This is a genomic window from Pedobacter xixiisoli, assembly GCF_900215335.1.
Classification (GTDB): domain Bacteria; phylum Bacteroidota; class Bacteroidia; order Sphingobacteriales; family Sphingobacteriaceae; genus Pedobacter; species Pedobacter xixiisoli.
In genome coordinates, this window is the sequence record NZ_OCMT01000003.1 from 1 (window position 1) to 57,671 (window position 57,671).

Below are 57,671 nucleotides of genomic sequence, written 5' to 3' on the forward strand. Positions count from 1 at the left end.
AGGGACTCGACATTTCTATAGGTGTACTTTCAATAGCACAGAAGTTAAATCTTAGCCAGCAAGAAGCATTATTTTTAGAAAGCCGTCAGGATATATCTATGGCTATAACTAGTTATCTTTCTGATCAGCAGAATTCGCAAGAGGCAAAGGACTTTGCCAAATGGGCAGTGGGGTATTTGAAGGAGAACCCGAATTCATTTAACCAAGCATTCAAAGATCTCTTAAATGGTGTTTATAATGAAAATTCTCCAATTTACTTGCCGAGTGGCTTTAATGTAGAAGAAGATCAAGCATGGAATGAAATAGAAGATGAGGCTGGGATCATTGCATCTGAAATTTTTCAGCAAGGACTACCAAATAGTGACACCCAACTGGTTTAAGTCTTCCGCAGGGGGACTTAAATCTAACGATGAAACCGAAGACTTCGTCTGGTAATAGTAGAAGTTAGGAAATAATTAGCAAAAACAAGCAGGAGCTATATTTCGGTCTGGAGACCTTGGTTTATAAAGAAGATTTAAGTGATCTTTCAGAACACTTAAACCAGAGGGGTCCGCTTGTGCTAATTAGAAAAAAGGCTCAAATGAACGCTTGCGTCCATAGGAAAATTGAGGGGAGTTAAGTGTTTAGTTATTATAGATTTATCTCACCCTCAAAAACTTTCTCCGCTGGGCCGCATAAAAACACATCAGTAAATTTTTGGCCATCGTAACTGAAATTGATTTCCATATTTCCTCCTAATACAACTATTGGCGTAACCACCTGACCAATCTGATTTTGTTTTTTGGCCATCGCCATCGCCACCGCCGTTACACCAGTACCACAAGCATAAGTTTCATCTTCAACGCCACGTTCAAAAGTGCGTACAAAAAAGTGGTCTGGCTTTTTCTCCACAAAGTTTACATTAATACCATTGGTTTTATAGGTTTCGTTGTTACGAATATTATATCCTTCGGTGTATACGTCCATCGTTTCTAAACCTTCAACTTCTTTAACGTAATGCGGCGAACCTGTGTTTAACACAAAGGCTTCTTCATCATTATTAATGGTATCTACATCAATCATTTGTAGTTCTACCCAATTGCCTTCTGCTGAAATTTTGGCATAATGAGGGCCATCCACTGCCAAAAAATTAGTTTCAGTGTCAAAAATTCCTAAGTGCTTGGCGAAGGCTACAATGCATCTGCCACCATTGCCGCACATGCTGCCTACATTGCCATCGGCATTGTGGTAAACCATTTCAAAATCGTAACCATCACTATTTAGCAAGAACATTAAACCGTCGGCACCAATACCAAATCTACGGTCGCAAAGCTGCGCTACGGCTTTAGTATCAATGTTTTTTAAAGATGCTTCACGGTGGTCTATTAATATAAAATCGTTACCTGCACCTTGGTATTTATAAAATTTAATGTTCATATCTTGCTTAAAGTAAATTGTAACAAAGATGGTCTAAAAAAGTCAATAAGCTGTTACGATGGGCTTTAACATTTTTTAACACACATTTAGACGTTAATCTGATACAAATATCGTTCATATGGTATTAAATTTGGATAACAGAAACGTAAAAAGTAGTACGCCATAAAAAACATAACACACAATGGAAATGAAACCGTCAAGAATTTAGATACATGACAGCTTCATTACCTTTAAAAAACAAATAAATATGACAATGAAAAAAATAGGATTAATTGCTTTGGCTGCCTCTTTTATAGGTGGTGCAGCTGCAATTGGCGCCTATAAGTTATTAGAGCGCCCAACTGATAGTTTTACACTAGCAGATAGACAAAAGACGATGTTCGCTAGCAACGTAACAGGTGTTTCTTCTGCCGGAGCTCCTGATTTTGTACAGGCGGCGTCGGCGGTGTCTCCAGCAGTGGTACATATCAAAACAACTTACCAAGGCAAATCGAGCAGAGGTGGTGGCGGTATGGAAGATATGTTCGAGCAGTTCTTCGGTTTCGGCGGTGGTGGCGGAAGAGCTCAGCGTCAACCGCAGGCAGCTTCTGGTTCTGGAGTAATTTTAACGCCAGATGGTTATATCGTAACCAATAATCACGTAGTGGATAAAGCAGATAAAATCGAAGTTATTTTGTCGAACAGACGTAAAGTAACGGCTAGAGTAATCGGAAAAGATGCCAATACAGATTTAGCGTTAATTAAAGTTGATGCAACGGATTTACCTTACGTAAAAATGGGTAACTCGGATAACGTACAAGTTGGTGAGTGGGTATTGGCCGTAGGTTTCCCGTTAGATTTACAAACTACCGTAACTGCCGGTATTGTAAGTGCTAAAGCTCGTAACATCGGTATTTTAAACCGCGAAAGTGGTATGATGACCGAAGAAGAGTATGATGAATACAGAAGAACTGGTCAAAAACCTACAAGAACCAATAACTCTATTGAGTCATTTATTCAGACAGATGCTGCCATTAACCCAGGTAACAGCGGTGGTGCATTGGTAAATGCTGCTGGCGAGCTGGTAGGTATTAATGCGGCAATTGCATCGCAAAGCGGAAGAAACGAAGGTTATGGTTTTGCTATTCCCGTAAATTTGGCTAAGAAAATTCTGGAAGATTTCAAGAAATTCGGATCGGTTAAGCGTGGTTACATTGGAGTTAATTTTGTTGCTTTAGATGCAGACGTTGCCGATGAACTTAAGGTTAAGGAAAATACAGGTTTATATGTGAGCGATGTTTCTCCGAATGGGGCAGCAGCAGCAGCAGGTATTAAAACTGGCGATATCATTAAAAAAGTAGAAGGAATTGCGATTTATGATTCTCCTGATTTGCAAGAGCGTATTGGTCGTATGAGTCCAGGTGATAAAGTTGCTTTAACAGTACTTAAAGCTGATGGTTCTACTAAAAATATCAACGTAACTTTAAAAGGTGAAAGTTCTGTAGCCATTGCAAAAGCAGATGTTAGTAAATCTACTGGTGCTAGTATCGGCAAGTTAGGTGCAAGTTTTGCTCCGGCAACTGCTGCCCAAAAAGCTAAATATGGCATTAAAAGCGGAGTAGTGGTAACTGATGTGGTTGCAGGTCAATTGTTTGATTACTGGGGCGTTAAGAAAGGTCTAGTCATTACCAAAGTAAATGGTGTAGATGTAAATAGCGTTGCAGATATTGAGAAAGCATTGCCAACGTCTAGAGATGGTAGAACAACTATCGCTGGTGTTAGTGATGAAGGTTCGGTTACTTTCTCTTTTAACGGAAACTAATTACAACACACAATATAATTTAAAAGGGTACTCGTTTCGGGTATCCTTTTTTATGTTTAGAAGCACAGTGCCAGCTTGGCTTCGGTTAGCTCTATCCCGCTTTTGGCTTTAGTCCTCGGTTGCTTCGCTAAGGCACTAACGCTCTCACGCTCTCACTCTCGCTGCCCTGCGGGCTATCGCCTGCAATCTGGGCTATTTTACAACCCGTTCAGCTCACTATTTCCCTCACTTCTTACAGTTGCCTAAGCTTGAGTTAAAGCATTTATAGGTTTGGCAGTTAATGGTGAAATAAGTGGAGTTACGATAATTCTGTTATTTGTTTTAAAAGCATGTGGTAATGCTTAATCACTTCGCCATGCTTTATCTCATAATCAATTTTCTCATCTCCATTAAATACCACCGATGCATCTTTACTGTGTGTTCCTAGTCTCGATAGAATTGGCTCTGCCACTGAAGCTTCTTTGAGCACTTTTTCATAAAAGTCGAAGAGCATTTCTTTAACGCCAAAAGAATAGTCGTAGAAATAGTTTAAAAGATCCTTTTTTTGCAGTACATCAATATATTTAAGGTAAAAGTTGTCTATTACTAATTCTGTATAGCAGTTAAAATCTTGATAGTGTTTTTCTGTTACGTTAATTTTTAGCAGAGAAGGATTTACATAGCCAGGGATAGCATGTATACCTCTTCTTTTAATATGAGAAGTAACAATTGCCTCGGGTTCTCTACTTAGAAAATAAAAAGGTGTTTCGGGAAACCAATTGCGTAATTGCTCATAAAAATGAATGTGCCAGCTGTCTAATTTAATAAAGTACCTTTCGTAACTCGTTGTTCTGTTTTGCCCGTACCATGCAATAACTTTCTTAAATAGTTCTTGTATTTGTTCATCACTGATATGCTCATCAAATTCTTGCATCCTTAAAACTTGATCAAAAATGGGCGCTTCTGGCACAACAATGTGTTTCTCATCTACAGATAAAGCTTGTGATAAAAGCGTAGAACCACATCTGGAAACATGAAAAATAAAAGCATTGACAGGAACACTTTTTAAGGGTAGTGGTATATCTAGTAATACACTTACATTTGTGCAGGAAATATACCTATTTGAGCCTTTTTTTATTCTTAGCAAGCTCAGTGTATCATCAAAGAAAGGTTCATTAAAGTGATGTTCCCCGGCGTGTATCCACAAGCATTTCCAAGCGCCGTCTTCAAATTTTAAATCGTAGGGTAGCCAATGTTTAAGAAATTCCATATTCAGTTTTTAGTTTCTCTATTAAGTTGTTGGCTATTTCTGTTTGGTGAGTTTCTAATTGTGCAATTACCATTAAAACTTGTTCTATTGGCATTTTTTTTTCTGGAGCTTTGTAACCATATTTTTCGAAAAGCTGATCGCTCCATTCGTTACGTAAACAATCTATCACTAAGTGAATTCTAACAGTTTCTCCTCTATTTTTTACGCTGTGCTCCTTAGAAAAATCCATGTACCAGCAAGTTCCAGGCTGCAATCTATGGTTTTCGTTTTCCACAATAAAATCAACCTCGCTATTGGTTAAAATTGGAATGTGTATCCTGAAATTTCCATCTGCATAACTGCAACCAGGGTCTTTATGCGGCTTAATCTCACTTCCAGGGTATAAAGCTAAAAACCTAACCGTTTCTTTTTCACACTTCCAATCGGCTAAAACTGTTTTGATATAAGGTAGTTCTTCCAACAATGGTGTATCCTTAAAAGGCTCGTTGGTGTAATTGGCGAAAATGTCTGAAGTGGCTCCAGAAGCAGACCTCAAAGAAATGCTTTTCCAATCACCTTCGTAATCTTTAGTGTTGAAATGATTTACCCAATCACTGTTTAATGCAATTTGCAGTTCTTGTTCTAACTTGTGAACATCGTAAACGTTGTCGAATTTAATTGCGGCCAAAATGAGAAGTTGTTACGTTAAAATAATCGAGTTGATTTGCTAAATTAGGCAAGTCTTTAGACAATAGTACATCTTATTTTTATAAACGCTCAAATTCAATCCATGAATAATACTTTTGATGCTTTTCCTTTTTTGAGTTTTTATCGCTCTAAGAGAAATCCACATGCCCAGAAATCACAAAATGAAGCTGATTTTCAGGTATTAGAAAGGGTTTTTTTGAATACTTTCGAAGTAGGCTTGTTCGAAGTTTACGAGTTTCTCTATCAGCATTGCACTAGCGATTTACAGTTTGAGAATTGGTTAATTGATTTAAAGGGCAGAGCTTTCTATGAAAAGAAAAAGGCATTATTTAACGATTGGCACGAAAATAAACAAGACGTGGAGGATGACTTTTCTGATACAGCTATTTTAAGTGACGAGCAATTAAGTTTTTGGGAAGCAAATGGCTATCTGCAACTGAACGAATTTATTACGAAAGAAGATTGCGATGACGTGGTTGCGCTGATTTGTACAACGCTGGGGGTTGATTTAGAATCGCCGGCTACTTGGTACCCACAACATGAAATGCTACAAGGCCTAATGTTGCAGCTTTACCAGGGTGAACCGATTGAGAAAATAAGGCGTAATGAGAGGCTTTTTGCTGTTTTTGCTCAGCTATACGGTACTAAAAAGCTAATCGCTAATACTGAGAAAGTAAGTTATAATCCTCCTGAGACAGATAGTTTCCATTTTATGGGCAGCGCTTTGCATTGGGATATAGACTTTAATTTAGGGCCAAAATATTATATTCAGGGCTTGGTATATTTAAATGATGTGCCTGCAGATAGGGGTGCATTTTCGCTGGTACCTAGATTTCACAAAAAAATAGATGATGTTTTAACTGAAGAAAGTCCTGAAGTGGCAATAGCAAGAATAAAAGAAACCGAGAAGGTTGATTATTTAGCTGGTAAAAAAGGCGACTTGATTCTATGGTTGGAAAAGTTGCCACATGCAGCAACTGCCAATCGTTCTGATTTGCCAAGGTTTGTTCAATATGTAAGCTTTCTTAAACCGATTATATAAATGGATTACATAACGCAGTTAAAAAAATATAGTAAAGCAATATTAAAGAAGGGGGTTTTCACGAAGAATTAGCTCCTGCAATTACTGGTCTGTCGAATATGCTTTTTGAAATTACCCAAGTAGGTTCTGAATCTGATGAGGAAAGAAACCATATTCATACGGCAAATGGTAGTGCAATTGGCGTGTTTTGGGCAGCTCAATGTATCAAAGAAATCTTCAGAACTCAAAGATTTGTAAGAGGGTTGTTGGCTGATATCAAGGATGTTAGAAAGCTGAAAAGCAAAGAACCGGTACATGTCCTTTATGCTGGGACTGGTCCTTTTGCTACGCTGGCTTTACCGATTATGGCTTCATTATCGCCGCAAGAAGTTCAGTTTACGATGTTGGAGATTAACCCTAAAAGCTATGAACTGCTACAACAAGTTATAGCCGAATTCGGATTTGAAGCTTACGTATGCCATACAGAAATTACAGATGCCACTGGATGGAATGTTGGAGATAATCATATCGATATTGTGGTAAGCGAAACAATGAACAGAGCATTGATAAAGGAACCACAGGTTGGTATTATGCTAAATCTAGCGAGCCAACTTTCGGAATCTGTTATTTTTATTCCAGAAGAGATTACCGTTAGCCTACACCAAGAAGATGGTAATAGGGACTCTACAAAAATAGAAGACTTAATGGTTTTCAATAAATATTACATGTTCGATATCATTAAGAATAGCGATAAAGGAAATTGGAATTTTGAGGAGAAGATTTTAGATATCGCTATTTCGCCCAATTCTAAATTGCAATATTAAACGGAAATAAAAATATATGGAGACAATTTTCTCGGATGGAATAATAGTTCATTGAATCTTCCGGAAAGGCTGAAGACTACAGGGTTGTTAGGTCAGAAAAAAATCAGATTTAAATACTCAAGTCTTGAGGTACCAGGTTTTAAATGGGATAGTTTAAATTAACAGCTCAAACGAAATCTTCCCAAACAAAAATGGTCCCAATATGAAATCGGGACCATTTTTTTAAAATACTAGTTAACCTAATTTATGCTGTGCCTGCCCTCCGCGGATAGCCCACTCACAGGACTTTTTTATCTTTCAAAACGTTCTCTGTTTTTGTAATAACAAGCTAGCAAAAAATTGGTTTCATTCGTTTAAATTTTTATTAACAAATCAACAATTTTGTTGATTACTTTTTAGTGTCTGCATAGCCAAATACTTTTTGTAGCAAGCTAGAAGAACGAGCGCCGATATTGTCTCTAATCTTTAACTCTTCCTGCGCTACCTGTACAAACATACCTTCAATTGCTTTTTCGGCAACATATTGTGTTAAGTTGGTATTCACAGGTTTAACTAGAGGTATTTTATTATAAGCAGCTGCTGCATCCGTCCAGTATTTTGTTGCGCCAACTTTGCTTAGGCTATTGCTAATTACTGGCGAAAATCTTTCCATCAGCTGTGCTGTAGTTACTCTCTTAAAATAAGTGGTAGCTGCATCTTTATTTCCTAAAAGGATATTAGTTGCATCTGTAATGGTCATTTGCTTAATCGCACTTACAAAGATTGGCTTCGCTTCTTTTGCTGCATCTTCTGCTGCACGGTTCAAGCTTAAAATTACATTGTCAGCTAACGAATTTAAACCTACGCTACGCAAAGTCTTTTCTACTTTTTGAGCTTCCGTTGGAAACAAAATCTTAATGGCCATATTGCCAAAAAAACCATCCTTTGCCGAAAGTCTATCTGCACCAGCAGAAGTGCCAATTTCTAAAGCCTGTTTTAAAGCACTGCCAATTTCCAAACTAGTTGGCGTTCCTTTAGCTCCAGTAGCAACCTGACCTAAAATATTGCCAAGTTTACTTTGGCTTTGTGCATCGCAACCGCTAAAACATAAAGCCGATGCCGTTAATAAGAATAATCCTGTTCTCTTCATAAAGTATGGTAAATTAAGCTATGGCAGAGGTTAATCCTCTCTGCCTTTAGTAGCAAAATTACGTAAATCTTTCGCCATTAGCTGTGCCGATTTAGCTAATTTAACATATTCAGCTCGGTAGCCTTCTTTGTCGGTGCCTTTTGCCGCTTCGGCTAATGCAATAGCCTGTTCAAAAGTACTTTCCTGTACAAATTCCGATTGACGTAACAACATGCCAAACATCGCTACAGAAGAAGAAAACCTAAAGTTGTCGCTGGTTTTGCTCAGTTTGTCTTGGTAGGTATCGTTAACAGCTTCTTGTAGTAGTTTGCTTTTATCGCCATCAGGTTGTTTGTAGCGCATTTTAACAGTTAGCATTTCGTTAGTGTTGTTAGATGATGGAATGTTTTTGGGAACATTTTGATATTTGAGCGCATCAACACTTTTTACGAATTTGCTTTCTACGCCAACCGGAATGATTTCGTATAGGGCTGTAACCGTATGTCCGGCGCCCATTTCGCCAGCATCTTTCTTGTCATCGTTAAAATCTTCATTATTTAATAAACGATTTTCGTAGCCAATTAAACGATAAGCTTGTACTTTGGCAGGATTAAATTCTATCTGCAATTTCACGTCTTTCGCTACAGTAAATAAAGTGCCGCCAAACTCGTTAATCAATACTTTTCTAGCTTCGCTAATGTTGTCGATGTAAGCGTAGTTCCCATTACCTTTGTTGGCCAAAACTTCCATCTTGCTGTCTTTATAATTGCCCATGCCAAAACCAAGAACAGTTAAGAAAACGCCACTTTTACGTTTTTCTTCAATCAATGTTTGCATGTCACCATCACTACTTGCACCTACGTTAAAATCTCCATCGGTTGCCAAAATAATACGATTGTTGCCACCTTTGATAAAGTTTTCGCCAGCTACTTTGTAAGCTAGTTTAATGCCTGCACCACCTGCGGTAGAACCACCAGCACTTAGTTTGCTCAAAGCTTCTTTAATGGCTTGCTTATGATCGCCCGAGGTAGAAGGTAATACCAAGCCAGAACTGCCAGCATAAACTACAATAGCTACTCTGTCTTGGTCACGTAAATTATCTGTAAGTAAACGTAGGGAACTTATCAGTAAAGGCAGCTTGTTGTAAGATTCCATAGAACCAGAAACATCGATTAAGAAAACCAAATTAGAGGGTGGTAATTTTTCTGTTGGGATATTTTTTGCTTTTAAGCCAATGTGCACCAAACGATGTTGGTTGTTCCAAGGAGCGGTACCAATTTCAGTTACAATATTTACGGGGTCATCGCCTTTTGGCTGTGCGTAGTTATAATCGAAATAGTTAATCATTTCTTCAATACGAACCGCATCTTTGGGAGGTAAACCACCATTATTGATAAACCTGCGCATATTGCTGTAAGAAGCGGCATCAACATCTATAGAAAAAGTAGAAAGTGGAGCGTCAGTAGCTTTTTTGAAAGCATTCTCTGTAATGTGGGCATAGTTTTCGGTGTTTTGAGGAAATTGTTGTCTAATGCTACCTCCAAGTGCCAAACCAGCAGCTGAGCTGTGAATTACATTAGCCATAGGTGGTGCAACCATTGCCATATCTGCTACAACCCTTTGTCTTTTTTCCATTTTTACAGCTTTAGTAACGACTACTTCTTCTAAAGATCTGCCGTCGTCTTGTAAACTGATATTGATGATATCAGATTTACTAATAGCAATTTTTTTAGTTTTAAAACCTAAATTGGAGACTTGTAGATGTGTGTCTGTAGAAGGGATTTTAATTTTATACTTTCCATTCATATTAGTTGTTACAGAAGTTTTGCTAGGCAGACTTTTGATCAATGCACCTGGTAGGCTTAAGCCATCAGCAGCACTAATTACAGTGCCAGAAATTTCTTTAGTTGACGTAGCTTTGTATCCAAAAAATAGGAACAAAGTGATTATGGAAGTGATGAATGTTTTCATATTGGTTTAATTATAATGATAAATAATCTTCGATGAGCTCACTTGGCTCGGTCTAGGTTGGTTAGTTATTTGCTTTCTTAATTCTACGAGTTCTAATGATGCGTTTAATGATTAAATACAGCACAGAAATGATGATGAGATAAGGCCAAATGCTTATTGCCCATAACATAAAATCTACTATAGATTGCCAGCCCTGATTAATAGCCATTTTAGTTCTGGTTAAAAAGCCACTTTTGGGTTGTTCAATGTATTCTTTGTTTTTATATAGGCTGATGTTGAGCGTGCTAAATGCAACTTGGTCTGCTAAATATTTCAATCGCCCTTGTTGGCTGTCAATTTCTTCTTCTAGATTTCTGATGTTTTCTTCTATCGCCAAAATGTCTTTCACTGTTGCAGCTTTAGCGAGTATTTGTTTGTATCGTTGTAAATATTGGCGTTTGGTTATTAGTCTGGTTTCAATATCTACGTACTCTTCGGTAACATCTCTAGCTTGTATGTTTTTGCTCTCTATTTCGTCTTCTCCATTTTCTAAATTTGTAATCAGCTTTTCAAAATTTACTGCCGGAATTCGAATTTTAAGAGTGTAGGAAATAGATTGTTCGTTATTTTGCAAATCTTCACTTTCGTAATAAGCATTTAGTTTTTTTAACAGATTGTCGATTCCCTTTTTGCTATTACTAATGTTGTTGCTCTTTACTGTGATGTTGCCATCTTTAATGATTTTTTGTTTATCGACAGCGGTTTGCTGAGCAGTTGCTTTTGCGTTAGTTTCTAAACGATATTCCCCGCTTTTGCTGTCGGATGGAGCTGGTGCCATTACCATTTCAGCAACTTGATTTTCGTTATCGGTAGAAGTATTCACTTCATTTCTGCTTTCGGAATGTTGTTCTGATTTGGTGCTACATGAAAATAAAATTCCAATTAAGCAGCAGAGTATTAAAATTTTTGTTCTCATATCATAAATTTTTTGGTGGAAGATGGTTTTAGTTAAAAACTTGTCTCTCGGTCTCATAGCTTCCCTACTTTCGGACTTTTCGTTTTAAGGGTAGATGTAGCTATTCCTAATTTTCCATACCCATCTCGAAAAATATTTTTATACTTGAAGAAATTTAAGGCATTCCGAAGCGATTTGAAGTTTATCAAGAATACATCTGGCAAAAGAGAATTAGACGACCTCTCTTTAGTCGCAGCTTACCAAAATAGCGGCGATTTGGAGGTGTTAGGTGAACTTTATAATCGATACATGCACTTAGTTTACGGGGTTTGTTTCGGCTATTTTAAAGATGAAGAACAGAGCAAGGATGCGGTAATGCAAATTTTTGAAGAGCTGGTAAAGAAGTTACGCATTCATCAGGTTCAAAACTTTAAGAGCTGGCTGCATGTGCTTACCCGCAACCATTGTTTAATGGCGCTGCGTAAGTCGTCAAAAAATCCGACAGTAACACTTGAAGAAAATTTTGTGGAAAATGATGACTTTGTGCATCTAGATATCGACGACACAAAAGAAACTCAGCTAACCATCATGGAAAAGTGCATGGAAACCCTTTCGGAAGAACAACGAAAAAGCGTAGATTTATTCTATCTACAAGAAAAATGCTATAAAGAAGTTGCCGATATGACGGGGTATGACATCCTTAAAGTGAAGAGCTATATCCAAAATGGGAAGCGCAATTTGAAAATTTGTATTGAAAAGAACAGTGGGCAATAACGATTGGTTAGATATTGATGTACTGGACGATTACCTAGAAGGTAAACTCGGTGCCAGTATGATGCATAAGGTAGAGCGAATCTCGCTCGAAGACCCTTTTGTTGCCCAAGCTTTAGCTGGTTTAACCGAAGCTAAAAAGCGTAGCCAAACCTTATCTTTCTTACAAAAACAGTTGCAGGAGCGTGTAGCCGAAAAACCGGTAGAACGCAAAATGTGGCGCATGGCTTCGCATCGTTTGAGTATTGCAGCTACAGCAGCGGTACTTTTCTTAACGGTAAGTGTGTTGTTCTGGATGCGTGAAAAGCATAGGCAAGAGCAAGTCCAGCTGGCGGCTAATCAGCCGAAGAATATTGAGATTGATTTAAAAGAGGATGGAATAGCGGTAGTTCCTGCTGATACTTTGATTCAAACTAAACCAGAGGCATTGGCTGCAGACCCGAAAAAGGTAGAACAGGCTTTAAAGCAAACATTGGCTAAGGGAAATCAAGCAATAGCTAAAAATAATTATCCCAAAGACGAGGCGATTGCTGAAAGTCCATCTCTACAGCCTAGAGAGGCGATAAAAACTCGTTTAAAGAAAGAGGCAAGCGAAAGTCAGGTGATGGTTGGTGCACGTACTTCGGCACCTGCTCCTCCAGTTCAGGCTTTGGAAAGTAGGGTAGAGGGTATTCAGGTACAAACTTCTAATGCTAAATTGGTTAAGGGTGTTGTTTTGGATATTAATGGACGTCCAGTTCCAGGGGCCGAGATTAAAATGGTGGGTAATGATTTAAGAGCAATCACCAATATGAGTGGAGAATTTACCCTGCCTGCAGATAAACAAGGAGATAAGGTTGCTCTGGAAGTGGCTTCATTGGGTTTTGCAAAGAAAAATATTGAAGCGAAGACTAACGAACAAACAAATATCCGCTTAGAGGAGGATAAAACTGCACTGAACGAAGTGGTAGTGGTGGGTTACGGTGAAATGAAAAAGAAATCTGCGACTGCCGCAAAAGAAGCTACTGATGAAGTAATTATTGGCATTCCAGAGATGGGATGGAAAGCTTATAGTGATTATTTACAGAAGAATAATAAGTTGTATGTTGATGGGGCTAAAACTGTAACACTTGGCTTCAAGGTTTTACCTGATGGCTCGCCAAGTGATATTAAAGTGGTAAAATCTGAAGGAAAGGCGATGGATGAAGAAGCTGCTAGGTTACTTAAAAATGGCGGAAAGTGGAAATTGCCCATAGGTAAAACAAGTCAAACATCGATAAGCATTAAATTCTAGTTAAGTGTACAAAGTTGGTAGTTTTTTAGAAAAGGATATTGATAAACTGATTGCTTTTATTGAGGCTCATCCTTTTGCGGTTTTAATTGGTGCAAACCAAAATGTCCCATCTGCTACTCAAGTTCCCTTGCAGGTAAAAAAAGACGGCGATGTTGTAAAGTTAATAGGTCATGTAATGAGAAAGACAGACCATCATGAGGCTTTTGAGACCAACGAAAATATATTGGTGCTTTTTCATGGGGCGCATGCTTATGTAAGTGCATCTGTTTATGAAAATCCTGAATCAGCTTCTACTTGGAATTACAGTTCGGTACAGGCTAAGGGTAAAATTAAATTGTTAGATAACGACGAAACCAGAAAAGTTATTGAAGATTTGACCAATCAATATGAGGGGCATCATAGTCCGGCGGCGTTTCATCGCATGTCTGATGATTATATCAATAAACATTTAAAGGCCATTGCAGGTTTTGAGATTACGGTTACAGATTTAGAAGGCGTTTTCAAGCTGAGCCAAAACCATCCGCAAGTAAATAAGGAAGCTATCGTAAAGGAGTTGTCGCAGAGCGAAGATGTGCAAGCGCAGGAAGTTTCAAGGCAGATGAAGGATGGTTTGCAGTAACGTCCATAGATCTTTTTATTCCCGCGTAGGCGGGAATCCTAAAAAAATTTTACTTTCTATAGCATTAAGATCCCGAAATAAATTCGGGATGATGGAAATATTAAGCGGATATGCTCTGCGGTTTTTAATTTTGACTTTTAACTTCAATTAACACTCCGGCAAACTGATAGGGATATTTGTTGCCAAACCACCGTCAGAAGTTTCTTTGTATTTAGAGTTCATATCCAATGCGGTTTCCCACATGGTATTTACTACCGCATCTAAACTTACTTTTGCCTTATCAGGATTACTTTGCAATGCCAGTTGACTCGCGGTGATGGCCTTAATAGCGCCCATCGTGTTTCTTTCGATGCAGGGGATTTGTACCAAGCCACCAATAGGGTCGCAGGTTAAGCCCAAATGATGTTCCATGGCTATTTCTGCTGCCATTAATACTTGGCGTTGTGAGCCGCCTAAAACCTCAGTTAACGCCGCCGCGGCCATTGCTGATGATACGCCAATCTCTGCCTGACAACCGCCCATAGCTGCGGAAATGGTAGCACCTTTTTTGAAAATACTGCCTATCTCGCTTGCACAAGCGATAAACTGAATGATTTTATCTTCTGAATAACCATCGCAAAAGGTGATGAAGTACTGTAGTACAGCCGGAATTACACCCGAAGCACCATTAGTTGGAGCGGTAACCACTCTGCCGAAAGCGGCGTTTTCTTCGTTTACTGCTAAGGCAAAACAACTTACCCAATCTAAAATATAGTTGAAGCCCATTCCGCCGTTGCGAATTGCCGTCATCCAGCTATCATAATCTGTATAGGTTCGTTCTCCAATTAAGCGCTGATTTAATTTCGCAGCTCTACGGGCAACATCCAATCCGCCAGGTAAAAAACCAGCAGTATGGCAACCTCTGTAAATACATTCTTTAATCACTTTGAAATGCTGTAGAATACCTTTCTTTGTTTCGGCTTCTGGTCGCCAAGCAGATTCATTTTCCATTACTACCTCACTTACCTTTAAACCGGTAGATAAACACCAATGTAAAAGTTCGCTCGCTTTTTCTACAGGGAATGGTAAGTCAACCTGTTCTTTCTCAGAGCTATCTTGCCCTTCTTTTACCACAAAACCACCACCTATGCTGTAATACGTTTCAGATACAGCTTTTCCTGTAGATAACAATGCTTGAAAAGTAACCGCATTTGGATGAAAAGGAAGACTCTCGGAAAATAAGAAAATCAAATCTTCATCATAAGAAAAATCAATTTTGAAATGCCCTGCAAGTAGCAGTTTCTGTGTCTCTTTGATTTCGGCAACCGTACTGTCAATTGCATTTACATCAAAAGTAACTGGGTCTCCACCAGCTAAGCCTAGCAAAATTGCAATATCAGTTCCGTGCCCTTTGCCAGTTTTGGCCAAAGAACCATACAATAGAATTTTTACTTGCTCTACATCGGCCAATACGCCTTGTGCCGACAAGCTGTTGGTAAATTGCTGTGCAGCTCGCCAAGGGCCTAAGGTATGGGAACTAGATGGCCCAATTCCTATCTTAAAGATATCGAAAACTGAAATTTGTTCATTTGGCATATTACAAAGCTACGATTGTTTTGTGATTTAAATTGGTGAATAATGCTGTAAATTTTTATCTTCATCTTAACAAAAACCAATCAATTTTTTTAAAAAAAGACCATGCGCCAAACAAACTTCGACGAACAGATAGATTTAAATTATTGTAGAGCGAGTACAGGAAAAAGATTTGCCAATTATATCATCGACATGATTGTGTTCTATATTTTAGTTATTTTGCTAGGCATTGTAGTTGGCCTATTAAGACCGGACCTTTTCCTAGATGAAGAAGAAGGTACAGGTATTTTTGAACGTATTATATCATTGATATGTTATGGTCTACTCATGTTTATAATCGAAGCAGCATGTGGTGGAAAAACACTAGGTAAAGTTATTACACGTACTAAAGCGGTAAATATAGACGGTAGTGATATGAGTTTTCAAAAAGTATTTGTTCGTAATATTATCAGAAGTATTCCTTTTAACGCATTTAGTGCATTAGGAACACCTAGTGATCCTTGGCATGATAGATGGTCGGAGACTATGGTAATAGATGAAAAATTATTAGACCTACAACGTAGAAAGGAAATTTTCTATACAGAGCTTAGCGCAAAGGCAGAAAAGAATGAGCTATCTGTGGATTCTAAAAGTCAAACTCAATAATACTTTCATCTCGCAACATCGTTTCTACAAATTCATGGTGCTTCGCTGGACTACCGATTGCATCCCAAGTACCAGTAATAATACCGTTAGCTAGCTGGTGTTTACCACGGTTTGCTTTTAATTTGTGCTGTCTAAAAATAAGCTCGTAGTTGTCTAGATCTTTATTTTGATACTTTTTTGCAATGCGGTAAGTACGTTTGGTGAAACGATTTTCGGCAATGTTTTCTACATAAGGAAATACCAATAACGAAATCAGTACAACGCCCGTAACCCCAATAGCTTGGATAAAATAACCTGAACCAACAGCCATACCAATAGCGGCAACAATCCAAATTACACAGGCAGTAGTTAAGCCTTTTACTCTGTTTTCTTCTTTAAAAATTACGCCGGCTCCTAAAAAGCCAATCCCCGTTACAATGTTAGAGGCAATACGGTCGTGACTAACATCACCAATTTTAACAGAAAGTACGGTAAATAGGGCAGAGCCTAAACCAATCATGATCATGGTTTTTAAGCCAGCAGATTTGCTGCGGTATTCGCGTTCTGCGCCAATTAAGCCGCATAGAAAAATGGCTAGTAAAAATTTGTTTACTTCCGCAATGCTAAGGAATTGATTTCTATCTCCGAGTATTTCCCACATGGGTTAAATGTAGAAAGTTTTTTGATAGTCCGCAAGTGGATTTAGTTGGGAAGTCCGCAAGCTTTCGTAGCTGAGAAGTCTAAAGTGGGTGAAAGCTAAGTTAAGCACTATTTTGGCCCCCCGTTGGAGAGGGGTAGGGGGAGGAATTGGGTTTGTTAACTAGCCCGGATTGAAGCGGAAATACTTTTTGAGTGCTGGTAAAACCTCATAGGTTTAATAGGCGTTATTTATAGTAAACCTATGAGGTTTGTGTAGAGGAACAAAAAGATTACAGCGAAAAGCCGGACTGGCGGAAGATAGCAGTAGGAAAATTGCGCTTCTAAAATAAAGATTTCTCCACTCGCTACGCTGCGGTCGAAATGACGAAAAGAAAAAAATCCCTCAAAACTTGCGCCTTGAGGGATTTTTTTATAAGGTTAGAGACTAAAGGAGAAAGCTTAAAGCGTTTGCAATTTCTTTAGTCTTTCAGCTTTGTGCTTTTAGCCTAGACTACATCATGCCGCCCATGCCGCCGCCGCCCATTGGTGGGTGCGAGTGACCCGCATCTGCTTCTGGCTCATCTGCCAAAACAACTTCTGTAGTTAACAACATTGCTGCAATTGAAGCTGCGTTTTCTAATGCTACACGAGATACCTTAGTTGGGTCGATAACACCAGCACCAATTAAGTTTTCGTAAACATCGGTACGAGCATTGTAACCGAAATCTGCAGTACCTTCTTTCACTTTTTGCACTACGATAGAACCTTCGATACCTGCATTTTCACAGATTTGACGCAATGGCTCTTCGATAGCACGTTTCACGATAGCGATACCAGTAGTTTCGTCTTCGTTAGATCCTTTCAAGTCAGCTAAAGCCTCTACCGCACGGATGAAAGCAACACCACCACCAGCAACAATACCTTCTTCTACAGCTGCACGAGTTGCGTGTAAAGCATCATCAACACGGTCTTTTTTCTCTTTCATCTCCACTTCTGAAGCAGCACCTACGTAAAGTACAGCAACACCACCAGAAAGTTTAGCTAAACGCTCTTGTAATTTTTCTTTATCGTAGTCAGATGTAGTAGTTTCAATTTGAGCTTTGATTTGACCAACACGAGCTTTGATGTCTTCTGACTGACCAGCACCATTGATTACAGTAGTGTTGTCTTTGTCGATTACTACTTTTTCTGCAGTACCTAGGTAAGTTAAATCAGCATTTTCTAATTTATAACCTCTTTCTTCAGAAATTACAGTTCCGCCAGTTAAGATAGCGATGTCTTCTAACATTGCTTTTCTTCTATCGCCAAAACCTGGTGCTTTAACAGCAGCAACTTTCAGAGAACCACGGATCTTATTCACTACCAAAGTAGCTAAAGCTTCGCCATCTAAATCTTCAGCAATAATTAAAAGCGGTTTACCAGTTTGAACAGTTTTTTCTAATACTGGCAACAATTCTTTCATGTTGCTAATTTTCTTATCGTAGATTAAAATGTAAGGAGAATCTAATTCAGCTTCCATTTTATCAGCGTTGGTTACAAAGTATGGAGAAAGGTAACCTCTGTCGAATTGCATACCTTCTACAGTTTTTACTTCTGTTTCAGTACCTTTTGCTTCTTCTACAGTAATTACACCATCTTTACCAACTTTTTGCATTGCTTCTGCAATTAAAGAACCAATAACTTCGTCGTTATTAGCAGAAATTGAAGCAACTTGTTTGATTTTGTTGTTGTCATCACCAACTGCTTGAGATTGAGTTCTTAAGTTCTCTACTACAGCGGTAACTGCTTTGTCGATACCACGTTTCAAATCCATTGGGTTTGCACCAGCAGCTACGTTTTTAATACCTGCAGTTACAATTGCTTGCGCCAATACAGTTGCAGTTGTAGTTCCATCACCTGCAATATCTGCAGTTTTAGAAGCTACTTCTTTCACCATTTGAGCACCCATGTTTTCAATTGGGTCTTTTAAATCGATTTCTTTAGCTACCGTTACACCATCTTTAGTAATTGCTGGTGAACCGAATTTTTTATCGATAATTACGTTACGTCCTTTTGGACCTAAAGTTACTTTTACTGCATTTGCTAACGTATCTACACCTCTTTTCAGTGCGTCACGTGCTTCAACGTTATATTTTACTTGTTTTGCCATTGTTTTAATGAGATTTGATAATGTGAAGATTTGATGATTAGCTAATTAACTAATTATCAAATCTGCTAATTTTAATATTATCCAATTACCGCGTAAATATCAGCTTCACGCATAATTAAATACTCTTTTCCTTCGTGAGATACGTCAGTACCAGCAAATTTGCCGTAAAGTACCACATCGCCAACTTTTACAGTCATTGGTTCATCTTTTTTACCAGCGCCAACAGCAACTACAGTTCCTTGTTGAGGTTTTTCTTTAGCAGTATCAGGGATATAGATACCAGAAGCTGTTTTTTCTTCGGCAGGCGCAGCTTCTACTACGATTCTGTCTCCAATTGGTTTTAAATTTAAAGCCATAACTCTAATAATATTTATTTTGATTTAAAATTTTTATTTTGATACTTAAGCGTTATCAGTTATTATGCCAATAGGTTTTAGCTTGACAAATTTTCACGGCTTTGTCAGTTGGCTCAAATATAGGCTAATTTTTGGTGTCAGACTGACAGGGAAACTACTGGTTTAATAATGCATAGGTTGATTTCTTGAAGCGCAGTTATAGCTGCATCAATCTTCGTTAGTCCCGCTTTACGGCTGTAGTCCTCAGTCGTTTTGCCCATGCTCTTCCAAATGCTCACACTTCTTCCGGGCTGCCGCCTTTAATCGGGGCTATTTAACAAACTTTAAAGCGTGTATGTCCCGTTTCCATAAAGTCGCAAATAGTATCTACGCTTCTTCATGCTAAATTTATTTCAGCATCGGCTTTACACATTAATTTATGAAAAGTTAGCAAGCAAAACAAATGCGGAGTTCGATTCAGACTTACGAAGTTTTTAAAACTTCGTAAGTCTAAGAAGACCTGCACCAAACAAAAAAAAAGCTCCTTGGCGGTTAACCAAGGAGCTTTTGTTAAAAGGAACTAATTAGTCTTTATTAAAAGTCATTTCTGATTTGTAAACATAAGTAGTGTTCCCAATAACGTCAGTTCCTTCTGAAGTTATCACAAATTCCTTTTTTGAATTCCAGCGTAGTTGGTTGGTTTCTTCTTCACCATTGTTGCTTTTTATTGTGATTGAATTTCCAGTTGCCGTGAATGTTCCATTATCATCCAATTCGCCATCTTCGTAAACACTAATTTTATTCCCATCAAAAACAACATATAAATCTCCTTTTTCATAAGTTTCATTATGTTCGCTGGTTTTTGTTCCGTTAGTACTTTCAACAAAGTACGCTTTGGTCAAATTCCACCTTCCTTGCAGCTTATCTTCAGGGTCTTTCTTACATGCCGTTAGAGAGGCAACAGCAACAAATAAAATTAGTAACGCTTTTTTCATCCTTATAAGTTTTTGGCAAATATATTTCACTTGTAATAGTTATACAATACTTAAAAATGAGTATTTATAACAATAAAAAAGCTCCTTGGCAGTTAACCAAGGAGCTTATATTTATATTTTATCTGTTATTTCTATTTTTTAGTAGTATCAGCAGTTGCTGGAGCTGCAGCAGGTGTTGCAGATTTAGTTGGTAGGCCGCTTCCAATTGGAGAAGGAGCCGCTGTTTTATTAATGTGGTCATCAATTTTAGAACCAGTTCCGCTAGCTGTACCGTTTTTACCCATTGCTGTAATTGCTAACGAGAAAACCACGATTAAAGCTAATAAAACCCAAGTTCCTTTTTCTAATACATCACCTGTACGTTGTACGCCAAACATGTTACTGCTTGCACCACCAGTAGCTAAACCGCCACCTTTAGGGTTTTGGATTAAAATGAAAAGAGCTAATGCAACACATGCAATCACCAATAAAACAATAAGTAGGGTAGTCGCCATTTTGTATAATAATTTTAAATTTTCTTTTCTAAAGATTGTATAAGGTCGGCAAAGTAACCACTTTTTTCTGGAAATTTCAAACTTAATTTTTGATAAGTGTCTATCGCCTTGTGATAAAGCATTTGCTCGATATAAATTTGTGCCAATGTTTCTGATACCACATCATTCGAATCTTCAGCACTTCGCTTTGCTTTATTCTCGTTATTGATTTGATCGGGCTTGAGCGCCTTTATTTGAGGGTCGTTCTTAATGAAGTTGTCGATAATTGAATCTTCTTTAGTTGTTGGTAGGGAAGTAGTTGCTACTTCTTCTATTAGCTCTAAAGGTGCTTGTATATGGAATATATGTTCTACATATTGCTGCTGTAATGGTTGTGCATTAGCAGCTACCGGAGAAGCGAAAGGTCTGAAAATCTGTTCGTGGTCTTTACGGGTTTTGGCTAGCCACCATAAAAATGTGAATGGCAGTTGGTCATCATCATATTTACTTACGATGTGTTCTGCAGGGATGTCAATGCTGGCTGCAGGCGCTGTGTCAAGTTCATTTACTTCAGTTTCTTCAACTTCTGGTACTGTCGTTGTTTCCGTGCTGAAACTTCTATCAAAAGCAAAGAAATCTGTCGCAGCCACGGTCTCAATAACCAATTCTTCATCTTCTTCAACAGTGTTTTGGTCCACGATAACTTCTTCAGCTTCTTCTAACTTATGAATAGCTGGAATTTCTTCCGCAATTTCAAATACTTCTGGCTTCAGACTATTTTCAGGTGGAGCAATAAATTCGTTAATTTCTTCAAAAACCTCTTGTTCATCCGCTTCAGGAGTCGTTTGAGCTATTTGCTCTACTTCACAAACTTTGATGATTTCACTTTGTAAAGGCTCTAAATTCTCAATTTCCGGAAGAACGAAGTCTTGTAGGAAAGTAGGTGGAACAGATTTAAGCTCTTCCTCGTCAAAGACTTTATTTTCTTCCAGAGTTTCAACTAAAATTACCTCATCAGCTAAAGGTTCCAGGTTTTCTATTTCTGGCGGCTCTGTTGAGCTTTCTACAGGAGTAGCTTCAGTTTTTGAAATGATTTGTTCGGTTGGGGCAGCTTCAGCAGCATTACTAACGGTCCAAGGCTCGTAAGTAATTACGTTAATGTCTTCAATAACATCAAGGTTTTGCTCATGAATAACACGGTGTAAAATACTGCCATTGGTATATAATGCAGCAGTAGTAAAAGCTTTATCCTTGATTTCAGTTTTGGTGCTGGCTTTAGCCAACAGTAAATATAGTGGTTGGTAATATGGAAAAGTTTTGATGAGTTCCTGCAATAAAGGAATATGTTCTTGTATAGCCAAACTCGGCTTAACAAGTAGTTTTTCCAATTGTTGCTTCTTCTCTAAATTCAACTCCATTGCGCTAAGTTAATAATTGAAATATAATTTCCATTGGTACAACATCGTTTTTAGTCTGAATAGCGCTGTCATGATATTGTTTTTTGGAGATTAATTCTGTTTTCGTAGGTGACTTATGATAGATTTACCATTGCGCAAAAGCACGGTTGAAAATGTTTTCGGTCAGCTTCATGTTTACTTCTCTAATTACAATTAGTTCTTGCGCTTGTAGGTTTCCCGATAATGTAAAATCTTGGAAAGCGGTAAAACTTTCATCGAAACTGCTCTTTACTTTTCCTGTATCTAAGTTGTTGGTATACTTCACTTGAACAGTAATTGTTAGCCTATTACCGCCAGCTGTGGGTTGTCTATTATCACCAAACGCAATTGGAGCAATAGAATAGCCTGTAATCCGTCCTTCTATTGTTGCATCTGCCTCGTTTTGCGTAATACTCAATCTACTCTGTGTACGGATACGTTCTTTCAACGCTTCGGTAAAAGTTTGGGCTAATGTAGGTACAACCAAAGGAGCAGTGTTTTCGAAAAACCTTACGTTAAGGGTCTTCATTGTTGGCGGAATAGACGCTCCGTTAAACTTATAGCTGCAACCAGCAAAGGCTAGAAATACTGCTAAAACAAAAAATATTTTCTTCATTGTTAATTAAAGATTTAACTCTTTTATCTTTCTATAAAGTGTACGCTCAGAAATACCCAACTCTTGTGCGGCAAATTTACGTTTGCCTTTGTGCTTTTTCAATGCTTTTTTGATCAAGTCAGATTCTTTATCTATCAATGATAACGACTCTTCCACTTCTTCCGCATCATGGGCATAATTAAAATCGTTAGGGATATTTTGCGAAGGATGTTTGATGGTTAACGTTGGCTCTGAAGAATGATTGTTCAAATCTACTTCCTGATAAAGCTGATTAATAAATTGAGGATTATCAGCAATGACATGTGCCATATTTCCGCCACCGTTCTGAATAATTTCTGCCACCAACTTCTTCAATTCCACCATATCTTTTTTCATGTCGAATAACACTTTGTAAAGGATATCGCGTTCAGAGAAATCTTCCTTGCTAGAAGAATTTACAGCCATCGGCAAATGGTTATTTTGCTCGTTAGGAATATAATTCAGCAAAGCTTGTGACGTAACATTACGGTCTTTCTCAAGCACACAAACCTGCTCTGCAATGTTTTTTAATTGACGAACGTTTCCTGGCCAGCTATAATTGCTTAGCATTTGAACCGCATCGTTTTCTAATTGTATTCCTGGTGTTCTGTATTTATTGCTGAAATCAGAAACAAACTTTCTAAACAACAGATAAACATCTTCTTTACGTTCTCTCAATGGAGGAATACGTAATGGAACTGTATTTAAACGATAATATAAATCTTCACGGAATTTGCCCTTTTTGACACTGTCGTAAACATCAACGTTAGTTGCGGCAATAATCCTCACATCAGTTTTTTGAACTTTAGATGAACCTACGCGGAGATATTCGCCACTTTCTAGGATACGTAGCAAACGAGCCTGCGTGCCTAAAGGAAGTTCGGCAACTTCATCTAAAAAAATAGTTCCGCCGTTGGCAACTTCAAAATAACCTTTACGGGCTTCGTGAGCACCGGTAAAAGAGCCTTTCTCGTGCCCGAATAATTCAGAATCTATGGTTCCTTCTGGAATAGCACCACAATTTACCGCGATAAAAGCACCGTGTTTACGAGCGCTTAATTGGTGGATAATGTGCGAAAAAACTTCCTTGCCACTTCCACTTTCTCCAGTAATTAAAACCGACATATCAGTAGGCGCCACCTGACTTGCCGTATCTATCGCTCGGTTTAACAAAGGTGAATTGCCAATAATCCCGAAACGTTGTTTTATACTTTGTGTATCCATTTAATATCGTGTATCAAGTTTTAAGACTTGAAATATTTAATTTTATTACGAAAAGCAATTTCAGTTTTTCATCGGTTCCGAAAGTCCTGCTATCCGTTTTACTTCGCTACGCTCGTGCCCACTACTATCAGGTTTAGTTTACAAACATCTGTGTTCCAAACAACCAATAACCAACAAACTAACCAACCACACGGCCAATCAATGTAGCCGATGTACAACGCTCTACATAAACGTTTGCGTATTCACCAGGTTTTACGGCATCTGTAACTGGGAAAACCACCATGGCGTTCTCATCATTACGACCTCTGTACTCCTTGTCAGATTTTTTAGAAAAACCTTCTATTAAAACTTTTACGGTTTTACCTACAAACTCTTCTAAACAAGCCAAAGAATCTTCTTGTTGTTTTTTGAAAATCTCTGCCAAACGACGAGCTTTTACATCTTCAGGTACATCGTCTTTATATTTACGTGCCGCTAAAGTTCCTGGGCGCTCAGAGTAAGAAAATGTATAAGCAAAATTGTATTTGGCATAGTGCATAATGCTCAAAGTATCTTGGTGTTCTTCTTCCGTTTCTGTACAAAAACCAGCAATAATATCAGAAGAGATTGCACAACCTGGAATAATACGACGAATCGCATCAATTCTGTTCATGTACCATTCTCTGGTGTAAGTTCTGTTCATCAAAGCTAAAACTCTGCTGTTTCCAGATTGAACAGGCAAGTGTATGTAATTACAAATATTGTCATACTTTGCGATGGTGTACAATACTTCGTCGGTAATGTCTTTAGGGTGTGAAGTAGAAAAACGAACCCTTAGATCAGGATGGATTTCTGCTACCATGGCCAATAATTGCGCAAAGTTTACAGCACCTTCCGAGTGCTCTTTAATTAAAGCAGAAGGCAAATCTGTTTTGTTGCTCAATGCTTCCAGCAAAGCATCACCAGTTAAGGTGTTCATATCATCTTTGGTATCGTCTGCAATTTTCTTCTCAGGAACAGCTGCGCTCCATAAATATGAATCTACATTTTGGCCTAATAGCGTAACCTCGCGATAGCCGTTTTCAAAAAGCTCTTTCGCTTCCTTTATAATCGAGAAAGGGTCTCTACTACGTTCTCTTCCTCTTGTAAATGGAACCACACAGAATGAGCACATATTGTCGCAACCACGCATAATGGTTACAAAAGCAGTAATACCATTGGTATTTAAACGAACAGGACTTACATCGGCGTAGGTTTCTTCACGAGAAAGGATTACGTTAACCGCTTTATGTCCATCTTCCACCTGATTGATTAATTTTGGTAAATCACGATAAGCATCTGGGCCAACTACCACGTCTACCAATTTCTCTTCTTCTAAGAATTTAGCTTTTAAACGCTCGGCCATGCAACCCAAAACACCCACCACCAATTTCGGATTTCTGCGTTTTTCGACACCAAACTGCGACAGTCTGTTGCGTACACGTTGTTCGGCGTTTTCTCTTATAGAACAAGTGTTGATGAAAATTACATCTGCACTATGATAGTCATTGGTGGTTTCAAAACCAGTTTCAGAAAGAATAGAAGCCACAATTTCGCTATCCGCAAAATTCATCTGGCAACCATAGCTTTCTATGTAAAGCTTTTTGCCATCACCATTTTTTCCTTCTAACAACAATGCTTCCCCTTGGCGGGTTTCATCGTGTGTTTTATCCTGAAGCTTAAAATCTATCATTAAAAAATATTATTTACGGGCTCCAAAAATACAAAAATTAAATCATAAATGACAGAATGGCAGGAATTTTACAATCTCTTTATGATTTAAAAACAATAGCGTTCGGTTTTTGTCTTTATGGGTACGAGCAGGAACTTTTTGTTGAGCCATCATTAGAGCCTCCTCGACGTAGAGAACAATTTATCATAGATGAAAAAAAACACATTCTATCGCAAACGCAAGTTCTGGTATTGGATTGGCGGTATTGTAGGTGCAATTATTCTTATTTTAGGCATAGGCGCAATCATCCTAAGTGCCAAATGGAAACCTCTTTTAACCAATAAAATCAAAGAAGGAGTGACTAATGCTTCAAATGGTTTATATAAGGTAGAATTTAAAGATATTCATTTGAATTTGTTAACTGGAACTGCGGTTTTAGATAGTATTAGTTTGATACCTGATACTAATGTTTTTCAGCAGTTAAAAGAAAAAAAGCAAGCGCCTGCGCATTTGTTTCGAATTAAATTGGCTCACTTGAAAATTTCTAGGGTTGGTGTACTTACGGCTTATTTCAAGAAGAAAGTGGCCCTAAGTGCTATTATTTTGGATAATCCGTCCATAGATATGATTTACCATAAAGTGACCAAGCGACCAGATACCGTAAAAGACGAGCGCACTTTATATCAGCAGATTTCAAAATCTCTGAAATCAATTGCAGTAGGTCAAATTAAGGTGATCGATGCAGATTTCGATTATTATAATGGGGAGAAGAAATTGAACCAGATTAAACACCTTTCGATAAATGTGAAGGATATCCTGATTGATTCGGCAGCGCAATTTGATACTACAAGGGTATTTCATAGCAAAAATATAGGCTTCGAATTATTAGGCTACAAATCCGATACGAAGGATAAATTGTACACTTTAAAGCTGGATACGCTGAGAGGTTCTATTACAGGAAAGGATTTGAAAATTCGAGGTTTTCAAATGGAACCGAAATATCCTAAAATTCAATTCAGTAGAAAGTATAGTGTACAAAAAGACCGTTATGACTTAAATTTTAAGGAAATAAATATTTCGGGAATAGATTATGTTGGATTGAACAATAACGGAGAATTACATGTCCAAGAAATTAATCTTGGTCCGGCAGATGTAAATGTGTTCATGAATAGGGAGTTGCCGCCATCAACTTTAGATAAGTCGGGAAATTTCCCTCACATGGCTTTGAAACGTTTGCCCATACCTACCATTGTGGAACGTTTAACAATCGCTAAAGTAGATGTGGCTTATGGCGAGTATAATCCTAAAACAAAAGAAATTGGTACGGTAAAACTCAATGGGCTGAATGGTGCTATTAGTAATTTAACTAATGATAGTGCCCGACTTTCGAAAAAAGGACATGCTTATGCAGATTTAACTACTCATGTAATGGGTGCTGCAAAACTGAATGTGAAAATCGACTTTGATTTGAAGTCAAACAATGCTGCATTTAAATATAAAGGCACTGTGGGAAGTTTCGATTTGAAAGCTTTAAATGCGATTTCTAAGCCGCTGGGTCAAATTGAGTTGGAAAGTGGAAAGGTAACTTCGGCAAGCTTTGATGTGTCTGCAAACAGTAAAGGATCTAAAGGTGTAGTTTATTTTTACTACAAAGATTTGAAAATTAAGATGCTTGGTGAAGATGCTGAAGGAAAAGAAAAGAAGAAAGGGTTGCTGTCGTTTTTAGCAAATACACTTTTAATTAAAGACGATAATATTGCAGGTGAAAAAGGCAGGTTTGCTACCGTGACCTATGAGCGTGCACCGCAGGCTTCTTTTTTTAATATCATGTGGAAGACCATTTTTAAAGGCATGAGGGAAATTGTGGGCATTGGTATTGTGCCAATGAAAAAAATGGAAGAGCCGAAGAAGAAGTAGGGATGGACTAACAATTGAAAAATTTTAACCATCTAACAATTTCAAATAAATCTGTATCTTGGGATTAGATAACGAACTCTAAATTGCCCATGCGAGAAACCACACCTAAATGCAGACGAAAATTAAAATGGATTTTAGGTGTACTACTGTTTATTACTTTAATAATCGTTAGTGCTTCTTGGTATATCTCCATAAAAATAAAACCTTTTGTACAACAAGAGTTAGGCGCAATAGTTAATAAAGCAACCAACGGACTTTACGACATCCGCTTTAATAAGGTAAGCGTAAATCCACTTACTGGCAATGCGTCTCTAACAGAAGTGCGCTTGGTACCCGACACGAATGTATACCGAAAATTGGTGGCACAAAAAAAAGCGCCGAACAACCTTTATGTAATCGAACTCCAAAAGTTGAGCATTAAAAAATTCCATCCTTTTAAAATCTATTTCGATAAAAAATTAGAAATAGACTTAATATTATTCGATAAGCCACACATCACGATGGTGAATAAATCTTTCGCTTTTAATGAAGATAAATTGCCCCAACCAGAGAAATCTCCTTACGATTACATCAAAAATATTTTCACTGCCCTACACGTCAGAACTATCGATTTTAAAAACGCTAGTTTTAAATATGTAAACAATAACAAGGCAAAGCAGGATATAGATACCATTTCAAATATCACCATTACCCTTAAAGATTGGTTGATTGATGCAACCTCTGCGAAAGACAAAAGTAGATTTTACCTGTTAAAGGACGCCTACGTTTACATGAACAACTACACTTATGCTACTCCTGATAGCATGTATTACATTAAAGCAAGTCAGTTTGAGTTTAGTGCGTCTTCCAAAAAGTTGAACATCAAGGAGTTTTCCCTGCAGCCACGTTATTCCGAACAGGAATTTGCCAAGGTGAACGGTTATGCTAGAGACCGCTATTCATTGCAGCTAAATAACATCGATTTACATGGAATTAACCTGTTTTCGTACATCAAAAATAGAGAAGTATTGGCTGATGAGATGAATATTGCCAATGGTACGCTATCTGTTTTTAACGATAATTCTTATCCTAAATTAGTTAAGGATAAAACAGGGAAATTCCCGCATCAGCTTTTTCAAAAAATTGATATTCCAATTACCATTAAAAAAATCAACCTTAATCAATTAGATATCAGCTATGCTGAGTTTGACGAGAAGAGTGGGCAGCGTGGAAGAATTAGTTTTAATAACACGTCTGGTGTGATTAGCAATGTGACCAACCAGTATAAAAACAAGAAGAAAAACCCAATCATTGAAGCCAATCTAGAGAGTTACCTGATGGAACAAGGGAAGCTCAATGTGGGGTTCAAGTTTAATGTGATGGCACCAAAAGCAGATTTTTCATATCAAGGACAACTGCTAAATTTAGATGGAAGGCAACTTAATTACATTACCCGTCCGTTGGCGATGGTGCAAATCAAAAGTTGTTTGGTGCGTAGTTTGGCTTTCGATATCAAGGCAAATGAAGATGTGGCCACTGGAAAAGTAAAATTTACCTATAACGATTTGTCGCTAGGTTTAATGAAGAAACATGAAGGTGGCGAGCGGTTAAAACGCTTGGGGATTTTGTCTCTTTTAACGAATGCAATGGTGATTTACTCCGATAATCCATCGGTTGATGGGAAATTTACGGCAGCGCCAATTCATTATAAACGTAAACCAACAGGTTCTTTTTTCAACTTTGTTTGGAAAACCTTGTTTCAGGGAGTGAAATACAGTGTTGGTTTTACGCCTAAAAAAGAAGCTGAAATTAAAGGTTACGTCTCCCGATTTGAGGACATGAAAAACGAACGCGAGAAACGTAGGATACGAAGAGAGCTGCGACGGATAGAGCGAGAAAGAAATCGTTAAGCAAGTCTTATATTTTTTATTAAGCGATAATTATTTAATATTGTGGTTTAACTAACCAAATGGAAAACCAACTAACCTATCACTTGCTGTGGGAAAGAATCTGCATGGGCGACCGTGACGCATTCTTTGATTTGTACAAAGCGCTGTACTATCGTTTGGTTAATTTTGGGATAAGGGTTTGTGGAAATTCGGATTTATCGAGCCAAGCTACCGACCATGTTTTTACCACCATCTGGGAGAAACGCGAAAATCTTGCCCGAGTAGAGAATGTTGAAGCCTACTTAAGAACCTTCTTAAAAAGAAAACTACTACGTTTGCTAGAAAGGGAGAAGAAAATTCACGAAGCCCTTTTTAAAGCAGGAGATGAGGGAGAATGGATGGAGATGAGCTACGAAGAGTTTATTGTAAAAGTGCAGAGCGATGAAATTGTACGCCACAAATTGAAAAATGCACTTGCCAAACTTACCTTTAGGCAGAAGCAACTGATCCATCTAAAGTTTTTCGAAGCACAGAGCTACGAACAAATTGCCGAACAAACCAATCAGACTATAAAAACCGCTTATAACACTATTTACGACGCCTTAAAGGTGCTACGTAAGGAGCTGAATAACTTCTAATTTTTATCAAATTTATTTAATGTTAAAAAAAAGTTAAAAAATCCTTAGGAAAAATTAATGATTTGCGGCACTGTCTATTAAAGGTGCAAATAGAAATGATAGACAGAAGCAAATTTGAAGCTGAGGACTTTTTAATAGACGCAACATTCCAGCATTATTGTGCAGGTACTGATCGGTTATCTACAGCATATTGGAGTAAATATATAGCGCAACATCCCGAGCAACAAAAAACTATAGCAGAAGCAGAAAAGCTTTATCAATTACTGAGTGGCAACAAAGCCAAGTTGAACGAAAGAATACTTGCATTCCAAGAATCATTTGAACAAGTTAAGACTGTTCCGCTAAAATTGAGAAGAATTTGGTGGGCGGTAGCTGCCGCTGTTTTGATTACCTTGGGTATTGGTTCTGTGTTTTTTGTTAAAGAAAAACCTCAACCAGCAGTTTATGCAGATGCTTATCATACTGCCTCAGGTGAACGCAGAAAAGTGACATTGCCAGATGGTTCTACTGTTTGGTTAAATGCAAAAAGTACACTTAAGCTAGATAAGAACTTCAATAAAAGCAACAGGTTGGTTTGGCTGCAGGGAGAAGGTTTTTTTGATGTTACCCATAGCAAGAAGCCGTTTAAAGTACAAACTTCAGAGTTCGAGATCAATGTATTAGGCACTGCTTTTAACGTAAAAGCTTATCCGGACGAGATCACTTCAGAAGCTACCTTGATACGAGGATTGATTACGATGCAGACGGTTGATGGAGCAGGTATCATCACGCTAAAGCCGAGTCAGAAGATTACCCTCTACAAAAAGAAAAACGCAACAATACTTCCGCAGCTCAAACGCCAGTCTAAAATATTACCTCCAGAAATTACTATAGACCACTATCAATTAGTTAGGGATAGCACAGTAGTTGAAACTGCATGGACGCAAAACAGAATAGAAATTTTCGACCAAGATTTTGGAGAAGTAAAGTCGATTCTAGAAAAGTGGTACAATGTGAAAATTACGTTTACCGATCAAGAATTGGAGAAATATCGTTTTACAGCAACGTTTAGCAATGAGACTGTTAAACAAGTGCTAGATGCATTGCAACAAGTAGAAAAATTTAATTACGAAATAAAAGGAGATCAAATTAAGATATCAAAATAAGAAAAAAAGGACGGTGTTGACGCACCGCCCTTCGAAATCTTTTTGATGTATTTATGGCAGTGTTCGCTAAAACACTGGCTGCCACAAACCGCAACCAAAAACACAAAAATATGATTTATTATTACTTACCGCAAGAGCGTTTTAGGTACAGAAAGCTCTTTAAATTTATCATCCTGATGAAGCTGTCTTTTTTAGTGGTGTTCATTACCTGTCTGAACGTTTCTGCATCAGTTTTTTCGCAGGACAAGATTTCTCTTGACGTTAAGAACACCAAACTTTCTAAAGTTTTAAAGTTAATCGAAGGGCAGAGCAAATATCGTTTTGTATATAGCTCAAACTATGTTCCTGTTAACAAGGATGTAAGCATTAGGGTAACCAATACTCCGGTAACCGATGTGCTCCATGAAATATTGGAACATACTAAACTCAACTATTCCGTTTCCGATAAGGGGCTGATTGTAATTAGTAGGGTTAAGGACACCCCTATTAAAGGTACGGTTAAAGATAAGGATGGAATTCCATTGTCTGGAGCATCTGTGAGGATAAAAGGAACCAATAGGGGCACAGCTGCTGATGTGAATGGGCAGTTTTCTATCTCTGTACCTGAGAATGCAGTGCTTGTTGTTTCTTACGCAGGCTTCTCTTCCCAAGAAATTCCGTTAAATGGACAAAATAATATTAGCGTTACGTTACAGGAAGATGCCAAACAGTTGGGAGAAGTTGTCGTTACCGCTTTGGGTATCAAACGTGAAAAAAGAGCTCTAGGCTATGCCGTAAGTGAGGTTAAAGGTGAAGACCTAACCAAAGCGAGAGAAAATAACCTGATGAACTCATTATCTGGTAAAGTACCTGGACTAGATATAAGTAGTACCGCAGGTGGAGCAGGGGCTGCTACGAGTGTTATCATTCGTGGGGTTTCCAGTTTAAGCCAAAGTAACCAGCCATTGTATGTCGTTAACGGTGTACCAATGGAAAGTCAGCCAGTAGGTTTATTTAACGCAAACCCAAATGGTAATAAAGGTAGTCAATGGGATAACGCTCCCGATATGGGAGACGCGATCAGCAATCTGAACCCTGATGATATTGAGAGTATTTCGGTGCTAAAAGGGGCTGCTGCTTCTGCTTTGTATGGTTATCGTGCTAAAGGTGGGGTTATTTTAATTACAACGAAAAGTGCCAAAGGTAACGGTGTGGAGTTTAATACCAATTATGTAGCCGAGCAAGTGGTAGATAGAACAGATTGGCAACAAGTTTACGGCCAAGGAGCCAATGGTTTAAAACCTACTACAGCATTGGCAGCTGGTCAGGCTGGTGGATCTAGCTACGGTGCCGCGTTAGATGGTAGTAGCGTTATTCAATTTGATGGTGTAAGTAGACCTTATAGTGCTCAAACAAACAACATAGAAAACTTTTACACTACAGGTGGCACTTGGACCAATTCCATAGCGTTAAACAAGGTTTTTGATGGTGGTAATTTACGGGTGTCGGGCAATACAGTAGGCAATAATTCTATCGTTCCCAATTCGGGTTTGAATAGACAGTCGATGACCGTCGCAGGTGTTTTTGCGCCTATTAAACGTTTAACCATTGATGCCCGTTTAAACTATATTTTAGAACAAGTAAAAAACAGACCGATGGTATCAGACGGTGCTGGTAATGCTAATTACAATGCGATATTTCTTCCAACGAGTGTTAACATCAACGATTTAAAGCCTTGGAGAAAAGCAGATAATAGCGAGCTTTTGTATAATCCAGGCAACGTGTATGCCACTAATCCTTGGTTTGCAGCTTACGAATTTGTGAACAACACCAAGCGTAACCGTTTAATGGGATCGGTAACAGCAAGGTATACTTTCGATAATAATCTATTTTTACAGTTGAGGGGTGGGCAAGACAGTTACAACGACACCTATAAAAATGTGGTGCCATCGGGAACTGGTTATTATGCAAATGGTAAAATTGCAGAACAAGCTACCAAGTTTTCTGACATCAATGCAGATGTGCTTTTAGGCAAAACTTTTAATATTGGTAGCGATTATGCTATTACGCCTAACTTGGGGGCCAGTTATCGTAAAACGGATATGTCTCAAATGACGAATAATGGTACCGACTTCGCTGTTTTTGGGGTTTACAATATCATCAATGCTAAAAACAAATCGGTAAGTTATATTGAGACCCACAACGAAACCCAGTCTGTTTATGGTACTTTGGAGTTTAGCTACAAAGACTTATTTTACCTTACAGGAAGTGCCCGTTCAGATTGGTTTAGTACCTTAGCTACACCGGGTAAAGACAATAAACTATATATCGTTTATCCTTCTGTTAATACTTCGTTTGTTTTTTCTGAATTGTGGAAACCTACTTTCTTAAGTTTCGGTAAATTGAGAGCTGGCTACGCCATGGTAGGTCAAGGGACGTTGCCATATCAAACTGTGCTTAGCTATAATTTCATGAGCCAAAGCTTAAATGGTAATCCGCTTGGCATTATTGCAAATGCGAATATCCCTAATCCTTCTTTAATAGCCTCAGAAGCAACTGAACTTGAATTTGGAACTGAACTGAGATTTTTCAACAACCGCTTAAACCTAGATTTAACTTGGTATAAGAAACGTTCTAAAAACGAAATCTCTTTTATTACTACCTCAAGCACCGTTGGTTATACGGGTGCGGTTCTGAACGCTGGTGAAATGGAAAATAAAGGGGTGGAAATGCTTATCTCAGGTCAACCAATCAAGAGCCAACAATTTACTTGGACTACCTCACTTAACGCTACTTATAACGATAACAAGGTTTTATCATTGGCCGAGGGAACAGACGTACAGCTATTGGCTACTTCTCGTGCAGGCGTTGGCTTTTTACAGAATCTTCCTGGAAAGGCTGCTTCACAGATCATGGCTTACGATTATAAATACGATGCCAACGGAAACATCATGCAAACAGCAGATGGTCCAGACCGTGGCGATTTAAAAGCTTATGGTTCTGCCTTTAACAAATGGTTTGCAGGTTGGAACAATGAATTTAATTACAAAGCTTTTAACCTTTCAGTTTTAGTAGATGGTAAATGGGGTGGTAAGTTGTTCTCTGCCACTAATTATTACGGTTATATTTTTGGCCTTCATAAAGAAACCTTACCTAACCGTGAAGCATTGGATACCCAGCCTGCACCGATTACGCCAGTTACAGCAGCGGCCTATTATGCTAACGTAGCTAATAATACTTCTCATCGTTTTGTGCAGGATGCCAGTTTCATTAAATTAAGGCAGATTGTGTTGGGTTATAATTTCCCAGCTAAAATATTCAACAATAAAATTCAAGGTCTTAATGTAAGTTTTGTAGCAAGAAATTTAGCCATTTTGATGAAGAAGACGGATAACATAGATCCGGAGTCAAGTTACAATGCCACTTTCCCTGGCTTGGAACTAGGAGGTGTCCCTCCAGTTAGAACCTTCGGCTTCAATGTAAATGTTAAGTTTTAATCCTAAAAAAGAAGACAATGAAAACCAACATATTTAAGAAATATACCGTATTAGCATTGGCGCTTGTAATTTTGGGTGCTGGCTGTACTAAAGACTTTGAAAAAATCAATACAGACCCTGTTTCTTATGGGCCAAGTAGTTTTGATCCTAACTATACCTTCACTACTGCACAACTTACCTACACTGGAAGCATCGACTTTTCGTACGATACCTGGCGTGGAAATCTCATCTATTGCTCAACTATGATGCAGGGACTTTCTACCGTAGTAAGTTATTGGGCAGGAGATAAATATATGCTTAACGAAGGTTATACGGCAGCCTATTGGGGTAACGGAGCAGTAGGTGCATATATAGAACAGGTAAGACCTATCGTAGATGTGGTAGAATTCACAAAGGGGCAACAGAAGTATAGCAATCTTCATCAAGTTGCTCGTATTTGGAAAGCACTTATTTTTGCTCGTTTAACTGATCTATACGGCGATGTTCCTTACGCTCAAGCTGGCCAAGGTTATTATACCAGTATTTTCAATCCGAAATATGATTCGCAACAAGCTATTTATACCGATTTGTTAAAGGAAGTAGAAGAGGCAACTAATGCCTTAAATGCAAGTAACGACAAGATCACCGGCGATGTAATCTATAAAGGAGATATCGAAAAATGGAAACGTTTTGGTAATTCTCTGCTGTTGAGATTGGCAATGCGATTGGTAAAGATTGATGAAACTACTGCAAAAAACTATGCCACTAAAACAATTGGAAAAACCATGACTTCAACTGCGGATGATGCTTTCTTGATACATGATACTGCTGGCGATAGGGTAACTCAGAATAGGAATAGCCAGGTTTTGTTGGGAGATGGCGGCCAAGAGCATTTTTACGTGAAATGGTCGAAAACTTTTATCGATCTGCTTAAAAGTACAGCTGATCCACGCTTAGGAAAAGTTGCGGTGACCAAATTGTATTTGAGCGACGGTTCCAAAGCTCAAAATTCGAGCTTTGATGCCAATCCGCTAGTGCAAAAAGGAATGCCAAATGGAAAGGATTTAGGTGCGGCGCCTTCTCAAAACATAAGTTCAGATCCATTTTACACTACTATGCCTGATTATTCCTCGCCACATCCAAATATGTTGAAGAGAAATGGCGTAACTTTTATTTTGTCTTATGCACAAACAGAGTTGCTACTTGCCGAAGCGGCACAGCGTTGGGCGATAGGAGGCAGTGCCGCTACGCACTTTAATAACGGCGTAAAAGCAGGCATTACTGGTTTGACTCCTTATGATGCATCTATGGCAATATCGTCTACTGCGGCAGATACCTATTTATTGGCTAATGCTTATAGTACAGGTACTGGATTACAGCAAATCAATACGCAATATTGGTTGCAGAGTAATATACAGATGGATTTTTATGAAACATGGGGCAATTGGAGAAGAACTGGATTCCCAGCATTGACCCCAGTTGTTTTTGCAGGAAATGCGACTAATGGAACTATTCCACGTCGTTTTCCATATCCGGTAGAAGAAGCGGCTAAAAATGGTGCAAATTATCAAGCGGCATCAGCAGCTGTTATTGGCGGAGATAAATTAACAGGTAGAGTTTGGTGGGATAAACAGTAAATTATATCGCTGTAAATAGGAAAGCCCCGAAGTACTACTTCGGGGCTTTCTTTCTTATGAAGATGAGTTTTTATCTACACTAAATAATCATTCCCAGCGCTACAAATACCACACCTACAAATGAAATAAGAAATGCAGGTTTCCCGAATAATAAACCTAACACTACGCCTGCTACGATTAAGAAAATTCCGATCCAGATATAACTAGAAGAATTGGCTTTCACATTGTTCGGAATTTCCACCACCTCCTTATTTTCATTATCAGCTTTAACGATGTTGGCTGCTGTTTTGTCGTTAACCTGTACAGGAGCTTTATTAGGTGTAACTTCTTGAGCTTTTGTCTCTTTTTTTGGAGTCGCAGTAACGGATTGTTCAGCAGAAACTATTTCCTTCGGCTTTTCCTTTTTTATTTCTGCAGGTTTGCTTTTGGCAATTTCCTCTGTTTTTATCTTGTTAGGTACTGCGGTGGTTTTTGGAGGAACTACCGTTTGTTTCTTTGCAGGTTCTTTTTTAGCCACTATTGGTGCTGCGGTTAAAGGCTGCTCTTTTGGGCTAATGCTTTTTACTGGTGCTACAACTTTCTTCGCTGCTGTTTGCGGGTTTTTTGCGACAGCTTTAGGTGTTGTAGATTTGATTGCCACTTTCGGCGTATTGTCAGCTGGGATTTGTACCACTTCTTTTTGTGGTGTAATCTCCTTAGCAGTAACAACAACACTTACCCTTTTGGGCTCTTCTTGCTGCGAAAAACCTAAAAATGGTGATAATAACAACCCTAGAAAAAGAATTGTGAAATGAAATGGTTTGTTTAAGTGATTCGCCAAGCTGCTTTATATTGGGTTATGTATCTAAAAAAAAATATGCCAATTAACCAAAAAGGTAATGATGATATAAAAAATCCCGACTAGTGCTAACTCAGTAGACCTAGACGGGATGCGGTTAATCGCACCTTGTTAATTACAAGTGTACGAATAAATGTTGATAAATGAGAAATTTTTACCTCAAAACGGGATTATGTGAGGTCGAATCCTATGTCTTCTCGGAAATATTTGCCATCAAAGTATATTCTTGCTGCATCTGCAGTAGCGCATTGTAAAGCTTCAAATTGAGTGTCTTTAATGCTGCTAATCGCTAAAACTCTTCCTCCATTGGTTTTCACGATGCCGCCTTCTAAAGCGGTTCCAGCATGAAATACATAAGAATCTCTTACGTTCTCTAAACCAGAAATCGCCTTGCCTTTTTCGTATTCACCTGGATAACCGCCAGCAACAATAACTACAGTTGCGGCATTTTTTTGACTGATTTTGATTTCGTAACTGCCCAATTCTTTATTTGCGCTAGCTAGAAAAAGTTCTACTAAATCATTTTCAATTCTCGGGATTACACTTTCAGTTTCTGGGTCGCCCATACGAGCATTGTATTCAATTACATAAGGTTCTTCGCCAACTTTAATTAAGCCGAAGAAAATGAAACCAGTGTAATCAATGCCTTCACTAGCCAAACCATTTACAGTTGGCTTAATGATGCGTTCTTCAATTTTATTTAAAAATTCTGCATTAGCAAAAGGAACTGGAGAAACTGAACCCATACCACCAGTATTCAAGCCAGTATCACCTTGCCCAATGCGTTTGTAATCTTTTGCTTCTGGTAAAATCACATAGTTTTTGCCATCAGATAATACGAATACAGAAAGCTCGATGCCAGTTAAAAACTCTTCCACCACTACGGTAGAGCCTGCGTTACCAAACTTGCCGCCCAACATCAATTGAAGTTCGTCTTGTGCTTCTTTATGATTGTCGATGATTAGCACACCTTTTCCGGCAGCTAGGCCATCAGCTTTTAACACAATCGGTAAAGTGTGGTTGGCAAGATAATCTATGCCTGCTTGTAGGTTTTCGTTGGTAAACGATTTAGATTTTGCCGTTGGAATATCATGGCGCTCCATGAACTGCTTAGAAAAATCTTTACTTCCCTCTAAAATGGCACCTTCTTTTTTAGGTCCAATTACTGGGATATGTTTTAATTCTTCGTCATTTACAAAAAAATCATGGATTCCCAACACTAAAGGTTCTTCGGGACCAACCACTAATAGTTCTATTTTTTCTTTTAAAGCAAGTGCTTTTACTGCTTCAAAATCATTTGGATTGATGTTAACATTCTTGCCGTAATTTGCAGTGCCAGCATTACCAGGAGCAATAAAAAGATTGGTGCATTTCTCCGATTGGCTTAATTTCCAGGCAAAAGCACATTCTCTTCCGCCAGAACCGATTATTAAGATATTCATTTCGCAAAGATATTGCTTTCTGCTTACCTAGGTGATAAAATCTAAAATAAGATATAGCTACTTTGCTGTGGTAGTTGAATGGTAAGCAGCAACGCATTGTCGCTTAAAGCTTCCATTTCAATTTTATCGGTGTTCCATAAGGCAATTCCATCTCTATCATGTAACAAACGACCATCAATTTCAAAAGCTCCGCCTAATACAAAACAATATAGTGTTGATTTATTATTGATTGCGTATTTAGTTTCTCCACGTCCCTTAAACCTGCCTATGCTAACTTTAAATGGAATTGTTTCTGGCGTAATTAAATTCATTGTATTCAATTTAGATAAATCGATGTCAAGAAAAGTCAAAGAATTAGGGCGTTTCTCTTCTGTTTTAATGGCAATCATCATGTAATTGATCAAAGCATCTTCGTAAGGATTTTTAAGGGTGATGAAAGCATCCTTCTCTAAAAAAGCCATCAAACTTTTGCCTACTTCAATTTCTGCTTCACTGCTTTGTTCATCAATATATTTGATAGATCCTGTAATTGGGATAATGATGACGTAGCCCTGTTCTCTAGTGTAGAAATTGATGGAAGCATTGGGAGCAAGCATGTCGTCGTGTAGTGCGTAAAGGTTGCCTACAGCTTCTTTTGCCGGATTTTGAAAGCTTTCCGAGTTAAAAGTGCTGTATCTTTTGATGCGTTCGCTTTCAATCATACCCCTTTGGTCTGAAAGGAATATTTTGCCTTGAGAAATGATGTTCATTGTTGTATGGTGTAAATGGTGAGATAAGGAGTGATGACAAACATGTCGGTTAGCATCGGCTCATTGTCGCTATTAGATGGATTTATTTTTGATGTAAGTAGGTAATCTCCAATTTGTTCTATGTACTGAAGTTCTTCGCTGTAAAAGTTAATTGCTACTACGTGCTTGTCTATGTTTCGTAAATCAGAGTTGATAATTTCAAACCTGAATTGATTGAATTTCAAAAAATGCAAGCCTAGGTTATTGGTAACGTCTGGAATCAAATCATCTAACTGTCTTATGTAGCCCATAACGGCGCCACTTACCAAAAAATGAAGCTGCTCTGCATTGGGTACATGATGTTTCAGCTCTGCAAACGTGTTGTATTCCCCTTTCTGGTTATAATACTGCGATTGCATTTTAAATTCCGTAAATGAATCGGTGAAAACAAGCCTTTCCCAAGTGCTCATGCTATTAACGCTGATTATTTTTCTATAGCAAAGTGTTATCTTTCTCATTTTTGTCTTCCTCCTTTATCATCGTTAAAATGCTGACCAAGAAAATGACCAAGAAAAGTACGTTTAGAGATAATATTGATCCCTCAAAAAAGGTTTCTACTCCTGAGGTTGAAGCGCTCTGTTCATTAGGATTAATTCCTGAGTTGCTCGTTGTGTAAATAAGGGATGCTATCAATAAAATACCGCAAAGCGATGTTAGTGCTCTTTTCATTTGTTTGTGGGTTATGCGGGTATGCTAAGTTGTATTTTAAGTTCGAAACCAGAACTTGTATTGCCAGTAACGGTTGCTATTTCAATGCCTGTTGCATCGTCGCTAAAAACATTGTCGTTTTTATTATAGGTATAGCCAGACATTCCTTTGCTGTATCCATTTACTAAAGCAACGGCGGTTCCAGAACCTTCTGGAAAAGCAATTTGAGTGACCTTTAGAGATTTGCCGGCAGCGTTGTAAACATGAACGTGAATGTGTGTAGCACGGCCCGAATACCAACCTGGAAAAATAGAAGTGAAAGTAACCAGGCCATTGACATCAGTAGTTTGCCTGCCACGCAAAAAGTGTACAGATTGGTAGTTGGTAGGCTGCATACCGGTACCGCCGTATTCTGAGTAATTGCCGTCAGCATCGCAATGCCAAATGTCAACAATAGCACCAGCCATTGGGCTACAGTTGCTGCTGCTGTTGCCAATGGTTATTTTTGCAGTGAGTTTATGTCCCGTTCTGCCATCGGTAATATCGCTTCTTACATAAGATGCAGGCACCTTAGTAGGAAATGGTCCTTCAGTTTCTGTGGGCGCAACTACGCAGTTAGCCGTAGAAGAACCACCAGTTACTGTACTAGTGGTGCCTACAGTTTCATTGGCTACGCTAGATTTTTTACAAGCATTAATTACTGCCGGAGTAGAAACTGCTCCAATCAATAAGCTCCTTAAAAAGTTTTTTCTTTCCATATCTAATAAGGTTGGTGAAACACTGATCAAATATGTAGAGCTTACGGGATTGTGACAATGAAGTGTCGGTTAATGGTTATTTTGTGTCGACAGAGAAAATGAGCGTTAAAGGATGTTAAAATTGCCCTACTAAAGTCGTTTCGTTATAGCGAAGCGAAAAACTGCAGAACAAAATAGGTTCAGCATGGCGATATATAAGCTTTTAGATACGATTTAGATAATTGAGAACTGTTTAAAAGTGGGATAAATATTTGACAGGTTGAGTTTGGTGAGGACACCAAGCTCTAGCAGCTCACTATAGACGGGTGTCCCCGCTTACCTAAGTATTTATTTTCATTGAAATTTAAACAGTTTCTGAACTAAGTGCTTTGTTTCCGGTTCTATATGGCTTAATTTGTTGGCTGTCAGTTGCTTTTCCACTCCTCAATGAAAGAAACGTAACTGTCGCTAATGGGCAGCAATGTATCGTTGCTTAGTTGTGCTTTTCTGTTGGCTACAGACTGAACTTGTTTAATTGCTACCACATAACTGCGATGGATGCGCCTAAATTTATCAGCAGGAAGTTTGTCTATTACCTTTTTAAGCGTAGCCAAAGTCATGATCATTTTGCCGTTACTCAAGTGTATTTTCACATAATCTTCTAAACTCTCCAAATACAGGATTGCCTTAACCTCAATTTTAATCAATTTGTATTCTGAGTACACAAACAAATGGTCGCTAGGATCTTGTTCCTTCTGCTGTTTATGTTGATGGAAGTCGATTGCTTTTCTTGCTGCTTTTTTAAATCTGATGTAATCGATTGGTTTCAGTAGATAGTCAATCGCATTAAGTTCAAAACCTTCGAAAGCGAAGTTTTTATAAGCTGTAGTGAAAATCACCATCGGCTTCACAGCTAAAGAATTATAAAGTTCCAAACCTGTGATGTCTGGCATGTTTACATCTAAAAACAATAAATCTACAGGATATTTGCTTAGGTATTCTATCGCGGCAATGGCGTCTTCAAATACTTGAAGCAGTTGCAATCCTTCGGTTGCTTCAATGTAGTTTTTAATTAAGGCGAGCGCTAAAGGTTCATCATCAATAGCTACACATTTTAACTTTTCCATTAATTTAAATGAATGCTGAGGTTAATCTTAAAGACTTTTTGATCGTTTTCTACGGCCAAAATATGTTTATTCGGATAAATGTACTGTAAACGTTTTTTTGTGTTTTCCAATCCTATTCCTGTCCGCTTTTCATTTTTCTTGTCAGGATTGATTGTATTTTCGCAATATAAGTTAATTAAGTTGTGTTCTGCAAGAAGTTTGATAATCAATTTGTTGTTTTTATGGTTGCTAACACCATATTTGAAAACGTTTTCTACAAAAGCCATCAAAATTAAAGGTGCAATTTTCTTGTCTTCTATATTTCCTTTGATTTCGTATTCGATGTTCGTTTTTTGCGTCAAACGTAATCGCTGCAAGTCTACATAATCCGTCATACAAGCAATTTCTTGAGATAAACTCACTTCGTCATTTCCAGCTTCGTCAGTGAGGTAGCGCATCATGTTAGATAATTTCATGATAGAAGATGCAGTATTGCTATCCTGAGTTAGCGCTAGTGTGTAAATATTGTTGAGGATGTTGAACAGAAAATGTGGGTTAACCTGAGCTTTCAAGAATGCCAATTCGGCCTGTGCTTTTTCGGTTTCGGCCATTAAAACTCGCTGCATGGTAAGCCTCAGTTGCTTATTGGTTTCTATCGTTACCCCAATAATGATAGCTAGTAAAAAAGTGAAGATACTCACAATATCTACCAATGGTCTTGGGCTTTCGCTTGGTGGTGGAGGTATGTTTATTGGCGGCGATAGCTTGGGAGGCTGGGCCTGCTCCATGCGGTTAGGGTTGGATATAAAACGGTCAAAAGGTCTTACGACAATAATGCCTGATAGTTGAGCTAAAAGTACCACAAAGTAAATCAAATACTTTTTAGCCAAATATAGCTTTGGAAACAATATTTTGCTGTGCAGGAAATAAATTCCGACAAATAAAAAGCAGAATATAATGTAGTGTAGAATTTGGGATAAGCCAAAGTAATGATTGCTGTTATGACCAAAAAAAATGAATAGAGGTAATGCTAAAATCAGTATTCCCGTCGCCGTCTGGATGCTCGTTTGCAACCGCATTTTCTTTTGCATAAGCAAAACAAGTTAGTAAATGTTAATTTATAACAAAAGTATCGGCGAACGGACTGTTTGTATGGATGAAATCTACTAATTATTGATGTTGAAGTTAAGGTAGAAGAAATCAAATTTTTGATTATAAAAGAATAAAACTAGATTTGCCGCAATAATGAGGCATCTCGTAACCATATCTTTAGTGTTTTTTAGTCTTTCGCACTTGGCCAAGGTCGACCGTGTGGATGGGCTACGCTACTTAACCGAAAGATATTGTGCTAAAACACAAACTACAACTGAGCAGTCGGCTGTACGTTCGGTACAAGATTTACAGGATATGCCTCATTTCATCCTGTCTAATAATCAGTTGAGCGCTATTGGAGTAATATCCCGTAAAAACTGCTCAAAATACAACATCACCGATCAGCCGCTACTTTATGCTGCCGAATTGGAAAATCCTCGAAACAATAGTCCCTAGTTAGCTGTCTTGCTATCGATTTTATCGTAAATCATATCTAAATAATTAATTACAGAGCCAAGTTGTCATAGTTTTGGCAATGGCTTGGTTGTTGTAAAATGATTTACGAATTACAATTGTTGGGTAGGAGTAATTGGAGATATTGGAAACAATTAACCAGTTAAACAATTAACCAGCAATTCAACAATAGAACAATTTAACAATAAAACAATACTACTCACATGTTAGGATTTTTAGCCAAGATATTTGGAAGCAAATCGGAAAGAGATATCAAGGTGTTACAGCCAATCGTTGCTCAAATCAACGAAGAATATGCAAAATTATCATCACTTAGTAATGATGAAATCAGAAATAAGACTATCGAATTTAAAGAAACTATTGCCTCGGCTTTAGCTACTATTGATGGTAGAATCACAGATTTAAAAACACAGGCAGAAAGCCCGGAACTTTCTTTGCAGGAGAAAACCAATCTTTACGATGAGGTGGATGCTTTAGGTAAAGAACGTAATGTAGAGTTGGAGAAAGTGCTTCAACAAATCTTGCCTCAAGCTTTTGCGGTAGTAAAAGAAACTTCTCGTCGTTTAAGTGAAAACGAGCAATTAGAAGTAACTGCCACAGAATTTGATAGAGAAATTGCTACTAGAAAAAACAACGTAAAAATTGTTGGTGATAAAGCGCTATGGGCTAACAAATGGGATGCTTCTGGTACAGAGGTGTCTTGGAACATGGTACACTACGACGTGCAGTTAATTGGTGGTATGGTGCTTAACGGTGGTAAAATTGCAGAGATGGCTACTGGTGAGGGTAAAACCTTGGTAAGTACATTGCCTGCGTATTTAAACGCCTTGGCTGGTCAAGGGGTGCACATCGTAACGGTGAATGATTACCTTGCTCGTCGTGATAGTGAGTGGAATGGTCCATTATTCGAATTCCATGGTTTAAGTGTAGATTGTATCGATAAACACCAACCAAATTCGGAAGAGCGTAGAAAAGCTTATTTGGCAGACATCACTTACGGAACCAACAATGAGTTCGGTTTCGATTACCTGCGTGACAATATGTCGCAAACGCCAGAGCAATTGGTACAGCGTAAATTGCACTTTGCCATGGTAGATGAGGTCGATTCAGTTTTAATTGATGATGCTCGTACACCGTTAATTATTTCTGGTCCAGTTCCTTTTGGCGACCAACACGAATTTCATGAGTTAAAACCACGTATCGAACGTTTGGTGAATGCTCAAAAAGCATATATTCAATCTGCTTTAAATTCTGCAAAAACCTTAATCAACAGCGGCAATGCTGGTACAGAAGAGGGAGAAGGCGGTTTAGCTTTATTGCGTGCTCATCGTGGTTTGCCTAAAAATAAAGCATTGATTAAGTTTTTAAGTGAGGGTAGCAATAAGCAAACCTTATTAAAAACAGAAAATTACTATATGGCAGACCAGTCTAAAAATATGCCTAAGGTAGATGCTGAATTGTATTTCCACATTGATGAGAAAAATAACCAAGTAGAATTAACCGAAAAAGGTATCGAGCTAATTACCCAAACGGGAGAAGATACAAGCTTTTTCGTATTACCGGATGTAGGAACTGAAATTGCAGAAATCGAAAAATCGAGCCTAAGCAGCGAAGAAAAAATTGCAAATAAAGATGCTTTAATGCGTGATTACTCTGTTAAAGCAGAGCGTATCCACTCTATCAACCAATTGTTAAAAGCTTATACTTTATTCGAAAATGATGTAGAGTATATTGTTGATGAAGGTAAGATCAAGATTGTAGATGAGCAAACTGGTCGTATCATGGAAGGTCGTCGTTATTCTGATGGCTTGCACCAAGCAATTGAGGCAAAAGAAAATGTGAAAGTAGAAGATGCTTCGCAAACTTATGCTACCGTTACTTTGCAAAATTATTTCCGTATGTACCACAAACTTTGCGGTATGACGGGTACAGCAACTACGGAAGCTGGTGAGTTCTGGTCGATCTATAAATTAGACGTAGTAGAAATTCCTACAAATAGAGTTATCTCTAGAAAAGACGAACAAGATTACGTTTATCGTACGGTAAGAGAAAAATACAATGCGGTAGCAGAAGAAATCGTAAAATTAACTGAAGCTGGTCGTCCGGTGTTGGTGGGTACAACTTCAGTAGAGATTTCGGAGTTGTTAAGCCGTATGTTGAAATTACGTGGTATCAAACACAACGTACTGAATGCAAAAATGCACCAAAGAGAGGCTGATATTGTAGCTGAAGCAGGTCAACCGGGTCAAGTAACTATTGCTACCAACATGGCTGGTCGTGGTACGGATATCAAGTTAGGCCCAGGTGTTAAAGAAGCTGGAGGTTTGGCAATTATTGGTACCGAGCGTCATGAGTCTCGTCGTGTAGACAGGCAGTTACGTGGTCGTGCTGGTCGTCAAGGAGATCCAGGTACTTCGCAGTTCTTCGTTTCATTAGAAGATAACTTAATGCGTTTGTTCGGTTCTGAGCGTATCTCTAACATCATGGTGCGTATGGGTATCGAAGAAGGAGAGGTGATCCAACACTCAATGATTACCAACTCTATCGAAAGAGCGCAGAAAAAAGTAGAAGAAAACAACTTTGGTGTTCGTAAACGTTTGTTAGAGTATGATGACGTGATGAACTCACAACGTACGGTAATCTATGCTAAACGTCGTAATGCTTTATTTGGCGACCGTTTAGAGGTAGATATGAGCAACATGATTTTTGATGTTGTAGAAGATGTGATTACTGAATATAAAGAAAGTAGTAACTACGAAGGTTTTAAATTAGAAGTCATCAAAAACTTCTCTGTAGATACTGGAATTTCTGAACAAGAATTTAACAGCAAGAAAATCCACGATTTATCTGAAAAATTATTCGAAGAAGTTACGGCTTTCTACGATCGTAAATCAGACGGTATTGTTAACCAAGCGATGCCTGTTTTAAAAGAGGTTTTTGCTGATAGAGGTGATGTGATTGAGCAGATTGTTGTTCCTTTTACTGATGGTATGCGTCACATCCAAGTTCCAGTAGAACTGAAAAAAGCAATTGACAATAACGGAAGAGAAATCACGAAGGCATTTGAGAAAACGATCATCTTGGCTTTAATTGATGACAGTTGGAAAGAACATTTGCGTGAAATGGATGAGTTGAAGCAATCTGTACAAAATGCAGTTTACGAGCAAAAAGATCCATTGATCATCTATAAAATGGAAGCCTTTAACTTGTTTAAAGGCATGCTAAGCGTAGTTAACAAAGAAGTGGTGAGCTTCTTGTTTAAAGGCGGTATTCCAATTCAACAAGAGCCAGAGCAAGTAAGAGAAGCAGTGGCTCCAAAACCTTTGCCTAAGTTACAAACTACTAAACAAGAGTACGGCGACCAACATTCTGATTTAGATTTAGTAGGCGATACTCGCGAACCTCAACCTTTGCAACCTATTAGAAAAGAAGCAACAGTTGGTAGAAACGAACCTTGCCCTTGCGGAAGTGGCAAGAAGTTTAAAAACTGCCATGGAGCAAATGCTTAGTACATAAACTTACGAAGTTTCTAAACGGCGGAGCCCTCAACTTTGCCATTGAAAAACAATAACAGCTCGAGTTAGACTTCGTAAGTTTTAGAATATAATTTCAAGCCTCGATTTTTATCGGGGCTTTTTTATGTGACATTAAACATTTGTTTAGCCCAGCAATAATCCCGATTTTTGCAAACTCATTGTCGTTGATCTCGTTATTACAAGTAATAATTGATTAAAATATCGAGAAGCAATTTAAATCTAAATGAAAGTACTGTTAATTATAATTTCTGTTTTACTAAGCAACCAGGTATTGGCTCAAACCAAAGGTGAAGTAATTGTGGTGCAAGATCCTTTGATAGACAGCCTCATTGCCAAACGACTAGAGTTGAACAAGACGAGGCCTACAGCAACCAATCCAACAGGTTCGGCTATAGTTTCTTCCACTGGTTACCGAGTACAAATTTATTACGGATCGGATAGACGTGAGGTATTCTCTCAGCAAGCACAGTTCAAATCGAGTTATCCGAAGCTAAATACTTATATCACCTATAAAGAACCCAACTACTACCTAAGGGTTGGCGATTACCGCACAAGGTTAGAGGCCCAAAAATTTCTCAACGAACTACGGCCAAGCTATCCAACACTGTTTATTTTTAGAGAAAAGATAAACGCCCCGATTTTAGAAGATAGATAGTTAACAGTTGGCAGTTTTAAGGCGTAAAGCTAAACCAAACAACAAGCCAACTAACCACCCAAAAAACTAACAAAACATGAAACAAAAAATACAAGAACTAGCTGCTCAAATTTTTAACGAAGTGGTAGGTTTTCGTCAACATATACATGCTAATCCAGAATTATCTTATCACGAATACGAAACTTCAAAGTTTGTGAAAGATAAACTATCAAGCTGGGGTATTCCATTTACAGAAATGGCCAACACAGGTGTAGTTGGTTTAATTACTGGAGCCAAAGCCTCAGATCAGGTAATTGCTTTGCGTGCTGATATGGATGCTTTGCCCATTACCGAAGTAAACGATAAACCTTATAAATCGAAAAATGAAGGTGTAATGCATGCCTGCGGACATGATGTACATACTTCTTCGCTGCTAGGTACAGCATATATCCTAAATCAATTAAAAGAAGAATTTGGTGGTACTATCAAACTGGTTTTTCAACCTGCAGAAGAATTGCTACCAGGTGGTGCCAGCATTATGATTAAAGAAGGCGTGTTAGAAAACCCTAAACCACAGGCTATGGTAGGTCAGCATGTCTTACCAATGATGGAAGTAGGTAAGGTAGGCTTCCGCTCGGGAATTTATATGGCATCAACCGATGAACTGTACGTAACCGTTACAGGAAAAGGTGGCCACGGTGCACAGCCGCACCAAAACATAGATCCAGTGGTAATTACTGCGCACATCATTGTGGCACTCCAGCAGATCGTGAGTCGTAAAGCCGATCCGCGTTTGCCTTCGGTACTTTCTTTTGGAAAAGTGAATGCGAATGGCGCTACCAATATCATCCCCAATGAGGTGAAATTAGAAGGAACTTTTAGAACCTTAAACGAAGACTGGAGAAACGAAGCGCACCGTTTGATGAAAAAAATGGCAGAAGGAATTGCAGAAAGTATGGGTGGAAGTTGTCATTTTGATATCCACAGAGGTTATCCTTTTTTAATTAATGAAGAAAAACTAACCAACAATGCTAAAGCCTTAGCTCAAGATTATTTGGGTGCTGCAAACGTAGTTGATTTAGATATCTGGATGGCTGCAGAAGATTTTGCTTATTATTCGCAGGTAACTGATGCTTGCTTTTATCGTTTAGGTACTGGTAATCCCGCAAAAGATACCATGCATTCTGTACACACACCACAATTTGATATTGATGAAGATGCCCTGAAAATCTCAACGGGTTTAATGGCCTACATCGCTTTGAAACAATTAGGAAATTAAAAGGTTAATCGTTAAACTGGTTAATTGACCATGACGTAAAACTTATAACGTATTACTTAAAACCTTTAACTCTAAATGAAAAAGCTTTGTATAATATTGCTATCGTTGTTGTTTTTTGTTGAAGCAGGTGCTCAACAAATTCCACGTTTTAATCCAGATACAGTAAAAACGATTACGCTAGATTCTGCCGTGAATATCAAAGCAAAGCGATTAAGTATAGAAACCTTCATTGATGCGATTATTAACGATACCAGTTTTTATGAAGCATTTCGGAACATGAAAAAATACACTTTCATTGCCGAAAATAGAGTCTTTACTTACGACAAGAAAAATCAGGTTGATGGAAAGATTTATCGTAAAATTCGACATAATAACGATGGGCCATATAAAATGGAATACTTGGTGAAGGAAGACAATGGTAAGGTGTATAAGAAGAATGGGAAATATCAGCTTTACACGGTAGAAATGTTCGATTATATCTTCATGAATGCTTATAATACTGATTTTGCTCCTGCCTCTGCGCCAACTAAAGGTAAAAAGGGTGGTAACGAAGGATATAAAGATAAACTTAAGACACTAATTTTTAACCCTGGGCGGCCAATTAAAGGCATTCCGTTTATTGGTAGTAAAACCGAAATTTTTACTGCTAATATGCGCCAATATTACGATTACGCTTTTCACAGTGGTACCTATTTAGATTCTATTCCAGTATACCGTTTTAAAGTTTCCGTAAAGCCAGATCTTTCTAAATGGACTAAAGACGGCATTATGATTAAAGAATTGGTGACGATCTTTGATAAACGTAACTTCGAGATTTTAGGACGTTATGTAGATATGAAGTACAGCAATATGCTATTTGATTTTGATGTGCAAATGAACATCGAAATGAACTACTTCGACGAAGTGAAATTACCAACAAAAATCACCTATCAAGGTAATTGGGATTATCCGCTTAAGAAAGAAGAAAGGGCGAGTTTCTTGGTATTACACAAAGATTACCAGGTAGGTAAAGGCAAGTAGCTAGGGTTTTAGAGCTATATCATTAACAATATATTTGCCCAACTTTTGCGACAAATTTTGGTAATCTATCTTTTCTTTACTTGCATTTATTTTAAGCTCTGCACCATGTAAAACGTTGTGTAGAGCAATGCTCAATCCTGCTACAGTGGCAGTTCCAGCAATGCCAACCAACATCGCAGTTGCTCCGTCGTCAATAGATTGAGATGCTACTATAGAACCAGCAATTAAAGCTCCTGTAGCTACAGCGTAGCCTACATCTCCATGACGTTTAAAAACCTTAATTCGTTCAATTTTTTGGTAAGCAATAGCATGGGTTACATCTTTCTTGTCAACTAAAACCAATGCCGTGTCGTTAATAGCTGTAATCTTGCCATGTACCTTCATATTGCCCGCTATATATACCAACGCATTATACGGTGCCCTTTTTACTTTTTGAGCATAGCTGATATTCACGAAAAGGAGCAGTAAGAAGATGGTAAATGAAGATTTAACCAGTAATTTCATCGATGTCTGTGTGGATAATTTGAGTCAAAGATAGAAAATAATTAACCATGTTGATATTTGATGCTAAACATTTAAATTAGCCGTACAAAAAACATAAGGATGAAAAACACTTTAAAACTATTGGTTGTGGCTTGTGCCATATTTCTTCTATCTGCTATGAAACCTAAAACAAAACGTGTAGTATTTTTCGGTGATTCCATTACGCAAGGTGGTGCACAAGGAAATGGATATATTAATTTGCTGAAAAAACAGGTAGATAGTACCAAGTTTGAATTGTTTGGAGCGGGAATAGGAGGCAATAAAGTTTATGACCTCTATCTTCGTTTAGAAGAAGATGTGTTGGCTAAAAAGCCCAATTTGGTATTTATATATGTAGGTATCAATGATGTGTGGCATAAGCAAACTTCCAAAACTGGCACTGATTATCCAAAATATCTGAAGTTCTATCAGGCATTGATCAACAAGATTAAAGCAACCGGCAGTGCAGTAGTTTTATGTACGCCTTCGGTAATTGGCGAGAAAAAAGCTGGTGCTAACGAATTAGACACAGAACTAGATAAATATTCGGAAGGCATCAGAGAGTTGGCTGCTAAGAACAATCTTCCGCTATGCGATTTGAGAAAATCATTTTTGGCTTACGAAGAGAAGAATAATCCAGAGAATTTAGATAAAGATATTTTAACTCGAGATAGAGTGCATTTAAACGATAAGGGAAATCAGTTTGTTGCGGATCAAATGTTGCCTTTTATCAAGTAATGACATTTTTAAACCACCTAAGATACCTTAGTGCATTTAAGGCGTAAATTTGTCTACTAGTATCATGAAGGTCTTCAGGTTTATTTCGCAACGTATTTAAATACTCTAGAAAAATATCTTTATTGTTTATAGGTATATATGCTAAGGTTTTCTTAAATGTCTAAGGTGGTAAAATAAAATCGCTAAATTTGAAGCCCCATTTAGAACGAGATTAGCAGCAAATGATTACAGCCGAAACCATAGAGAAAATTAAGGAAACAGCCCGAATTGAAGAGGTGGTTGGAGATTTTGTGTCCCTTAAGAAACGAGGTTCTAGCTTAATCGGTAACTGCCCATTTCACGGAGAAAAAACACCCTCTTTTCACGTTTCGGTAAATAAAGGTATTTACAAGTGCTTTGGTTGTGGCGTGGCCGGCGATTCGGTTCGTTTCATCATGGAACACGAAAAGTACAGCTATCCAGAAGCTTTAAAGTTTTTGGCCACCAAGTACAATATCGAGGTAGAAGAAACGGTAGAAAGTAAAGAAAATATCGAGCTGAACAGTGCTCGAGAAAGTCTTTACATTGTTTCGCAATTTGCTGCAGGTTTCTTCGAAGACCAACTTTGGAATAGTGCCGATGGTAAAGCCATTGGTTTAAGTTATTTCAAAGAGCGTGGTTTTCGGGAAGACATCATCAAGAAATTTAACTTAGGTTATTCTCCCGATGTTTGGGATGCTTTGACTTTAGAAGCCGTTAAAAACCAACACTCAGAAGAGTTTCTAGAAAAAACGGGACTTTCCATCAGAAATGATAAAGGAAAGTTATATGATCGGTTCCGTGGGCGGGTAATGTTCCCCATTCACAATTTTACAGGTAGGGTAATCGGTTTTGGTGGTCGTACTTTAAAAACCGATAAAAACGTTCCAAAATACGTTAACTCACCAGAGAGTGATATCTACCACAAATCGAATGTGTTGTATGGTTTATTCCATGCTAAAAAAGCCATTCGCGATCAAGATAACTGTTATTTAGTAGAAGGTTATGCCGATGTATTGGCGGTACACCAAGCCTATATTGAAAATGTTGTTGCCTCGTCGGGAACATCTTTAACCATAGAGCAAATCAAACTAATTGCTCGTTTTACGCAGAACGTAACCATTTTATATGATGGCGATGCTGCGGGGATCAAAGCTTCACTGCGTGGTTTGGATATGATTTTGGAGGAAGGACTGAACGTAAAAGTAGTTTCTTTTCCAGATGGAGATGACCCCGATTCGTACATGCACAAAGTGGGTGCAGGGGCTTTCAAGACCTACATCGAGGAGCAACGTCAGGATTTTATCCTTTATAAAGCCAACATTTTACTGGCGGAAGCTGGCAAAGACCCCATTAAAAAAGCAGGTATCATTAGGGATATTGTAGAAAGTATCGCTAAAATTCCTGATAACATTAAAGCTTCCGTATTTATCAAGGAATGTAGCCACTTGCTTGAAATAGAAGAGCGAGTATTGCTTACTGAGCTAAATGCAATTAAAGTTGCCAAGAGCAAGAAGGCTGTGGCTCCACAAAGAGCAAGTAGTTTTCCAAGTCATCCCGATATGCCACCTGATGATTTGTTCGCTGAAGGAGGCCCATCTGCAGAGCCGGAAATTGCCGTATCACAAGTAAGTAGCGATATACTGCAAGAGCAAGAAATTGTGCGCTTGCTGTTAACATTTGGACATGAATTGGCAACTTGGGAACAGACCGACAATATGTACATAGGGTCTTTCATTATCCAAAATTTAAGTGATGTCACTTTTGAAAATGATTTGTGCAAACGCATAGTCGATTACTATCGTAATGAACTTGAAAATGGGCAGTTGCCAACTATCAATCAGTTTTTGAGAAGTGAAGATGCAGAGATTGCAAATTTGGCAATTACCGTGAGTACTTCTGAATATAGTTTAAGCGAAAATTGGTTAAATAAGCATCAGATTTACGTGAAAGATGAAACGCATAATATCAAATCTGCAGTGCTGGGAGGCTTATACTACCTTAAAAAACATAAAGTAGATAGTATGCTAACCGATTTGATGAACCAAATCAAAGACGAAAAGGACGTTACTAACCAAGAGATTTTACTAGGTAGATATGCACAAGTTAAAAACGTAGAACGCAGCATTTCTAAGTTCTTAGGCTCGGTGATCGTTAAATAATGATTGAATTTTGGATGAATAAATGATTAAATACCTAGATTAGGTTTAATTTGCATTTTGCTCATTCTATCATTCAAAATTTACTCATTTAATCATTTCAAAGTATGGCTATTCACAATGATACTGGTAAGGCTGGCGAAAAAGCAGCAGTACAATTTTTGGAACAGAAAGGCTACGAAATTTTGGAAGAAAACTGGGTTTTTCGAAAGTCTGAAGTAGATATCGTTGCGCTTCAATCAAATACCATTATCTTTATCGAAGTTAAAACACGCAGTTCGGTGGCTTTTGGCATGCCCGAAGAATTTGTAAGCGAAGCCAAACAACGACAACTAGAACTTGCGGCGCAAGCATATATCGAAATTATGGACCACAAAGGTGAAATAAGATTTGATATTGTAGCAGTGTTGTTAACTAAAGACAATCAGTTTAAAATTAATCATATAGAAGATGCATTTTGGCCTTATGCGTAGAATAATCACCGTTCTGTTTTTGAGTACAACTTTATTCCAATTTGCGTGTAGTGATAAAGTGGGGAATTACATTACATTCAAAAATCCTTTGCAGGGAGAAAGTTTTAACAGTGGTAAACCTGTAAAAATTGAATTGGATATTCCAGAGAAAACCGAAATAGAAACTATCAGTTATTTGGTGGATGGAAAGCAATTTGCGGAGAAACCCAATAAGGAATTCGTAACCTTAGATACACAAAATCTTCCGTTGGGATACAGATTACTGACCGCAATTGTAAAAAGCGGAGATAAAGTAGATACCATTACTAATAATATCATTCTTACTACCGATAAAAAACCTGTAAAGCTGAAATATACTTTGGTAAATACTTTTCCCCATGATACTTCTTCATATACACAGGGCTTAAGCTTTGTAGATGGAAAGCTTTTAGAAAGTACAGGGAGAAAAGGGTTGTCGCAATTAAAATATGTGGATGTACGAACTGGTAAAGCGATAAAGTCTGCCCAAATAAAGCCAGAGTATTTTGGCGAAGGTTCTGTAAACGTAGGTAATCAAATCATCGTACTTACTTGGCAAGAAAATGTGGGCTTGGTTTACGATGCCAATACCTTGGAAGAGAAATCAACTTTCCCTTATCAGGCAAGTAGAGAAGGTTGGGGCCTAACTTATGATGGCAAGCAATTGCTGCGCAGTGATGGTAGTAACAAAATTTGGTTCATGAACGCCGAAACTTTTAAGGAAGAAGGATTTATTGAGGTTTATGATCACAAAGGTGCTGTAGAACGATTGAACGAATTGGAATACATTGACGGTAAGTTATATGCCAATGTGTACGGCGCTAATAAAATTGTAATCATTGACCCTAAGACGGGAATAGTAGAAGCTGAGGTAGACTTAACTAAGCTTGTACCTAAAAACTATTTCAAGGATGATTATGAGATTGGCAATAACGTTTTAAATGGCATCGCTTATGATGCGGCCGATAAGCGTTTATTCGTGACTGGTAAAAAATGGCCTAATTTGTTCGAGATTACACTGAGTGAGAAGTAGGGGATGGAGATGAGGAGAATAGATAAAATAATTGTGTATTCTGTTTTTATTGTACCTGTTGTTTTACTTTTTTCATTTGCTATTTTTAATGCAATTTTTGGTAAATCTACCCAAGAGCTGATTATTGAAGATAATTTGTCGGAGCATTTTCATGGCACCGTAGATACCTTATATAGAGAACGGAATAATCATAATACCAAATATGCGGAAATTTCTGATGGATATAAATATGCTATTTCTACATTGTGGGAAAGATTCATAGACGTCAATGATTCGTTATCAAAGGACAGCTTGTCTTTTAAGGTTTATATTTATAAGCCAAGTGGTGATACTATAATTTTAAATTATAAAGACACATATAAGAAATAAAGACTTGCTATTCGGGATTATTTTATGAGCTCGCTTCGCTCGGTTTGTAATCCTGAATTCTCTATCTGTGGATTTGAAATCCACGGTTACTTGAGTCGAGATTGCAAATCTCGACTAGCAAAATACAAAGGACTAGGTAAGGTGCATTGTTAAGTTAACGTTCAAAAATAGACCCGATTGAAGCGGATATTTTTCCATGTCAGCCTGAGCTTGTCGAAGGCAAAATGAAAAAATTAGAGCAAAAAGCGGGACTACATTTGCCACGAGAAAAGGCCTTGCTCTTCAAAAAAAGAAAAAGCCACTTAGTTTAAAGCGGCTTATCTAATTTAAATTTTATTTCCTCTCTTCGTTTTCTTTCAAATAACCTTGGTAGGTAATAGATTGCTTGGCATTGCTATTTAGGGACACTGTTGCATAACCTTCATCGCCAATATTTAAAACCAAACGAAAGTTTTCTTTTGCATCTTTTGTCTCAATCAGGATGTCCCAACCACGTTTTCTGCCTTTCGTACTTTTATATTCAAACTTTTTAGAGTTGAACTTTACGCCGCCTTCGTTTTGACCTATTGGCGCAGTAAAAGACCTGCCGTAATAGGGTAAAAAGGCAATCACGCTATCTGGAGTTACCTTTACCTCGTAATAATTTTCGTTAAGGTTAATGGTTCCACCTTGTATATTGCCAGGCATTCGACTCATTACAGCACTAATATCTTGTACATTTAAAGGGGTGGCACTTCTGGCTACAAAGGTGTAAGTTTTGGCTTCCACAATTTTAGCTGTTGTGGCTTTATCAGTTTGGGCAAAAGCAGTGATGGAAACGATAGCTAATGCGTTAACACATAATGTTTTTAACTTGTTCATATGTATGTTGTTAATCAATTCACAACTATGATGATAAAAACGTACGAAATCCATAAATGTTTCTTTAATGCAGCAAGCATTTTCCATCTGTGTCAGGCTGAGCCTGTCGAAGCCTTAATTAATTGAATGAAGACATTTCGACAAGCTCAATGTGACACAGTTTTAGAGATTAAGGGCTTATCTCCAGTTCTTATACTGATTGATTAATCCGTTAGTAGACGAATCATGAGAAGCTACCGGCGAATTATCTTTCAACTCTGGTTGTATTTTTTGAGCCAATTGCTTGCCCAATTCTACACCCCATTGGTCGAAACTAAAAATGTTCCAAATGATGCCCTGTACAAAAAATTTATGTTCGTAAACAGCGATTAAGCTACCCAAACTAAAAGGCGTAACTTTCTTCAATAAGATGGAGTTAGTAGGACGATTACCTTCAAAAACCTTAAAAGGAGCTAATTTCTCAATTTGTTCTTGTGTCTTTCCTGATTTTGTTAATTCAGCCACCACTTCCTCTTCGTCTTTTCCGTTCATTAAAGCTTCAGTTTGTGCAAAAAAGTTCGATAATAACACAGGATGATGCTCGCCAATTGGATTTAAGCTTTGTGCCGGAGCAATAAAATCTGAAGGAATTAATTTCGTGCCTTGATGTATCAATTGGTAAAAAGCGTGCTGACCGTTAGTTCCTGGTTCGCCCCAAATTACTGGACCAGTTTCGTACATCACGATTTCGCCATTACGGTCTACATATTTACCATTACTTTCCATATCTCCCTGTTGGAAATAAGCCGCAAAGCGATGTAAATATTGATCGTAAGGTAAGATAGCTTGTGTTTCTGCACCAAAGAAATTGATATACCACACACCTAACATCGCTAAAACCACAGGCACATTTTGTTCAAAAGGCGTTTCTGCAAAATGTTTATCGGTAGCGTGAGCACCAGCTAATAATTGCTTAAAATTATCGAAACCAATGCCTAATGAAATGGATAGACCGATAGCACTCCATAAAGAGTAACGACCACCAACCCAATCCCAAAACTCAAACATATTTTCGGTGTCGATACCAAATGCGGCAACATCTTTAGCGTTAGTAGATAAAGCAGCGAAATGTTTGGCGATATCAGCTTCTGTAGCGCCTTGCTCCAAGAACCAGCTCCTTGCCGTGTTGGCATTGCTCATGGTTTCTTGTGTGGTAAATGTTTTAGAAGCCACTAAAAATAAAGTAGTTTCTGGGTTTACTGATTTTAAAGTTTCGGCAATGTGCGTGCCATCTACGTTAGAAACAAAGTGAAGGTTTAATCTCGTCTTGTAGTGCTTTAGAGCTTCGGTAACCATTACTGGGCCTAAATCAGAACCGCCGATACCAATGTTAACTACGTCAGTGATTTCTTTGCCTGTATAACCCTTCCACTCACCAGAAATAATCGCATTGCTGAATTTCTCCATCTTCGCTAAAACTGCATTTACCTCGGGCATTACATCTTTTCCATCCACTAAAATTGGCGTGTTGCTTTGGTTACGCAAAGCGATATGCAATACTTCTCTTCCTTCAGTTTCATTGATTTTTTCGCCGCTGTACATTGCTTTGATAGCTTCATCCAACTTGCATTCTTTGGCTAACTGAATCAACAGGGCAACAGTTTCATCGTTAATTCTGTTCTTCGAGTAATCGAAAAGAATGTCCTCAAATAAAATCGAGAATTTGCTAAAACGTTCTGGGTCTTCCGCAAAAAGCGATTTAATATCTGTTTGGTTGATGTTGATATAATGGTCGGCTAAGT

51 protein-coding genes (1 of these 51 running past the window's edge) are annotated in these 57,671 nt (G+C 38.1%); 24 read left to right on the forward strand and 27 right to left on the reverse strand.

The genetic code is table 11. The features are described from left to right. On the forward strand, window positions 1–380 hold a 380-nt coding region (locus CRO54_RS21215; protein WP_179747343.1), incomplete at its 5' end, for a hypothetical protein. A gap of 250 nt (window positions 381–630) precedes the next feature. On the opposite strand, the gene dapF is transcribed toward CRO54_RS21215, so the two are convergent. Next, window positions 631–1,416: a diaminopimelate epimerase gene (gene dapF / locus CRO54_RS12220; RefSeq protein ID WP_097132365.1), complete on the reverse strand. Its 786-nt coding sequence runs from the start codon at window positions 1,414–1,416 to the stop codon at window positions 631–633. 253 nt (window positions 1,417–1,669) lie between these two features. Here dapF and CRO54_RS12225 point away from each other — a divergent pair, with 253 nt between their 5' ends. Continuing rightward, on the forward strand, window positions 1,670–3,217 hold the full coding sequence (locus CRO54_RS12225; RefSeq protein WP_097132366.1) for a trypsin-like peptidase domain-containing protein: 1,548 nt from the start codon (window positions 1,670–1,672) through the stop codon (window positions 3,215–3,217). A 298-nt stretch (window positions 3,218–3,515) separates the two neighbouring features. Here the strand turns inward: CRO54_RS12225 and CRO54_RS12230 are convergent, their stop codons facing one another. After that, window positions 3,516–4,466 carry a hypothetical protein gene (locus CRO54_RS12230; protein WP_097132367.1) on the reverse strand — a complete coding sequence of 317 codons (951 nt, stop codon included), beginning with the start codon at window positions 4,464–4,466 and terminating at the stop codon, window positions 3,516–3,518. Then, window positions 4,453–5,133 carry an aspartyl/asparaginyl beta-hydroxylase domain-containing protein gene (locus CRO54_RS12235; protein WP_171047896.1) on the reverse strand — a complete coding sequence of 227 codons (681 nt, stop codon included), beginning with the start codon at window positions 5,131–5,133 and terminating at the stop codon, window positions 4,453–4,455. The genes CRO54_RS12230 and CRO54_RS12235 overlap by 14 nt, the downstream gene beginning before the upstream one ends. Before the next feature lie 102 nt (window positions 5,134–5,235). Between CRO54_RS12235 and CRO54_RS12240 the strand changes: the two genes are divergently transcribed. Together CRO54_RS12240 and CRO54_RS12245 are read left to right on the forward strand one after the other, a co-directional pair. Continuing rightward, complete coding sequence (locus CRO54_RS12240) at window positions 5,236–6,195, forward strand: phytanoyl-CoA dioxygenase family protein (RefSeq protein WP_097132369.1); 960 nt, start codon at window positions 5,236–5,238, stop codon at window positions 6,193–6,195. 98 nt (window positions 6,196–6,293) lie between these two features. Continuing rightward, on the forward strand, window positions 6,294–6,998 hold the full coding sequence (locus CRO54_RS12245; RefSeq protein ID WP_097132370.1) for an SAM-dependent methyltransferase: 705 nt from the start codon (window positions 6,294–6,296) through the stop codon (window positions 6,996–6,998). A gap of 388 nt (window positions 6,999–7,386) precedes the next feature. On the opposite strand, the gene CRO54_RS12250 is transcribed toward CRO54_RS12245, so the two are convergent. The 3 genes from CRO54_RS12250 to CRO54_RS12260 all read right to left on the reverse strand — a co-directional run bounded on the left by CRO54_RS12250 (window position 7,387) and on the right by CRO54_RS12260 (window position 11,032). Next, a complete protein-coding gene (locus CRO54_RS12250; protein ID WP_097132371.1) occupies window positions 7,387–8,127 on the reverse strand; it encodes a DUF4197 domain-containing protein in 741 nt (246 codons plus the stop codon). Window positions 8,128–8,157: 30 nt separating this feature from the next. Further along, window positions 8,158–10,077 carry a YfbK domain-containing protein gene (locus tag CRO54_RS12255; protein WP_097132372.1) on the reverse strand — a complete coding sequence of 640 codons (1,920 nt, stop codon included), beginning with the start codon at window positions 10,075–10,077 and terminating at the stop codon, window positions 8,158–8,160. A gap of 61 nt (window positions 10,078–10,138) precedes the next feature. After that, window positions 10,139–11,032, reverse strand: coding sequence for a DUF4349 domain-containing protein (locus CRO54_RS12260; RefSeq protein WP_171047897.1), 894 nt, complete (start codon window positions 11,030–11,032; stop codon window positions 10,139–10,141). A 174-nt stretch (window positions 11,033–11,206) separates the two neighbouring features. Here CRO54_RS12260 and CRO54_RS12265 point away from each other — a divergent pair, with 174 nt between their 5' ends. The 3 genes from CRO54_RS12265 to CRO54_RS12275 are packed head-to-tail and all read left to right on the forward strand — an operon-like array spanning window position 11,207 to window position 13,674. Then, window positions 11,207–11,785, forward strand: coding sequence for an RNA polymerase sigma factor (locus CRO54_RS12265; protein ID WP_097133086.1), 579 nt, complete (start codon window positions 11,207–11,209; stop codon window positions 11,783–11,785). After that, window positions 11,763–13,055: an energy transducer TonB gene (locus CRO54_RS12270; protein WP_097132374.1), complete on the forward strand. Its 1,293-nt coding sequence runs from the start codon at window positions 11,763–11,765 to the stop codon at window positions 13,053–13,055. The genes CRO54_RS12265 and CRO54_RS12270 overlap by 23 nt, the downstream gene beginning before the upstream one ends. A gap of 4 nt (window positions 13,056–13,059) precedes the next feature. After that, window positions 13,060–13,674, forward strand: a complete 615-nt coding sequence (locus CRO54_RS12275; RefSeq protein WP_097132375.1) for an FMN-binding negative transcriptional regulator — start codon at window positions 13,060–13,062, stop codon at window positions 13,672–13,674. A 147-nt stretch (window positions 13,675–13,821) separates the two neighbouring features. On the opposite strand, the gene CRO54_RS12280 is transcribed toward CRO54_RS12275, so the two are convergent. Further along, the gene (locus tag CRO54_RS12280) at window positions 13,822–15,249 is read right to left on the reverse strand and encodes an L-serine ammonia-lyase (protein ID WP_097132376.1); all 1,428 of its coding nucleotides are present in this window, start codon (window positions 15,247–15,249) and stop codon (window positions 13,822–13,824) included. A 102-nt stretch (window positions 15,250–15,351) separates the two neighbouring features. Here CRO54_RS12280 and CRO54_RS12285 point away from each other — a divergent pair, with 102 nt between their 5' ends. Continuing rightward, window positions 15,352–15,891, forward strand: coding sequence for an RDD family protein (locus CRO54_RS12285; RefSeq protein ID WP_097132377.1), 540 nt, complete (start codon window positions 15,352–15,354; stop codon window positions 15,889–15,891). Here the strand turns inward: CRO54_RS12285 and CRO54_RS12290 are convergent. From CRO54_RS12290 to CRO54_RS12330, 9 genes are all read right to left on the reverse strand, one after another. Continuing rightward, complete coding sequence (locus tag CRO54_RS12290) at window positions 15,872–16,531, reverse strand: MgtC/SapB family protein (RefSeq protein ID WP_097132378.1); 660 nt, start codon at window positions 16,529–16,531, stop codon at window positions 15,872–15,874. The genes CRO54_RS12285 and CRO54_RS12290 overlap by 20 nt on opposite strands. A gap of 489 nt (window positions 16,532–17,020) precedes the next feature. Beyond that, entirely contained in the window at window positions 17,021–18,658 is a 1,638-nt protein-coding gene (groL, locus tag CRO54_RS12295) for a chaperonin GroEL (RefSeq protein ID WP_097132379.1), read from the reverse strand. A 77-nt stretch (window positions 18,659–18,735) separates the two neighbouring features. Further along, complete coding sequence (locus CRO54_RS12300) at window positions 18,736–19,014, reverse strand: co-chaperone GroES (protein ID WP_097132380.1); 279 nt, start codon at window positions 19,012–19,014, stop codon at window positions 18,736–18,738. A gap of 563 nt (window positions 19,015–19,577) precedes the next feature. Continuing rightward, window positions 19,578–19,988 (reverse strand): hypothetical protein, encoded by a 411-nt coding sequence (locus CRO54_RS12305; RefSeq protein WP_097132381.1) that lies wholly within the window; start codon window positions 19,986–19,988, stop codon window positions 19,578–19,580. A 131-nt stretch (window positions 19,989–20,119) separates the two neighbouring features. Then, window positions 20,120–20,482, reverse strand: a complete 363-nt coding sequence (secG, locus tag CRO54_RS12310; protein WP_097132382.1) for a preprotein translocase subunit SecG — start codon at window positions 20,480–20,482, stop codon at window positions 20,120–20,122. 14 nt (window positions 20,483–20,496) lie between these two features. Further along, the gene (locus CRO54_RS12315; protein WP_097132383.1) at window positions 20,497–21,879 is read right to left on the reverse strand and encodes a hypothetical protein; all 1,383 of its coding nucleotides are present in this window, start codon (window positions 21,877–21,879) and stop codon (window positions 20,497–20,499) included. A gap of 124 nt (window positions 21,880–22,003) precedes the next feature. After that, complete coding sequence (locus CRO54_RS12320; RefSeq protein WP_097132384.1) at window positions 22,004–22,513, reverse strand: LptE family protein; 510 nt, start codon at window positions 22,511–22,513, stop codon at window positions 22,004–22,006. A 6-nt stretch (window positions 22,514–22,519) separates the two neighbouring features. Further along, the gene (locus tag CRO54_RS12325; RefSeq protein WP_097132385.1) at window positions 22,520–23,755 is read right to left on the reverse strand and encodes a sigma-54 interaction domain-containing protein; all 1,236 of its coding nucleotides are present in this window, start codon (window positions 23,753–23,755) and stop codon (window positions 22,520–22,522) included. Between the two features lie 178 nt (window positions 23,756–23,933). Then, entirely contained in the window at window positions 23,934–25,466 is a 1,533-nt protein-coding gene (locus tag CRO54_RS12330) for a MiaB/RimO family radical SAM methylthiotransferase (protein WP_097132386.1), read from the reverse strand. Between the two features lie 189 nt (window positions 25,467–25,655). Between CRO54_RS12330 and CRO54_RS12335 the strand changes: the two genes are divergently transcribed. The 6 genes from CRO54_RS12335 to CRO54_RS12360 all read left to right on the forward strand — a co-directional run bounded on the left by CRO54_RS12335 (window position 25,656) and on the right by CRO54_RS12360 (window position 36,105). After that, a complete protein-coding gene (locus CRO54_RS12335) occupies window positions 25,656–27,362 on the forward strand; it encodes an AsmA family protein (RefSeq protein WP_097132387.1) in 1,707 nt (568 codons plus the stop codon). 89 nt (window positions 27,363–27,451) lie between these two features. Continuing rightward, window positions 27,452–29,251: an AsmA family protein gene (locus CRO54_RS12340; RefSeq protein ID WP_097132388.1), complete on the forward strand. Its 1,800-nt coding sequence runs from the start codon at window positions 27,452–27,454 to the stop codon at window positions 29,249–29,251. 59 nt (window positions 29,252–29,310) lie between these two features. Beyond that, window positions 29,311–29,868, forward strand: coding sequence for an RNA polymerase sigma factor (locus CRO54_RS12345; RefSeq protein WP_097132389.1), 558 nt, complete (start codon window positions 29,311–29,313; stop codon window positions 29,866–29,868). Window positions 29,869–29,963: 95 nt separating this feature from the next. Further along, window positions 29,964–31,013: a FecR family protein gene (locus tag CRO54_RS12350; protein WP_097132390.1), complete on the forward strand. Its 1,050-nt coding sequence runs from the start codon at window positions 29,964–29,966 to the stop codon at window positions 31,011–31,013. A gap of 110 nt (window positions 31,014–31,123) precedes the next feature. Then, entirely contained in the window at window positions 31,124–34,489 is a 3,366-nt protein-coding gene (locus CRO54_RS12355; protein ID WP_097133087.1) for a SusC/RagA family TonB-linked outer membrane protein, read from the forward strand. A 17-nt stretch (window positions 34,490–34,506) separates the two neighbouring features. Further along, the gene (locus CRO54_RS12360; RefSeq protein ID WP_097132391.1) at window positions 34,507–36,105 is read left to right on the forward strand and encodes a SusD/RagB family nutrient-binding outer membrane lipoprotein; all 1,599 of its coding nucleotides are present in this window, start codon (window positions 34,507–34,509) and stop codon (window positions 36,103–36,105) included. A gap of 79 nt (window positions 36,106–36,184) precedes the next feature. Here CRO54_RS12360 and CRO54_RS12365 read toward each other — a convergent pair whose 3' ends face one another. The 8 genes from CRO54_RS12365 to CRO54_RS12395 form a co-directional block, all read right to left on the reverse strand. Then, the gene (locus CRO54_RS12365; protein ID WP_138765816.1) at window positions 36,185–36,925 is read right to left on the reverse strand and encodes a hypothetical protein; all 741 of its coding nucleotides are present in this window, start codon (window positions 36,923–36,925) and stop codon (window positions 36,185–36,187) included. Between the two features lie 188 nt (window positions 36,926–37,113). After that, window positions 37,114–38,385 (reverse strand): phosphoribosylamine--glycine ligase, encoded by a 1,272-nt coding sequence (gene purD, locus CRO54_RS12370; protein ID WP_097132393.1) that lies wholly within the window; start codon window positions 38,383–38,385, stop codon window positions 37,114–37,116. A gap of 41 nt (window positions 38,386–38,426) precedes the next feature. Beyond that, window positions 38,427–39,134, reverse strand: coding sequence for a pirin family protein (locus CRO54_RS12375; RefSeq protein ID WP_097132394.1), 708 nt, complete (start codon window positions 39,132–39,134; stop codon window positions 38,427–38,429). Beyond that, entirely contained in the window at window positions 39,131–39,583 is a 453-nt protein-coding gene (locus CRO54_RS12380; RefSeq protein ID WP_218840073.1) for a hypothetical protein, read from the reverse strand. The genes CRO54_RS12375 and CRO54_RS12380 overlap by 4 nt, the downstream gene beginning before the upstream one ends. Before the next feature lie 22 nt (window positions 39,584–39,605). Further along, the gene (locus CRO54_RS21050; RefSeq protein WP_138765817.1) at window positions 39,606–39,842 is read right to left on the reverse strand and encodes a hypothetical protein; all 237 of its coding nucleotides are present in this window, start codon (window positions 39,840–39,842) and stop codon (window positions 39,606–39,608) included. 11 nt (window positions 39,843–39,853) lie between these two features. Further along, complete coding sequence (locus CRO54_RS12385; RefSeq protein ID WP_097132396.1) at window positions 39,854–40,579, reverse strand: dioxygenase family protein; 726 nt, start codon at window positions 40,577–40,579, stop codon at window positions 39,854–39,856. A 404-nt stretch (window positions 40,580–40,983) separates the two neighbouring features. Further along, window positions 40,984–41,685: a LytR/AlgR family response regulator transcription factor gene (locus CRO54_RS12390; RefSeq protein ID WP_097132397.1), complete on the reverse strand. Its 702-nt coding sequence runs from the start codon at window positions 41,683–41,685 to the stop codon at window positions 40,984–40,986. Next, window positions 41,685–42,572: a sensor histidine kinase gene (locus tag CRO54_RS12395; RefSeq protein ID WP_171047898.1), complete on the reverse strand. Its 888-nt coding sequence runs from the start codon at window positions 42,570–42,572 to the stop codon at window positions 41,685–41,687. Before CRO54_RS12395 ends, CRO54_RS12390 begins: the two co-directional genes overlap by 1 nt. Window positions 42,573–42,909: 337 nt before the next feature. Here CRO54_RS12395 and CRO54_RS12400 point away from each other — a divergent pair, with 337 nt between their 5' ends. From CRO54_RS12400 to CRO54_RS12420, 5 genes are all read left to right on the forward strand, one after another. Continuing rightward, window positions 42,910–43,212, forward strand: coding sequence for a hypothetical protein (locus CRO54_RS12400; RefSeq protein ID WP_097132399.1), 303 nt, complete (start codon window positions 42,910–42,912; stop codon window positions 43,210–43,212). A 221-nt stretch (window positions 43,213–43,433) separates the two neighbouring features. After that, the gene (secA, locus tag CRO54_RS12405) at window positions 43,434–46,739 is read left to right on the forward strand and encodes a preprotein translocase subunit SecA (protein WP_097132400.1); all 3,306 of its coding nucleotides are present in this window, start codon (window positions 43,434–43,436) and stop codon (window positions 46,737–46,739) included. Window positions 46,740–46,989: 250 nt separating this feature from the next. Then, on the forward strand, window positions 46,990–47,421 hold the full coding sequence (locus CRO54_RS12410; protein WP_097132401.1) for an SPOR domain-containing protein: 432 nt from the start codon (window positions 46,990–46,992) through the stop codon (window positions 47,419–47,421). 76 nt (window positions 47,422–47,497) lie between these two features. Beyond that, window positions 47,498–48,679, forward strand: a complete 1,182-nt coding sequence (locus CRO54_RS12415; protein ID WP_097132402.1) for a M20 metallopeptidase family protein — start codon at window positions 47,498–47,500, stop codon at window positions 48,677–48,679. A 75-nt stretch (window positions 48,680–48,754) separates the two neighbouring features. Beyond that, window positions 48,755–49,699, forward strand: a complete 945-nt coding sequence (locus tag CRO54_RS12420) for a hypothetical protein (protein WP_097132403.1) — start codon at window positions 48,755–48,757, stop codon at window positions 49,697–49,699. On the opposite strand, the gene CRO54_RS12425 is transcribed toward CRO54_RS12420, so the two are convergent. Then, on the reverse strand, window positions 49,700–50,203 hold the full coding sequence (locus CRO54_RS12425) for a hypothetical protein (protein WP_097132404.1): 504 nt from the start codon (window positions 50,201–50,203) through the stop codon (window positions 49,700–49,702). A gap of 99 nt (window positions 50,204–50,302) precedes the next feature. On the opposite strand from CRO54_RS12425, the gene CRO54_RS12430 reads away from it, so the two are divergent. From CRO54_RS12430 to CRO54_RS12450, 5 genes are all read left to right on the forward strand, one after another. Continuing rightward, window positions 50,303–50,959 (forward strand): SGNH/GDSL hydrolase family protein, encoded by a 657-nt coding sequence (locus CRO54_RS12430; RefSeq protein WP_097132405.1) that lies wholly within the window; start codon window positions 50,303–50,305, stop codon window positions 50,957–50,959. Between the two features lie 221 nt (window positions 50,960–51,180). After that, a complete protein-coding gene (gene dnaG / locus CRO54_RS12435) occupies window positions 51,181–53,139 on the forward strand; it encodes a DNA primase (protein ID WP_097132406.1) in 1,959 nt (652 codons plus the stop codon). A gap of 104 nt (window positions 53,140–53,243) precedes the next feature. Continuing rightward, window positions 53,244–53,609, forward strand: a complete 366-nt coding sequence (locus CRO54_RS12440; protein ID WP_097132407.1) for a YraN family protein — start codon at window positions 53,244–53,246, stop codon at window positions 53,607–53,609. Beyond that, window positions 53,602–54,660, forward strand: coding sequence for a glutaminyl-peptide cyclotransferase (locus CRO54_RS12445; RefSeq protein ID WP_240775098.1), 1,059 nt, complete (start codon window positions 53,602–53,604; stop codon window positions 54,658–54,660). Before CRO54_RS12440 ends, CRO54_RS12445 begins: the two co-directional genes overlap by 8 nt. 9 nt (window positions 54,661–54,669) lie before the next feature. After that, the gene (locus CRO54_RS12450; protein ID WP_097133088.1) at window positions 54,670–55,029 is read left to right on the forward strand and encodes a hypothetical protein; all 360 of its coding nucleotides are present in this window, start codon (window positions 54,670–54,672) and stop codon (window positions 55,027–55,029) included. Window positions 55,030–55,362: 333 nt separating this feature from the next. On the opposite strand, the gene CRO54_RS12455 is transcribed toward CRO54_RS12450, so the two are convergent. Then, window positions 55,363–55,890, reverse strand: coding sequence for a DUF4251 domain-containing protein (locus CRO54_RS12455; protein WP_171047899.1), 528 nt, complete (start codon window positions 55,888–55,890; stop codon window positions 55,363–55,365). A gap of 177 nt (window positions 55,891–56,067) precedes the next feature. Beyond that, a protein-coding gene (gene pgi, locus CRO54_RS12460; protein WP_097132410.1) for a glucose-6-phosphate isomerase crosses the window boundary here: on the reverse strand, window positions 56,068–57,671 show its 3' portion. 43 nt of this gene lie beyond the right edge of the window; the window shows 1,604 of its 1,647 coding nt (coding positions 44–1,647); its start codon lies off the right edge, out of view — the gene reads right to left on this strand; it ends in the stop codon at window positions 56,068–56,070.

Bases quoted from the DNA above. Each gene is read 5' to 3' on its own strand.
- CRO54_RS12430 (WP_097132405.1), top strand. From the start codon at position 50,303: ATGAAAAACACTTTAAAACTATTGGTTGTGGCTTGTGCCATATTTCTT.
- dapF (WP_097132365.1), bottom strand. From the start codon at position 1,416: ATGAACATTAAATTTTATAAATACCAAGGTGCAGGTAACGATTTTATA.
- CRO54_RS12315 (WP_097132383.1), bottom strand. From the start codon at position 21,879: ATGGAGTTGAATTTAGAGAAGAAGCAACAATTGGAAAAACTACTTGTT.
- CRO54_RS12455 (WP_171047899.1), bottom strand. From the start codon at position 55,890: ATGAACAAGTTAAAAACATTATGTGTTAACGCATTAGCTATCGTTTCC.
- CRO54_RS12300 (WP_097132380.1), bottom strand. From the start codon at position 19,014: ATGGCTTTAAATTTAAAACCAATTGGAGACAGAATCGTAGTAGAAGCT.
- CRO54_RS12420 (WP_097132403.1), top strand. From the start codon at position 48,755: ATGAAAAAGCTTTGTATAATATTGCTATCGTTGTTGTTTTTTGTTGAA.
- purD (WP_097132393.1), bottom strand. From the start codon at position 38,385: ATGAATATCTTAATAATCGGTTCTGGCGGAAGAGAATGTGCTTTTGCC.
- CRO54_RS12285 (WP_097132377.1), top strand. From the start codon at position 15,352: ATGCGCCAAACAAACTTCGACGAACAGATAGATTTAAATTATTGTAGA.
- CRO54_RS12380 (WP_218840073.1), bottom strand. From the start codon at position 39,583: ATGAGCACTTGGGAAAGGCTTGTTTTCACCGATTCATTTACGGAATTT.
- dnaG (WP_097132406.1), top strand. From the start codon at position 51,181: ATGATTACAGCCGAAACCATAGAGAAAATTAAGGAAACAGCCCGAATT.
- CRO54_RS12375 (WP_097132394.1), bottom strand. From the start codon at position 39,134: ATGAACATCATTTCTCAAGGCAAAATATTCCTTTCAGACCAAAGGGGT.
- groL (WP_097132379.1), bottom strand. From the start codon at position 18,658: ATGGCAAAACAAGTAAAATATAACGTTGAAGCACGTGACGCACTGAAA.
- CRO54_RS12400 (WP_097132399.1), top strand. From the start codon at position 42,910: ATGAGGCATCTCGTAACCATATCTTTAGTGTTTTTTAGTCTTTCGCAC.
- CRO54_RS12280 (WP_097132376.1), bottom strand. From the start codon at position 15,249: ATGCCAAATGAACAAATTTCAGTTTTCGATATCTTTAAGATAGGAATT.
- CRO54_RS12385 (WP_097132396.1), bottom strand. From the start codon at position 40,579: ATGGAAAGAAAAAACTTTTTAAGGAGCTTATTGATTGGAGCAGTTTCT.
- CRO54_RS12350 (WP_097132390.1), top strand. From the start codon at position 29,964: ATGATAGACAGAAGCAAATTTGAAGCTGAGGACTTTTTAATAGACGCA.
- CRO54_RS12340 (WP_097132388.1), top strand. From the start codon at position 27,452: ATGCGAGAAACCACACCTAAATGCAGACGAAAATTAAAATGGATTTTA.
- CRO54_RS12245 (WP_097132370.1), top strand. From the start codon at position 6,294: ATGCTTTTTGAAATTACCCAAGTAGGTTCTGAATCTGATGAGGAAAGA.
- CRO54_RS12225 (WP_097132366.1), top strand. From the start codon at position 1,670: ATGAAAAAAATAGGATTAATTGCTTTGGCTGCCTCTTTTATAGGTGGT.
- CRO54_RS12345 (WP_097132389.1), top strand. From the start codon at position 29,311: ATGGAAAACCAACTAACCTATCACTTGCTGTGGGAAAGAATCTGCATG.
- CRO54_RS12325 (WP_097132385.1), bottom strand. From the start codon at position 23,755: ATGGATACACAAAGTATAAAACAACGTTTCGGGATTATTGGCAATTCA.
- CRO54_RS12320 (WP_097132384.1), bottom strand. From the start codon at position 22,513: ATGAAGAAAATATTTTTTGTTTTAGCAGTATTTCTAGCCTTTGCTGGT.
- CRO54_RS12355 (WP_097133087.1), top strand. From the start codon at position 31,124: ATGATTTATTATTACTTACCGCAAGAGCGTTTTAGGTACAGAAAGCTC.
- CRO54_RS12415 (WP_097132402.1), top strand. From the start codon at position 47,498: ATGAAACAAAAAATACAAGAACTAGCTGCTCAAATTTTTAACGAAGTG.
- CRO54_RS12255 (WP_097132372.1), bottom strand. From the start codon at position 10,077: ATGAAAACATTCATCACTTCCATAATCACTTTGTTCCTATTTTTTGGA.
- CRO54_RS12240 (WP_097132369.1), top strand. From the start codon at position 5,236: ATGAATAATACTTTTGATGCTTTTCCTTTTTTGAGTTTTTATCGCTCT.
- CRO54_RS12330 (WP_097132386.1), bottom strand. From the start codon at position 25,466: ATGATAGATTTTAAGCTTCAGGATAAAACACACGATGAAACCCGCCAA.
- CRO54_RS21050 (WP_138765817.1), bottom strand. From the start codon at position 39,842: ATGAAAAGAGCACTAACATCGCTTTGCGGTATTTTATTGATAGCATCC.
- secG (WP_097132382.1), bottom strand. From the start codon at position 20,482: ATGGCGACTACCCTACTTATTGTTTTATTGGTGATTGCATGTGTTGCA.
- CRO54_RS12450 (WP_097133088.1), top strand. From the start codon at position 54,670: ATGAGGAGAATAGATAAAATAATTGTGTATTCTGTTTTTATTGTACCT.
- CRO54_RS12230 (WP_097132367.1), bottom strand. From the start codon at position 4,466: ATGGAATTTCTTAAACATTGGCTACCCTACGATTTAAAATTTGAAGAC.
- CRO54_RS12250 (WP_097132371.1), bottom strand. From the start codon at position 8,127: ATGAAGAGAACAGGATTATTCTTATTAACGGCATCGGCTTTATGTTTT.
- CRO54_RS12425 (WP_097132404.1), bottom strand. From the start codon at position 50,203: ATGAAATTACTGGTTAAATCTTCATTTACCATCTTCTTACTGCTCCTT.
- CRO54_RS12335 (WP_097132387.1), top strand. From the start codon at position 25,656: ATGAAAAAAAACACATTCTATCGCAAACGCAAGTTCTGGTATTGGATT.
- CRO54_RS12440 (WP_097132407.1), top strand. From the start codon at position 53,244: ATGGCTATTCACAATGATACTGGTAAGGCTGGCGAAAAAGCAGCAGTA.
- CRO54_RS12445 (WP_240775098.1), top strand. From the start codon at position 53,602: ATGCGTAGAATAATCACCGTTCTGTTTTTGAGTACAACTTTATTCCAA.
- CRO54_RS12290 (WP_097132378.1), bottom strand. From the start codon at position 16,531: ATGTGGGAAATACTCGGAGATAGAAATCAATTCCTTAGCATTGCGGAA.
- CRO54_RS12260 (WP_171047897.1), bottom strand. From the start codon at position 11,032: ATGAGAACAAAAATTTTAATACTCTGCTGCTTAATTGGAATTTTATTT.
- CRO54_RS12410 (WP_097132401.1), top strand. From the start codon at position 46,990: ATGAAAGTACTGTTAATTATAATTTCTGTTTTACTAAGCAACCAGGTA.
- secA (WP_097132400.1), top strand. From the start codon at position 43,434: ATGTTAGGATTTTTAGCCAAGATATTTGGAAGCAAATCGGAAAGAGAT.
- CRO54_RS12390 (WP_097132397.1), bottom strand. From the start codon at position 41,685: ATGGAAAAGTTAAAATGTGTAGCTATTGATGATGAACCTTTAGCGCTC.
- CRO54_RS12305 (WP_097132381.1), bottom strand. From the start codon at position 19,988: ATGAAAAAAGCGTTACTAATTTTATTTGTTGCTGTTGCCTCTCTAACG.
- CRO54_RS12360 (WP_097132391.1), top strand. From the start codon at position 34,507: ATGAAAACCAACATATTTAAGAAATATACCGTATTAGCATTGGCGCTT.